50 protein-coding genes, 6 pseudogenes and 1 other annotated feature (1 of these 57 running past the window's edge) are annotated in these 57,281 nt (G+C 61.7%); of the genes and pseudogenes, 28 read left to right on the top strand and 28 right to left on the bottom strand.

Going from position 1 to position 57,281, the window contains the following annotated elements:
- Positions 1 to 942 (top strand): annotated as a pseudogene (locus HV670_RS21600) (histidine kinase dimerization/phospho-acceptor domain-containing protein); its annotated part reaches 115 nt to the left of the window's first position; the annotation flags it as partial.
- A pseudogene (locus HV670_RS32290) lies at positions 936 to 1,334 on the top strand (ATP-binding protein); the annotation flags it as partial. The pseudogenes HV670_RS21600 and HV670_RS32290, both read left to right, overlap by 7 nt.
- Positions 1,335 to 1,359: 25 nt before the next feature.
- Here HV670_RS32290 and ispF read toward each other — a convergent pair.
- A complete protein-coding gene (gene ispF / locus HV670_RS21595) occupies positions 1,360 to 1,842 on the bottom strand; it encodes a 2-C-methyl-D-erythritol 2,4-cyclodiphosphate synthase (RefSeq protein WP_175106922.1) in 483 nt (160 codons plus the stop codon).
- Positions 1,839 to 2,567, bottom strand: coding sequence for a 2-C-methyl-D-erythritol 4-phosphate cytidylyltransferase (gene ispD / locus HV670_RS21590; protein ID WP_246257794.1), 729 nt, complete (start codon positions 2,565 to 2,567; stop codon positions 1,839 to 1,841). The genes ispF and ispD overlap by 4 nt, the downstream gene beginning before the upstream one ends.
- A gap of 268 nt (positions 2,568 to 2,835) precedes the next feature.
- On the opposite strand from ispD, the gene mfd reads away from it, so the two are divergent.
- Positions 2,836 to 6,390 carry a transcription-repair coupling factor gene (gene mfd, locus HV670_RS21585; protein ID WP_175106920.1) on the top strand — a complete coding sequence of 1,185 codons (3,555 nt, stop codon included), beginning with the start codon at positions 2,836 to 2,838 and terminating at the stop codon, positions 6,388 to 6,390.
- 163 nt (positions 6,391 to 6,553) lie between these two features.
- On the top strand, positions 6,554 to 7,798 hold the full coding sequence (gene argE / locus HV670_RS21580; protein WP_175106918.1) for an acetylornithine deacetylase: 1,245 nt from the start codon (positions 6,554 to 6,556) through the stop codon (positions 7,796 to 7,798).
- 114 nt (positions 7,799 to 7,912) lie between these two features.
- Here the strand turns inward: argE and HV670_RS21575 are convergent, their stop codons facing one another.
- Complete coding sequence (locus HV670_RS21575) at positions 7,913 to 9,025, bottom strand: polyamine ABC transporter substrate-binding protein (RefSeq protein WP_246257792.1); 1,113 nt, start codon at positions 9,023 to 9,025, stop codon at positions 7,913 to 7,915.
- A gap of 351 nt (positions 9,026 to 9,376) precedes the next feature.
- On the opposite strand from HV670_RS21575, the gene HV670_RS21570 reads away from it, so the two are divergent.
- From HV670_RS21570 to HV670_RS21560, 3 genes are all read left to right on the top strand, one after another.
- Complete coding sequence (locus tag HV670_RS21570; protein ID WP_175106945.1) at positions 9,377 to 10,690, top strand: Nramp family divalent metal transporter; 1,314 nt, start codon at positions 9,377 to 9,379, stop codon at positions 10,688 to 10,690.
- A gap of 144 nt (positions 10,691 to 10,834) precedes the next feature.
- A complete protein-coding gene (locus HV670_RS31170) occupies positions 10,835 to 12,346 on the top strand; it encodes a phospholipase A (RefSeq protein WP_246257788.1) in 1,512 nt (503 codons plus the stop codon).
- 111 nt (positions 12,347 to 12,457) lie between these two features.
- On the top strand, positions 12,458 to 12,655 hold the full coding sequence (locus HV670_RS21560) for a DUF1289 domain-containing protein (protein ID WP_175106916.1): 198 nt from the start codon (positions 12,458 to 12,460) through the stop codon (positions 12,653 to 12,655).
- On the opposite strand, the gene HV670_RS21555 is transcribed toward HV670_RS21560, so the two are convergent.
- From HV670_RS21555 to HV670_RS21540, 4 genes are all read right to left on the bottom strand, one after another.
- Entirely contained in the window at positions 12,652 to 14,247 is a 1,596-nt protein-coding gene (locus HV670_RS21555) for an ABC-F family ATPase (protein WP_175106914.1), read from the bottom strand. The genes HV670_RS21560 and HV670_RS21555 overlap by 4 nt on opposite strands.
- A gap of 110 nt (positions 14,248 to 14,357) precedes the next feature.
- Positions 14,358 to 15,287, bottom strand: coding sequence for an ABC transporter permease (locus HV670_RS21550; RefSeq protein ID WP_175106912.1), 930 nt, complete (start codon positions 15,285 to 15,287; stop codon positions 14,358 to 14,360).
- 39 nt (positions 15,288 to 15,326) lie between these two features.
- Entirely contained in the window at positions 15,327 to 16,433 is a 1,107-nt protein-coding gene (locus HV670_RS21545; protein ID WP_175106910.1) for an ABC transporter permease, read from the bottom strand.
- A 6-nt stretch (positions 16,434 to 16,439) separates the two neighbouring features.
- Entirely contained in the window at positions 16,440 to 18,014 is a 1,575-nt protein-coding gene (locus HV670_RS21540) for an ABC transporter ATP-binding protein (protein ID WP_175106908.1), read from the bottom strand.
- 251 nt (positions 18,015 to 18,265) lie between these two features.
- Here HV670_RS21540 and HV670_RS21535 point away from each other — a divergent pair, with 251 nt between their 5' ends.
- Entirely contained in the window at positions 18,266 to 19,207 is a 942-nt protein-coding gene (locus HV670_RS21535; protein ID WP_175106906.1) for a LysR substrate-binding domain-containing protein, read from the top strand.
- A gap of 13 nt (positions 19,208 to 19,220) precedes the next feature.
- On the opposite strand, the gene HV670_RS21530 is transcribed toward HV670_RS21535, so the two are convergent.
- Positions 19,221 to 20,612, bottom strand: a complete 1,392-nt coding sequence (locus HV670_RS21530) for an 8-oxoguanine deaminase (protein WP_175106905.1) — start codon at positions 20,610 to 20,612, stop codon at positions 19,221 to 19,223.
- Between the two features lie 231 nt (positions 20,613 to 20,843).
- Here HV670_RS21530 and uraH point away from each other — a divergent pair, with 231 nt between their 5' ends.
- Both uraH and HV670_RS21520 read left to right on the top strand, forming a co-directional pair.
- Positions 20,844 to 21,197, top strand: a complete 354-nt coding sequence (gene uraH, locus HV670_RS21525; RefSeq protein ID WP_175106904.1) for a hydroxyisourate hydrolase — start codon at positions 20,844 to 20,846, stop codon at positions 21,195 to 21,197.
- 19 nt (positions 21,198 to 21,216) lie between these two features.
- A complete protein-coding gene (locus tag HV670_RS21520; protein ID WP_175106903.1) occupies positions 21,217 to 22,410 on the top strand; it encodes a urate hydroxylase PuuD in 1,194 nt (397 codons plus the stop codon).
- On the opposite strand, the gene HV670_RS21515 is transcribed toward HV670_RS21520, so the two are convergent.
- From HV670_RS21515 to HV670_RS21475, 9 genes and pseudogenes are all read right to left on the bottom strand, one after another.
- On the bottom strand, positions 22,388 to 23,215 hold the full coding sequence (locus HV670_RS21515) for a PipA/GogA/GtgA family type III secretion system effector (protein ID WP_175106902.1): 828 nt from the start codon (positions 23,213 to 23,215) through the stop codon (positions 22,388 to 22,390). The two genes, HV670_RS21520 and HV670_RS21515, sit on opposite strands and share 23 nt — an antisense overlap.
- Positions 23,216 to 23,253: 38 nt before the next feature.
- Positions 23,254 to 23,766, bottom strand: coding sequence for an ureidoglycolate lyase (locus HV670_RS21510; protein WP_175106943.1), 513 nt, complete (start codon positions 23,764 to 23,766; stop codon positions 23,254 to 23,256).
- Positions 23,767 to 23,798: 32 nt separating this feature from the next.
- Complete coding sequence (gene alc / locus HV670_RS21505; RefSeq protein WP_175106901.1) at positions 23,799 to 24,809, bottom strand: allantoicase; 1,011 nt, start codon at positions 24,807 to 24,809, stop codon at positions 23,799 to 23,801.
- Positions 24,810 to 24,818: 9 nt separating this feature from the next.
- Positions 24,819 to 25,340 (bottom strand): 2-oxo-4-hydroxy-4-carboxy-5-ureidoimidazoline decarboxylase, encoded by a 522-nt coding sequence (uraD, locus tag HV670_RS21500; protein WP_175106900.1) that lies wholly within the window; start codon positions 25,338 to 25,340, stop codon positions 24,819 to 24,821.
- A 92-nt stretch (positions 25,341 to 25,432) separates the two neighbouring features.
- A pseudogene (puuE, locus tag HV670_RS21495) lies at positions 25,433 to 26,380 on the bottom strand (allantoinase PuuE); the annotation flags it as partial.
- A gap of 231 nt (positions 26,381 to 26,611) precedes the next feature.
- Entirely contained in the window at positions 26,612 to 27,562 is a 951-nt protein-coding gene (ldcA, locus tag HV670_RS21490; protein WP_175106898.1) for a muramoyltetrapeptide carboxypeptidase, read from the bottom strand.
- A gap of 58 nt (positions 27,563 to 27,620) precedes the next feature.
- The gene (gene tadA, locus HV670_RS21485) at positions 27,621 to 28,160 is read right to left on the bottom strand and encodes a tRNA adenosine(34) deaminase TadA (RefSeq protein ID WP_175106942.1); all 540 of its coding nucleotides are present in this window, start codon (positions 28,158 to 28,160) and stop codon (positions 27,621 to 27,623) included.
- Between the two features lie 47 nt (positions 28,161 to 28,207).
- On the bottom strand, positions 28,208 to 28,417 hold the full coding sequence (locus HV670_RS21480) for a DnaJ family domain-containing protein (RefSeq protein ID WP_175106897.1): 210 nt from the start codon (positions 28,415 to 28,417) through the stop codon (positions 28,208 to 28,210).
- A gap of 350 nt (positions 28,418 to 28,767) precedes the next feature.
- Positions 28,768 to 29,961 (bottom strand): MFS transporter, encoded by a 1,194-nt coding sequence (locus tag HV670_RS21475; protein WP_175106896.1) that lies wholly within the window; start codon positions 29,959 to 29,961, stop codon positions 28,768 to 28,770.
- Between the two features lie 169 nt (positions 29,962 to 30,130).
- Between HV670_RS21475 and HV670_RS21470 the strand changes: the two genes are divergently transcribed.
- Positions 30,131 to 34,711, top strand: a complete 4,581-nt coding sequence (locus tag HV670_RS21470) for a DEAD/DEAH box helicase (protein ID WP_175106895.1) — start codon at positions 30,131 to 30,133, stop codon at positions 34,709 to 34,711.
- A gap of 141 nt (positions 34,712 to 34,852) precedes the next feature.
- On the opposite strand, the gene HV670_RS21465 is transcribed toward HV670_RS21470, so the two are convergent.
- Positions 34,853 to 36,499, bottom strand: a complete 1,647-nt coding sequence (locus HV670_RS21465) for an MFS transporter (RefSeq protein ID WP_175106894.1) — start codon at positions 36,497 to 36,499, stop codon at positions 34,853 to 34,855.
- 97 nt (positions 36,500 to 36,596) lie between these two features.
- Between HV670_RS21465 and HV670_RS21460 the strand changes: the two genes are divergently transcribed.
- The 5 genes from HV670_RS21460 (at position 36,597) to HV670_RS21440 (ending at position 41,417) form a co-directional block, all read left to right on the top strand.
- Positions 36,597 to 37,469, top strand: coding sequence for a LysR family transcriptional regulator (locus HV670_RS21460; RefSeq protein WP_175106893.1), 873 nt, complete (start codon positions 36,597 to 36,599; stop codon positions 37,467 to 37,469).
- Positions 37,470 to 37,646: 177 nt separating this feature from the next.
- On the top strand, positions 37,647 to 37,913 hold the full coding sequence (locus HV670_RS21455; RefSeq protein ID WP_175106892.1) for a DUF4148 domain-containing protein: 267 nt from the start codon (positions 37,647 to 37,649) through the stop codon (positions 37,911 to 37,913).
- A gap of 279 nt (positions 37,914 to 38,192) precedes the next feature.
- Positions 38,193 to 38,822, top strand: coding sequence for a uracil-DNA glycosylase family protein (locus tag HV670_RS21450; RefSeq protein ID WP_175106891.1), 630 nt, complete (start codon positions 38,193 to 38,195; stop codon positions 38,820 to 38,822).
- 403 nt (positions 38,823 to 39,225) lie between these two features.
- Positions 39,226 to 40,704: a catalase gene (locus HV670_RS21445; RefSeq protein ID WP_246257786.1), complete on the top strand. Its 1,479-nt coding sequence runs from the start codon at positions 39,226 to 39,228 to the stop codon at positions 40,702 to 40,704.
- 185 nt (positions 40,705 to 40,889) lie between these two features.
- Positions 40,890 to 41,417 carry an ankyrin repeat domain-containing protein gene (locus HV670_RS21440; protein WP_175106889.1) on the top strand — a complete coding sequence of 176 codons (528 nt, stop codon included), beginning with the start codon at positions 40,890 to 40,892 and terminating at the stop codon, positions 41,415 to 41,417.
- Between the two features lie 46 nt (positions 41,418 to 41,463).
- Here the strand turns inward: HV670_RS21440 and HV670_RS21435 are convergent, their stop codons facing one another.
- The 5 genes from HV670_RS21435 to HV670_RS21415 all read right to left on the bottom strand — a co-directional run bounded on the left by HV670_RS21435 (position 41,464) and on the right by HV670_RS21415 (position 44,399).
- Positions 41,464 to 41,787 carry a DUF4087 domain-containing protein gene (locus HV670_RS21435; RefSeq protein ID WP_175106888.1) on the bottom strand — a complete coding sequence of 108 codons (324 nt, stop codon included), beginning with the start codon at positions 41,785 to 41,787 and terminating at the stop codon, positions 41,464 to 41,466.
- Positions 41,788 to 41,850: 63 nt separating this feature from the next.
- On the bottom strand, positions 41,851 to 42,561 hold the full coding sequence (locus HV670_RS21430) for an LrgB family protein (RefSeq protein ID WP_175106887.1): 711 nt from the start codon (positions 42,559 to 42,561) through the stop codon (positions 41,851 to 41,853).
- Entirely contained in the window at positions 42,561 to 42,974 is a 414-nt protein-coding gene (locus tag HV670_RS21425; protein ID WP_175106886.1) for a CidA/LrgA family protein, read from the bottom strand. Before HV670_RS21425 ends, HV670_RS21430 begins: the two co-directional genes overlap by 1 nt.
- Positions 42,975 to 43,725: 751 nt before the next feature.
- Positions 43,726 to 44,058, bottom strand: coding sequence for a helix-turn-helix domain-containing protein (locus tag HV670_RS21420; RefSeq protein ID WP_175106885.1), 333 nt, complete (start codon positions 44,056 to 44,058; stop codon positions 43,726 to 43,728).
- Positions 44,055 to 44,399, bottom strand: a complete 345-nt coding sequence (locus HV670_RS21415; RefSeq protein ID WP_175106884.1) for a type II toxin-antitoxin system RelE/ParE family toxin — start codon at positions 44,397 to 44,399, stop codon at positions 44,055 to 44,057. Before HV670_RS21415 ends, HV670_RS21420 begins: the two co-directional genes overlap by 4 nt.
- 446 nt (positions 44,400 to 44,845) lie before the next feature.
- On the opposite strand from HV670_RS21415, the pseudogene HV670_RS21410 reads away from it, so the two are divergent.
- From HV670_RS21410 to HV670_RS21390, 5 genes and pseudogenes are all read left to right on the top strand, one after another.
- Positions 44,846 to 45,585 (top strand): annotated as a pseudogene (locus HV670_RS21410) (IS3 family transposase); the annotation flags it as partial.
- Positions 45,124 to 45,240, top strand: a sequence feature (AL1L pseudoknot). (Overlaps the previous pseudogene by 117 nt.)
- Positions 45,586 to 46,260: 675 nt before the next feature.
- A complete protein-coding gene (ltrA, locus tag HV670_RS21405; protein ID WP_175106883.1) occupies positions 46,261 to 47,778 on the top strand; it encodes a group II intron reverse transcriptase/maturase in 1,518 nt (505 codons plus the stop codon).
- Between the two features lie 83 nt (positions 47,779 to 47,861).
- Positions 47,862 to 48,359: pseudogene (locus HV670_RS21400) on the top strand (IS3 family transposase); the annotation flags it as partial.
- 279 nt (positions 48,360 to 48,638) lie between these two features.
- Entirely contained in the window at positions 48,639 to 48,890 is a 252-nt protein-coding gene (locus HV670_RS21395) for a phospholipase D-like domain-containing protein (RefSeq protein ID WP_175106882.1), read from the top strand.
- Positions 48,891 to 49,506: 616 nt separating this feature from the next.
- The gene (locus tag HV670_RS21390; RefSeq protein WP_175106881.1) at positions 49,507 to 49,692 is read left to right on the top strand and encodes a hypothetical protein; all 186 of its coding nucleotides are present in this window, start codon (positions 49,507 to 49,509) and stop codon (positions 49,690 to 49,692) included.
- Positions 49,693 to 49,816: 124 nt separating this feature from the next.
- On the opposite strand, the gene HV670_RS21385 is transcribed toward HV670_RS21390, so the two are convergent.
- The 3 genes from HV670_RS21385 to HV670_RS21375 form a co-directional block, all read right to left on the bottom strand.
- Positions 49,817 to 50,002, bottom strand: a complete 186-nt coding sequence (locus HV670_RS21385) for a hypothetical protein (RefSeq protein WP_175106880.1) — start codon at positions 50,000 to 50,002, stop codon at positions 49,817 to 49,819.
- A gap of 346 nt (positions 50,003 to 50,348) precedes the next feature.
- Entirely contained in the window at positions 50,349 to 50,651 is a 303-nt protein-coding gene (locus tag HV670_RS21380) for a hypothetical protein (RefSeq protein ID WP_175106879.1), read from the bottom strand.
- A gap of 128 nt (positions 50,652 to 50,779) precedes the next feature.
- Positions 50,780 to 50,938: a hypothetical protein gene (locus tag HV670_RS21375; protein WP_175106878.1), complete on the bottom strand. Its 159-nt coding sequence runs from the start codon at positions 50,936 to 50,938 to the stop codon at positions 50,780 to 50,782.
- Positions 50,939 to 50,965: 27 nt separating this feature from the next.
- Between HV670_RS21375 and HV670_RS31165 the strand changes: the two genes are divergently transcribed.
- Genes HV670_RS31165 through tnpC form a run of 5 tightly spaced genes read left to right on the top strand, consistent with a single transcriptional unit; the run spans position 50,966 to position 53,958 of the window.
- Entirely contained in the window at positions 50,966 to 51,355 is a 390-nt protein-coding gene (locus HV670_RS31165; protein ID WP_246257784.1) for a site-specific integrase, read from the top strand.
- Entirely contained in the window at positions 51,301 to 51,750 is a 450-nt protein-coding gene (locus HV670_RS21370) for a tyrosine-type recombinase/integrase (protein ID WP_343054487.1), read from the top strand. Before HV670_RS31165 ends, HV670_RS21370 begins: the two co-directional genes overlap by 55 nt.
- Positions 51,751 to 51,767: 17 nt before the next feature.
- Positions 51,768 to 52,127 carry an IS66-like element accessory protein TnpA gene (gene tnpA / locus HV670_RS21365; RefSeq protein ID WP_343054484.1) on the top strand — a complete coding sequence of 120 codons (360 nt, stop codon included), beginning with the start codon at positions 51,768 to 51,770 and terminating at the stop codon, positions 52,125 to 52,127.
- A complete protein-coding gene (gene tnpB, locus HV670_RS21360; RefSeq protein ID WP_175106876.1) occupies positions 52,124 to 52,471 on the top strand; it encodes an IS66 family insertion sequence element accessory protein TnpB in 348 nt (115 codons plus the stop codon). Before tnpA ends, tnpB begins: the two co-directional genes overlap by 4 nt.
- Before the next feature lie 29 nt (positions 52,472 to 52,500).
- Complete coding sequence (tnpC, locus tag HV670_RS21355) at positions 52,501 to 53,958, top strand: IS66 family transposase (RefSeq protein ID WP_175106875.1); 1,458 nt, start codon at positions 52,501 to 52,503, stop codon at positions 53,956 to 53,958.
- Here tnpC and HV670_RS21350 read toward each other — a convergent pair.
- Complete coding sequence (locus HV670_RS21350; protein WP_175106874.1) at positions 53,955 to 54,113, bottom strand: hypothetical protein; 159 nt, start codon at positions 54,111 to 54,113, stop codon at positions 53,955 to 53,957. The two genes, tnpC and HV670_RS21350, sit on opposite strands and share 4 nt — an antisense overlap.
- Positions 54,114 to 54,526: 413 nt before the next feature.
- Here HV670_RS21350 and HV670_RS21345 point away from each other — a divergent pair, with 413 nt between their 5' ends.
- The gene (locus tag HV670_RS21345; protein ID WP_175106873.1) at positions 54,527 to 54,775 is read left to right on the top strand and encodes a hypothetical protein; all 249 of its coding nucleotides are present in this window, start codon (positions 54,527 to 54,529) and stop codon (positions 54,773 to 54,775) included.
- A 900-nt stretch (positions 54,776 to 55,675) separates the two neighbouring features.
- Here HV670_RS21345 and HV670_RS21340 read toward each other — a convergent pair.
- Positions 55,676 to 56,809, bottom strand: coding sequence for an OB-fold protein (locus HV670_RS21340; protein ID WP_175106872.1), 1,134 nt, complete (start codon positions 56,807 to 56,809; stop codon positions 55,676 to 55,678).
- A 154-nt stretch (positions 56,810 to 56,963) separates the two neighbouring features.
- On the opposite strand from HV670_RS21340, the pseudogene HV670_RS21335 reads away from it, so the two are divergent.
- Positions 56,964 to 57,041, top strand: a pseudogene (locus HV670_RS21335) (IS6 family transposase); the annotation flags it as partial.
- Positions 57,042 to 57,281 lie beyond the last annotated feature (240 nt).

Here is a 57,281-nt window from a genome sequence, read left to right as displayed (position 1 = left end):
GCGTGATCGAGCGCGAGCCCCGCGCGCAACGCGTGGCCCTGCAGCTCGTCGCGATCGTCAAGCTGACCCGCACCGCCCTTCTCTATTCCGATCCCGATCTGCGGCGCGCCTTGCTGCAGGATCTCGAAAGCAATGAAGGGGTGCGCGTCTATCCGCGCGAACCGTCCGACAAATATCAGCTGCAGCCCGATGAATCGCTGAACCGCCTGATCGAAATCGACGTGCGCGGCCGGCTCGGCAACGAGACCGTCATCGCGCAGTCGGTCAACGATATTCCAGGCGTCTGGATCAGCTTCAAGATCGACGACGACGACTACTGGGTCGCGCTCGACCGCGATCAACTCGATAACGTCACGGGGCTCCAGTGGCTCGGCTGGGGCATTTTCGCGCTCGCACTCTCGTTGTTCGGCGCGGCTTTCATCACAAGCCTCGTGAACCGGCCGTTTGCGCGGCTCGCGCTGGCCGCGCGCAAGCTCGGTTCGGGACAAGTGCCGGATCCGCTGCCCGAACGCGGCATGGGCGTCGCGGCCGAGACCAATCGAAGTTTCAACCAGATGGTGCGCGACCTTGAACAGCTCGAGGCCGATCGCGCGGTCATGCTGGCGGGTATCTCACACGACCTGCGCACCCCGCTTGCACGTCTTCGCCTCGAAACCGAGATGAGTCCCGCTGATATTTTGACAAAGGATGCGATGGTCGACGATATCGAGCAGATGGACCGGATCATCGGCCGCTTTCTCGACTATGCACGTCCCGCCCAACGCACGGCCGAAGTCGTCGACCTCTCGGCGCTGGTGCGTGAAATCGCGGGACGGATGGCGAGTGAGGATGGGGTCGATCTCACGCTCGAGCTCGCCGACCGCGCATTGATCGAGGGCGACTCGACTGACATGCGGCGCGTGATCGCCAACCTGCTCGAGAACGCGCGCAAATACGGCAAGCGCTCGGAGGAGGAGATTCCGCAGATCCGCGTGGCGACGTATGCACAGCATGGGCAAGTCGACATCTTTGTGTCGGATCGGGGACCCGGTATTCCCGAGGATCAGATCGCGCTCGTCACGCGTCCGTTCTACCGCGTCGACGCGGCACGAACGCAGGCCGACGGGACGGGGCTCGGCATGGCGATCGTTCTGCGGCTCGTGTCACGCCATCGCGGCGCCTTGCGGCTGCGTAACCGTCAGCCGGGGCCCGGCCTCGAGGTCTCGCTGAACTTCCCCGAATATCGGGGCCCCGGCCGAGACGGTGACCTCGTGCGAGACGTGGCGCGCGACGGCGTCCGGGACACCGCCCGCGAATCGAAGCGGGACAGCCGGGATAGCAAGCGCGAGGCTTGAAGGAGGAGGATTGCCGCGCACTTGTTCAAAGCTTCTCGAGCAAGGCAATGGCCTGGGCTTCGATCCCTTCTTCGCGCCCCAGATAACCGAGCTTCTCGTTGGTCTTGGCCTTGACGTTGACGGCCTCGACCGGCACCCCGAGATCCTCCGACAGCACCCCGCACATCGCGCCAATATGGGGCGAAAGCTTGGGCTTCTGCGCAATCACGGTCGTGTCGACATTGACGATCGAGAAGCCGGCTTCGCGCACACGCCGCACGGCCTCGCGCAACAGCACACGACTGTCGGCGCCGTGGAACCGCTCGTCGGTGTCCGGAAAATGCCGGCCGATATCGCCCAACGCGGCCGCGCCGAGCAAGGCATCCGTCACGGCATGCAGCAGTACATCCGCATCCGAATGACCGAGCAGGCCCCGGTCGAACGGAATGGTCACACCGCCGATGATCAATGGCCTTCCGGTCACGAGAGCATGTACGTCATACCCTTGTCCGATTCGCAGCGCCGTCATATCGAGTGTCCTTTTTTTAGAAGAATGGATTCGGCCATTGCAAAATCTTCGGGGTAGGTAACCTTGAAATTGCGCAGATTGCCGGGCACGAGCCGCGGCTGATAACCGAGGCGTTCGACCGCGCTCGCCTCATCGGTCACCGCAAAGCCCTCCTGCTGCGCCCTGAGCAGCGCATCGCGCAGCAGGCCGATGCGGAACATCTGAGGTGTTTGGGCGAGCCAAAGCCCGTCGCGCGGCTCCGTATGGCCGATACGCGCGAGCTCGGGATCGGGCGACGCACGTTTGAGCGTGTCCGCGAGGGGCATCGCGATTATCCCGCCGACATCGTCGTCGCGTACCGCGTCGATCAGCTGCCGGATCAGTGCCGGCGTGATCCCGGGGCGCGCGGCATCGTGAACGAGCGCCCAGTCGTGATCACTGGCGCCGAATTCGCCGAGTGCGATCAGGCCGTTGAGCACACTCGCATGGCGCGTCGGCCCGCCGCAGCGGCGCGCGGCAAAACGCAGCTTGTCGAAATTGAGCCCATCAAAATAGCGGTCATCGGCGGATAGCACGAGCAGGGTCTGCTCGAGCTCCTCGCACGCATCGAAGGCAGCGAGCGTGTAGTGCAGCAGGCTGCGACCGCCGATCTCGCGATACTGCTTGGGCATGTTGGCGCCCGCGCGCGCGCCTACCCCCGCGGAAGGGATCAGGGCATACAGGCGGTCAGTCTGGCGAGGGTTCACACGAAAAACGGCAAGTCGAAGGAAGGAGCGAATTCTATAATATCGCCTTGCCTGTATGCAGCATTCTCTCCCGGCGTGTTCGATTTGCTGCATTGGGGCCGGGTTCGCGGTACTCTGCGAGCCACGCATCTCTATCCCCGGTCCGCTTGCGCACCGGGGTGCTGTCATTTGAAGAGCCTGAAAATAACCGTCTATGCCTGACCAGCCTGCCGTTCCGTCTGCAAAGTCATCCAAAGCGTCTTCTGCTGCGTCGTCCGCCGCGTCGTCGATGGTCTCCACCGTGCCGCCTGAGGCGTCAAGCGCAGCCGCTGCCGCGGCAGTCTCATCCGCGGTGACGCCAGTGCCGCCCTCGCCCCCGGTGCCCGCACCTGTCCCGCTGGGCAAGGCTGGTCACCGCTTCGCATTCGACGGAACCCATGGCTCGTCCGACGCCCTGCTGATCGCGCGCTACTTCAGGCAACATCACGGCAATCTGCCCCTGCTGGCCGTACTGTGCGCAAGCGCGGTCGACGCCCAGCGCCTGTTCGCGGAAATCGGCTACTTCGCCCCTGAAGCCCGGGTGCGGCTGTTGCCCGACTGGGAAACGCTTCCCTACGACTCGTTCTCCCCGCACCAGGACCTGATCTCGGAGCGTCTCGCCACGCTTCATGACCTCGACGCAGGCCGCTGCGACATCCTGATCGTGCCCGCGACGACCGCGCTTTACCGGATGCCGCCCGCTTCGTTCATGGCCGCCTATACGTTCGAATTCGCCCAGGGCGAACGGCTCGACGAGGCGAAGCTCAAGGCTCAATTGACGCTGGCGAGCTACGAGCACGTCGGGCAGGTCATGCGCCCGGGTGAATACTGCGTGCGCGGCGGCCTTATCGACCTCTTCCCGATGGGCTCGCCCTTGCCGTACCGGATCGACATGTTCGACAATCAGGTCGACTCGATCCGCGCGTTCGATCCCGATACGCAACGCAGCCTCTATCCGGTCCGCGAAGTCCGCCTCTTGCCGGGCCGCGAGTTTCCATTCGACGAAGCCGCGCGCACGGCGTTTCGAGGCCGCTGGCGCGAAACTTTCGAGGGTGATCCGAGCCGTTCGCCGATCTACAAGGACATCGGCAGCGGCATGCCGTCGGCCGGCATCGAGTACTACCTCCCGCTCTTTTTCGAAGAAACGGCGACGCTGTTCCACTACCTGCCGACCCATGCGCAGCTCGTGCTGGTCGGCGACCTAGAAGCCGCGATCCGCCGTTTCACGAGCGACACCCGCCAGCGCCATGCGTTTCTTTCGCATGATCGCGAACGGCCGATCCTCGAGCCATCGAAGCTGTTCCTGACCGACGAAGACCTGTTCATCCTGGCCAAGCCGTTCGCGCGCCTTGCCCTGCCGGCACCGTCCGATGTGGGCAGCGGCGACTGGGCGAGCGCCTTGCCGAACCTCGCGGTCGACCGTCACGCCGACGACCCGGTCATGTCGCTACGCAGCTTTGTCAGCGCTGGCGTGCAACGTGTTCTGCTGGTCGCCGAGTCGGCTGGACGGCGCGAAACGATCGCTCAGTTGATGGGGGACAACGGCCTGCGCGCGCAATTCGTCGACAGCTTCGACGCCTTCACCGCCACCCCGGGCACGACTTTCGGCATCGCGGTGGCGCCGCTCGCAAGCGGCTTCGTATTGCGCGCAGAGGGCGTCGCGCTTGTTACCGAGAACGAGCTCTACGGCAAGCTTGCGCGCCGCAGCGGCCGGCGCCGCCAGGAACAGGCGAGCAATGTCGATTCGATGGTCCGGGATCTGTCGGAACTCAAGGTCGGCGACCCGATCGTCCATTCCCAGCACGGCATCGGCCGCTATCTGGGGCTGGTCACGATGGATCTCGGCGAAGGCGAGACCGAGTTTCTCCATCTGCAATATGCGACCGACAGCAAGCTGTACGTGCCCGTCTCGCAGCTTCATGTGATCTCGCGCTACAGCGGTGCCGATCCGGATACGGCGCCGCTCCATGCGCTCGGTTCGGGCCAGTGGGAGAAGGCGCGCCGCAAGGCCGCGCAGCAGATCCGCGATACCGCGGCCGAGTTGCTGAATCTCTATGCCCGCCGCGCACTGCGCCAGGGTCATGCGTTCCCGCTCGAACCGCGCGACTATGAGAAATTCGCGGAAAGCTTCGGCTTCGAAGAGACGCCGGACCAGGATGCGGCGATCTCGGCCGTCATCGCCGACATGACGAGCGGCAAGCCGATGGACCGCCTGGTATGCGGCGACGTCGGTTTCGGCAAGACCGAGGTCGCATTGCGTGCGGCATTCATCGCCGTGCTCGGCGGCAAGCAGGTCGCGATTCTTTCGCCGACCACACTGCTCGCCGAACAGCACTTCAACACCTTCTCGGACCGGTTCGCCGACTGGCCGGTCCGGATCGCCGAGCTCTCGCGTTTCAAGTCGACCAAGGAAGTCTCGACCTCGGTCGCCGCCCTCAACGAGGGCACGGTCGATATCGTGATCGGCACGCACAAGCTGCTCTCGCCCGATGTGAAGTTCAAGCGGCTCGGCCTCGTGATCATCGACGAGGAACACCGTTTCGGGGTGCGCCAGAAAGAGGCGCTCAAGGCCCTGCGCGCCGAGGTCGATGTCCTCACGCTGACCGCGACCCCGATCCCCCGCACGCTCGGCATGGCGCTCGAAGGGCTGCGCGATTTCTCGGTGATTGCAACCGCGCCGCAGAAGCGTCTCGCGATCAAGACTTTCGTGCGCCGCGAGGAAGACAGCGTGGTCCGCGAAGCGATGTTGCGCGAGCTCAAGCGCGGCGGGCAGGTCTACTATCTGCACAATGAAGTCGAAACGATCGAGAACCGCAAGGCGCACCTCGAACAACTCGTGCCTGAAGCGCGTATCGTCGTCGCACATGGCCAGATGCACGAACGCGAACTCGAGCGCGTCATGCGCGACTTCGTCTCGCAACGCGCGAACGTCCTGCTCTGCACGACGATCATCGAAACCGGCATCGACGTGCCGAGTGCCAACACGATCCTGCTTCACCGCGCCGACAAGTTCGGCCTCGCGCAACTGCATCAGTTGCGCGGACGTGTCGGCCGCTCGCACCATCAGGCCTATGCGTACATGATGGTCCACGACCCGTCGGCGCTGACCAAGCAGGCGACGCGCCGTCTCGAAGCGATCCAGCAAATGGAAGAACTCGGCGCGGGCTTCTATCTCGCGATGCACGATCTCGAGATCCGCGGCGCGGGCGAAGTGCTCGGCGACAAGCAGTCGGGCGAAATCCACGAGATCGGATTCCAGCTCTATACCGACATGCTCAACGATGCGGTCAAGGCGCTCAAGAACGGCAAGGAACCGGACCTGCTCGCGCCGCTCGCGGCGACGACCGAGATCAACCTGCATATGCCCGCGATCCTGCCTTCGGACTACTGCGGCGACGTGCAGGAGCGCCTGTCGCTGTACAAGCGGCTCGCGAACTGCGAGACGAGCGATTCGATCGACAACGTCCATGAGGAATTGATCGACCGTTTCGGCAAGCTGCCGCCGCAGGCACAGGCGCTGATCGAAACGCACCGGCTGCGGCTCGTGGCCAAGCCGCTCGGCGTCGCGAAGATCGACGCGTCGGAAGACGTGATCGCCTTGCAGTTCATCCCGAATCCGCCGATCGATGCGATGCGGATCATCGAGATGGTGCAGAAGAACCGGCATATCAAGCTCGCGGGCCAGGACAGGTTGCGCATCGAGGCACGCAGCCCCGACTTCACGGTGCGTATCGCGACGATCAAGGAGACCTTGCGTGCGCTCGGTGGTCCGGCCAGGCAGGCTGCCGCCGCATCGGGCAGGTAGGAAGCAGTCGAGTTGGGCCGGCAGGGGCAAAAGGAAGGCGGAGGAAGGCGGCGCGGAGCCCGTAGGCTGGAAGCGGCCGAGCCTCGTCGACTCCGGCGCGCCACCGAGGCCGCTTCACCACTTTGCGCTATGATCGGTGGACTACCCTCGCAGGAGAGTTGTCATGTCAGATATCGCTGAAACCGCGCGCGCCGTCCGCGACACCGGCGACGCCAGCCCCGATGGGAAGCGGCCGGACTTGGCGCGGCCGCGCTCGCTCGACTGGATCGAGCGCCTGATCGCATTCAATACCGTCAGCCGCGAGTCGAATCTCGGCCTGATCGAAACCATTCGCGACCATTTGACGCATCGCGGCATCACCTCGACCCTGACCTACGACGCAGGCCACAACAAGGCCAACCTGTTCGCGACGATTCCCGCCGCCAGCGGTGCGACACAAGGCGGCCTGGTCCTGTCGGGCCATACCGACGTCGTGCCGGTCGATGGACAACAATGGGACACCGACCCGTTCGTCCCCGTCGTGCGCGACGGGAAGCTGTTCGGACGCGGCAGTTGCGATATGAAAGGCTATATCGGCGTCGTGCTGACTGCCCTGCCCGATCTGCTCGCAACCCGACTCGACAAGCCGGTGCATTTCGCGTTTTCGTACGACGAGGAAATCGGCTGCATTGGTGCGCCGTCGATGATCGCCGAACTTCAGGAACGCGGCGTGAGGCCCGACGGCTGTATCGTCGGTGAACCCACCAGCATGCGGCCGATCGTTGCACACAAGAGCATCAATTCATACCGCTGCTGCGTGCGCGGACACGCGACGCACTCGTCGCTGACACCGAAGGGCGTCAACGCCATCGAATATGCCGCGCGGCTGATCTGCCATATACGTGACATCGCCGATGGTCTCAAGCGCGAGGGCCCGTTCGACGAAGATTTCGATGTTCCGTTCTCGACCGCCTCGACGGGCCAGATCCAGGGCGGCATCGCGGTCAACACGGTGCCGGAACTCTGCGAATTCGTCTTCGAATACCGGACGCTGCCGGGTGTCGATACCCACAAGCTCATCGAACGCATCGAGACCTATGCGCGCGAGACGCTCGTGCCCGAGATGCGCAAGGTCGCCCCCCATGCGTCGATTGAATTCACGCGGCGCTCGGCCTCACCCTCGCTTGAAGCCTCCGAACAGGATGCGGTCACACGGCTCGTGCGTGCCCTGACGGCGGACCAGGCGGTCCACAAGGTTGCCTACGGCACGGAAGCGGGTCTGTTCCAGCGCGCGGGCATCCCGAGCGTGATCTGCGGCCCCGGCGATATCGAACAGGCGCACAAGCCCAACGAATTCGTGCTGCTCGACCAGATTGTCCAGTGCGAAGCCTTCGTGGCCAAACTGATCCGGAGCATGGCGCTCGCCTGAGCGCCATGCCGAGGGGGTGAGCGTTGCAGGGGAACACTCACCGGACTACCACCTTCTCACCCGGCCGCCGCGCTTGCGCGCCCGGCGAGTCATCCGTCCGCGAGTCATCCGTCCTCAACGGCCCGTCTTGAACTCCGTCCACAGGCGGGTCTCAAGACGGCTGATTTCAAGTGGCAACGGCTTGAGCAGGAACAGCGTCTTCAGCACTTCGGGCGGCGGATAGACACCCGGGTCGTTCGCGACATCCTTTGCGACGAACTTGCGTGCTTCCATGTTCGCGCTCGGATAGAACACCTCATTGGTGATCGCCGCATGCACTTCCGGGGTCTCGATGTAGTTGATCCATTGCAGCGCGGCGTCCTTGTGCGCGGCATCCTTCGGAATCACCATCACGTCGAACCAGATCGGCGCACCGCCCTTCGGAATCAGGTAATTGAGCACGAACGGCTTCTTCGCATCGAGAGCACGCTTTTTCGCGATGATCAAGTCGCCCGAGAAACCGAAGGCGAAGCAGATGTCGCCGCCCGCGAGATCGTTGATATAGCCCGACGAGTTGAACTGCGTGATGTACGGGCGGATCTTCTTCATCATGTCCAGCGCGGCGCGGTAGTCGGCCGGGTTGGTGCTGTTCGGATCCTTGCCGATGTAGTGCAACGCGGCCGCGAACATCTGGTCGGGCGCGTCGAGCACCGAGACGCCACACGACTTGAGCTTCGAAAGGTTCTCTGGCTTGAACATCACGTCCCAGCTGTCGAGCGGCGTGCCCTTGCCGAGTGCCGCCTCGGCCTTGGTCACGTTGTAGCCAAGGCCTGTTGTCCCGTATGCCCAAGGCACCGCGTACTTGTTACCTGGATCGGCGCCCGCTACCAATGCCATGAGGTTCGGGTCGAGATACTTGAGGTTCGGCAGCTTCGATTTGTCGAGCGGCTCGTAGATGCCCGCGGCAATCTGCTTGCCCGCATAGTTGGTGGTTGGCACGACGATGTCGTAGCCCGAATGGCCGGCGAGCAGCTTGGCCTGTAGCGTGTCGTCGCTGTCGTAGTTGTCGTACTTGACCTGGATGCCGGTCTGCTTCACGAAATTCGAGACTGTATCCTTCGCAATGTAGTCGGACCAGTTATAGATATTGAGTTGCGTGTCCTTCGCGATAGCCGTGCCGGCCGTCGTGAATGCCAACAGGAGCGCCGCGGTGCGGGCGAGGTACGTCTGTGCTTTCCGCTTCATCATATTATTCTCCGTCAAGCCGTGGCTCTCACCACCAAGATACACGAGTCGGCGGCGCGTCAGAAACCCATTCGCCTCCGGTCGGCCCGCGAACTGCGGCGTCATTATTGTTGAAAACTTTGCGGGATTAAAGCGTTTGAACGATGTTTTTTCAGGGCTGAGTCCTCTGGATGTCATAAAGGGCTCTGCTCAAAGCGTCTGAATCTCCCAAGCTGTTCGTCCATCCTATCCAGCCGCGGTGCGGCACACTATCGACCCGATCAGAAATATCCAATGGCCTCATCAAATGAGAATTACTACTATCTGATCGAAGAGAGATTGAAACGCCGGCTTCGCCACCGGCTGGAGAATGAGATGGACGCCCCGACACTTGCCATACCCCCGACACCCACGCCGGCGCCTGCCACACCGCAGTCGCCGGCGCTCGTGCGTCCTTCGCCGAAGTGGTTCAGCTTCGTCGGCGCGGGTGCGCTGATCGCGGTCGGCTATATGGATCCGGGCAACTGGGCGACCGCGCTCGCGGGGGGTGCGCAGTTCGGTTATGCGTTGCTCGCCGTGGTGGCCGCCTCCAGTCTGATGGCCATGCTGCTTCAATGGTTGTCGTCGCGCATCGGCGTCGTGACGGGTCGGGATCTCGCCCAGCTGTCGCGTGAGCACTATTCGCGGCGCACGGCGATGTGGCTCTGGGTCGCCAGCGAGGTCGCGATCATCGCCTGCGATGTCGCGGAGCTGGTTGGCAGTGCCGTCGCGCTCCAGTTGCTCCTTGGCGTATCGCTGAGCGTCGGAGTCGTAATCGCCGCAATCGGCAGCTTCGCGATGCTGTTGCTCAAGCGCCGAGGCGCGCGCTCGCTCGAAACTGTTGTCACCGCGCTGATCCTGTTCGTCGCTTTATGCTTCGTCGCCCAGCTCGCGCTGGCGAAGCCCGACTGGCACGCCGCGCTCACGGGGTTTGTCCCGTCGACGCACCTTGTCACGAGCGCGGGCATGTTGTGGCTCGCGACCGGCATCATCGGCGCGACCGTCATGCCGCACAATCTGTATCTGCATTCTGCACTCGTCAAGGAACACGGCGGCGCTCGCCGTTCGTCCGAAGTCCGTGCCGCGCTGCGCGGCGTCAATGCCGATACCTTCGGCTCGTTGAGCTTCGCGTTCGTCATCAATGCGGCATTGTTGATCCTCGCGGCCGCAGTGTTCCATGCATCCGGGCATAGCCAGGTGACCGACCTCGCCGACGCGCAGCGCCTGATCGAGCCCCTGCTCGGCAATCACTGGGCCGGCTTGCTGTTTGCCGCGGCCCTGCTCGCCTGTGGGCTCAATTCGACGGTGACCGGCACGCTCGCGGGACAGGTCGTGATGGAAGGCTTCCTGAATCTGCGCGTCAAGGCATGGCAGCGCACGCTGATCACCCGAATCGTCGCGATCGGGCCAGCGCTCGGTGCGGTCGCGCTGTTCGGCGATCATGGTTCGAATGAATTGCTCGTCGCGAGCCAGGTCGTGCTGAGCCTGCAATTGCCGCTCGCGGTCGTGCCGCTCGTGCGGTTTGCCTCGGACCGCAAGCTCATGGGCAAATGGCGCGTCGGCGGTATTCCGCTGCTCGCGGCCTGGACATGCACCGGCGTCATTCTCGCCTTGAATGCGGCCTTGCTTTGGCAAACTGTCTCGGGGTAAACGACGGGCACAGCTTTACCGAGGAATAATCCTATTTGTTTGGGGCCATTTTCTTATCCATTTTCTTATCCAATTTCAGCGACATTATCTAAATCGAAACAGTTGATCGATTAAAGTGCGGCCATAGATTCACAGGAGATCTCCTTGGTTCACCTCATGCCGCACTTCAATCACGCCCCGCGGCGCCGACACTACCCTGCCATGCCTGTCTGGCTGCCGCTGTCGCTCGCGGCCTGGTTGGGTCTGTGCTTCGGTTCGCCCTCGTACGCAACCGTGACGCTCCTTCAGCCGCCCCGCGAACTGGCTGGCGAACAACCGCTCACGCTGACCTTATTACTCGCACAGGACGCCCCCGGTTCACAACGCTACGAGATTCCCGCGAGCCTCGATGTCCAACTTGTCACGACCGACGGCCTTCCGCCGCGCCGGCTCACACTGCAGCGCGCATCGGCCCAGCCGGCCTCGGTCACGTTGAAAAGCGGACAGTACCGCAAAGTGGTCTACAGCATCGCCTGGCCGAAGGATTTGCGCGGCACACTGCGCGTCGTGCCGGTCGGCTTCGACGCCGCGGAGAGTCTCGTCGTTCTGAACTGGGGGGCGCAAGCCGCTGGGAATGCGACGACCGCCGCCGCACCGCTTGTGCCGATTACTACACCGAACGTTGCGTCAAATGCCGCAACAAACGCCGCAACAGAAGGAACAGGAAGCGCTGGAACCCCAACCGCCACGAATGGCGCTTCGGGCGGTGGCACCAGTGGCATGACCGCCGCGCAAGGCACGAACGAGACCGCCGGCGTGGCTGCTGAGGGTACGACACCTGGTTCGAATGTCGCGGTCGGCACCGGGACGGCGGGCGGCGCCATCGTTGCGGCGCAGCCGGCACCCTCGTCACCGGCCGATGCGAGTGCGGGCCTGGCTTCGGCGCCGGCGCCGCTGCCCGTCGAAGCAACCCGGCTCTCGTTCTATGAACCGGTGTATATGGCCGTTGGTCCGAGTGGCGACACCACCGCGAAATTCCAGTTGAGTTTCAAATACCGGCTTTTCCAGCCGAAGGACCCGCGTTCGCGTTCGCTGCTCGACAATCTGTACTTTGGTTACACGCAGTTGTCGATATGGGATCTCAGTGAAGAGTCCAAGCCTTTCAAAGATACGAATTTCAAACCTTCGCTCTTCTACTACCTTCCTGATACCGGCGTGCGCGCAAGCTGGTTTTCGCAGCTCGGTATCCAGGCCGGCCTCGAGCATGAGTCCAATGGCAAGGACGGTACCGATTCGCGCAGCATCAATACAGTATTCGTGCGGCCAACGCTGACCTGGAACAATGTGCTGGGCAATCGGCTGGTGTTTTCACCCAAGATTTACTACTACCTCGAAAAAAGCGACAACCCCGATATCGCCAAATACCGTGGCTATGCGGATTTGCTCGTCCAGTATGGCGACCCGGATGCGCTCGAACTTGCGGCGACTTTCCGCAAGGGCACTTCGAACGGATACGGCAGCGTCGATGCGCAGTTGACCTATCCGATGGGGAAAATCTTCGGCGCGGGCTTCGGCGGGTATCTCTTCCTCGACGTATTCAGCGGGTATGGGGAGACGCTGATCGACTACAACAGCCGTACAAACGCGGTGCGCATCGGCTACAGCATTTCGCGGTGAGGATTGGAAGATTGGGAGCGCGTGACTGCATCGCGTGCACGGCGGCCTGGTCTCCCATTTCGTATAATTGGGTCTTGCCGGATTCCGGCCAGCCCCTTGACGAAGCGCCCCATGTCTAACCTGCACGACCTCCCGGACAGCCCCTGCATCGGTGTCTGCTCGACGCTGTTCGACGAAGTCTGCAAAGGATGCGGGCGCACCGCGGTCGAAGTATCGAACTGGGTCTTCCTCAGCGACGAGGAAAAGCGCGCCATCTGGGACCGGATTGTCAGGGAAGGAACCGCGATGCGGTTCCTTCGCAAAGTCTAGGAGTCGATACCCTGGCTCTGCAGGTAGTCCTCGTAGCTGCCGTGGTAGTCGTTGACCTTGCCGTTGTTGCGCACTTCGATGATCCGCGAAGCCAGTCCGTTGACGAACTCGCGGTCGTGCGACACGAACACCAGCGTGCCGTCGAACCGTTCGAGCGCGATCTGCAGCGACTCGATCGACTCCATGTCCATGTGATTGGTCGGCTCGTCCATCATCAGCACATTGTGCCGGCCGAGCATCAGCTTGCCGAAGATCATGCGGCCCTTTTCACCGCCTGACAGCACCTTGACCGACTTGCGCACATCGTCACCGCCGAACAGCAGGCGCCCGAGGGTGCCGCGCACCATCTGGTCGTCGTCGCCTTCCTGCGTGAAACGCTGGATCCAGTCGGTCAGCGTCACATCGTTGGGAAACTCTTCGTAGGTGTCCTGCGGCATGTAACCGACGTTCGCATTCTCGGCCCACTTGATCGAACCGCCGTCGATCGGCACGGCACCCAGCAGCGAGCGCAGCAACGTCGTCTTGCCCGCACCGTTCTCACCGATGATCGCGATCTTCTCGCCAGCCTGCACGGTCAGGTCGAGATTCGAGAAAATCGTGCGCTCGTAAGTCTTGCGCATCTGCTCGCCGGACACGGCGAGATTGTGCAGCTTCTTTTCCATCTCGAAGCGGATAAACGGATTCTGGCGCGATGAAGGCTTGACGTCCTCGACCTTGATTTTCTCGATCTGCTTCGCGCGGCTGGTGGCCTGGCGCGCTTTCGACTTGTTCGCCGAAAAGCGGCGCACGAAGTCCTGCAACTCGGCGACGCGCTCCTTCGCCTTCGTGTTCGCGCTGATCTGCCGCTCGCGTGCCTGGGCCGACGCGAGCATATAGTCGTCGTAGTTACCCGGGTAGACCTTCAGCGTACCGTAGTCCATGTCCGCCATATGCGTGCAGACCTGGTTCAGGAAGTGTCGATCGTGCGAAATGATGATCATCGTCGAATTGCGCTGGTTCAGCACATCTTCGAGCCAGCGGATCGTATTGATGTCGAGGTTATTGGTCGGTTCGTCGAGCAGGAGCACGTCCGGATTCGAGAACAGCGCCTGGGCGAGCAGCACGCGCAGCTTCCAGCCTGGTGCGACGTCGCTCATCGTGCCCGCGTGCTGGTCGATCGGAATGCCCACGCCCAGCAGCAGTTCCCCGGCGCGCGCTTCGGCCGTGTAGCCGTCGTATTCGGCGAACTTCGCCTCGAGGTCGGCCGCGCGCATATAGTCGTCGTCGGTCGCGTCCGGGTCGGCATAGATCGCGTCGCGATCGGACATCGCCTTCCACATCTCGGTGTGGCCCATCATCACGACGTCGAGCACGCGCATGTCTTCGTAGCCGAACTGGTCCTGCTTCAGCTTGCCCAGGCGCACGTTCGGGTCGAGCATGACGTTGCCCCCGCTGGCTTCGAGGTCGCCGCCGAGGATTTTCATGAACGTCGACTTGCCGCACCCGTTCGCGCCGATCAGCCCGTAGCGGTTGCCCTCGCCGAATTTGACCGAAATGTTTTCGAACAGGGGTTTGGCCCCGAATTGCATCGTGATATTGGCGGTAGACAGCACTGCGCGCGCCCTTTGGAAGAGATAACTGGGAAAGTCTGCGATTTTAGCATTTCGGGGACCTACCCTCAGCCCCCGTTGCGTCATCGCCGAGTCATCTTCGCCTCACGAGCTCAATTGCTCGCAAAAAAGGGCTTGCCGAGTGAGGCCGGCGAATTGAGTTTGATCGTGGTCGGATTGCGCGAGATGATGACCAGCACCACGACCGTCGCGAGGTAAGGCAGCATCGCAAGCCATTGTGTCGGGATGGCGATGCCGATCCCCTGTGCGTAGAACTGCAGGGCCATCACGACGCCGAACAGCAGCGCGCCGATGATCAGGCGGCCCGGCCGCCAGGTCGCGAACACGACCAGCGCGAGCGCGATCCAGCCACGGCCGGCCGTGATGTTCTCCTGCCACGTGTGCAGGTTGATGATCGAGTAGTAAGCGCCGGCCAGGCCCGACATCAGGCCGCCGAACAGCGTCGCGCCATAACGCACCGCCACCACGGGGTGACCGACCGAGTGCGCGACGGCCGGCGACTCGCCGACCGCGCGCAGCACGAGGCCCGCACGAGTCCGGTAGAGAAACCAGCCGACCACGATGAACAGCAGGAAAGTCAGGTAGTCGACCGGCGTCAGCGAAAAGACCGCCGGCCCGAGAACCGGAATCCTGCTCAGGCCGGGTATCGGCATCGCACCGATCGAGATCGGGATCGAGGCCGATGTATAGGGCTTGCCGACATATGCTGACAGGCCGATGCCGAAGATCGTCAGCGACAGGCCGGTGGCCACCTGGTTCGCGAGCAGCGTCAGGGTCAGCACGCCGAACAGCGCGGACATCAGCAGCCCGGCCCCCGCACCGGCCACGAGGCCGATCCAGGGATTGCCGGTGATCGTCGTGATCGCGTAGCCGGTGACCGCACCCATCAGCATCATGCCTTCGACGCCCAGATTGAGCACGCCGGACTTCTCGGTAATCAGCTCGCCGAGACCGGCGAGCATCAGCGGAATCGCGGCAACGACGGCGCTCGCCGTCAGCGCTGTGATCGGACCCAGATTCATGAGGGGATTTCCTTCGTCTCAGTATTCGAAGCGCATTGATCAGTGCGCGAGTCCGGTCGCCACACGGCGGCGCACGCGGTAGTTGACGAACAGATCGCAGCCCAGCAGCGAAAAGAGCAGCAGGCCCTGGAACACGCCACTGATCGCCTGTGGCAGTTGCAGGGAGATCTGGACCGACTCGCCACCCAGGTAGAGCAAGGCCATCAGCAGACTCGCAAGCGTGATGCCGACCGGATGGAGCCGCCCGACAAACACGCAGATGATCGCGGTGAAACCGTAGCCGGGCGACCACGTCGACTGAAGCTGACCGACCGGCCCGGCGATCTCGGAGACACCCGCGAGACCGGCGGTCGCCCCGCTGATCAGCAGCGCCGACCAGATGGTTCGCGCATCCGAAAACCCCGCGTAACGCGCGGCGAGCGGTGCCAAGCCGCCGACATTCATCTTGAAGCCGGCAAAGCTCTTTTTCATGTACGCCCATGTAATGGGAATCGCGATCAGCGTGACCAATACGGACGCATTGATTCGCGTGCCCTTCCAGAACATCCAGTGAAAGCCCGCATAGAGTCGCGGGAACAGCGCGTCGTCGGTGAACGACTGTGACAGGGGGAAGTTCATGCCGTTCGGATCGCGCCACGGACCGCTGACCAGATAGATCAGCAACTGCGTGGCCACATACGTGAGCATCAGGCTCACGAGCGTCTCGTTCGTATTGAAGCGCGTCTTCAGAAAGGCGGGCACCGCGGCCCAGAGCATGCCTCCGATGACACCGGCGAGCATCATCAGCGGCAGCAGCCACCAGCCGCTGTCATTGTCGATATGAATCGCAACGCCGGCGGCGCAAATACCGCCGACGAGCATCTGTCCTTCGGCACCGATGTTCCAGACGTTCGCGCGGTAGCCGATGGCGAGACCCAAGCCGATCAGGCAGAGCGGCGAGGCCTTGAGCAGGAGTTCGGCGAGGCCGCTGCGCGTCGAGATCGGGTCGATGAAAAACGCTTTCATCGCGACGCCGGGATCGCGCCCGACGAGGCCGAAGATCAGCCAGCCGATCACGAGCGTGAGCGCGAGTGCGACCAGCGGCACGGCGAACTGCATGGCCCGCGAAGGAGCGACACGCGCTTCGAGTTGGTAGGGAAAATTCATGGGATCTCAGGCGTTGGCGGCGATGTGTTGGGCCTCAGCGGCCGGCTGCGCGGCCGTGTCGAACAGACCGGCCATCCACAGCCCGATCTGCTCGGCGTTCGTGTCTCGCGTTTCGCGGATCGGCGAGAGCTTGCCACGCGCGATCACGGCGATCCGATCACTGATCTCGAGCAGCTCATCGAGCTCTTCGGAGACCACGAGAATGGCGGCACCGCGTGCGGCCAGGTCGAGCAACTGTTGGCGAATGAAGGCTGCCGCGCCGACATCGACGCCCCAGGTCGGCTGGGCGACAACCAGCACGCGCGGCGCCAGGAGCAGTTCGCGTCCGACGATGAACTTCTGCAGATTGCCGCCCGACAGGCTTTGCGCAACGGCCTCGGTGCCGCCGCACCGCACATCGAAGGCGTCGATGCAGCGCTTCGCAAACGCGCGCATCGCCTTGTGGTTAAGCCAGCCTCCACGCACCATGCCCTGCCGGTGGGCGGTCAACAAGGCGTTGTCCGACAGCGGGAGCGAGGGTACCGCGCCGCGGCCCAGGCGTTCTTCGGGCACAAACGCAAAACCAAGCGAGCGACGCGCATTCGCACTCATGCGGCCGATTGGCTTACCTAGCAGGCGTACCGACTGGGCCTGCGCCGAGCGCGTCTCGCCCGAGAGCACCGACAACAACTCGGCCTGCCCATTGCCCGAGACGCCCGCAATGCCGAGGATTTCCCCCGCCTTCACCTCGAAGGACACATCGCGCAGCGATGTCCCGAATGGATCGATACTCGGCAACGTGAGCTTGTCGACGGCGAGCAGCGTTTCACCACGCGCATGCGTCTTGCGCTGGTAGTCGGGCAATGCATGGCCAACCATCAGTGTCGCGAGCCTGGCCGGTGTTTCGCCGCGCGGATCGACGCGGCCGGTCACTCGGCCGGCGCGCATCACGGTCGCATTGGTGCAGAGCTCCTGGATTTCGTCGAGCTTGTGGCTGATGTAGAGAATGCTGCGCCCTTCGGACGCAAGACGCCGCAAGGTGCCGAAGAGCTTGCGAACGGCCTGCGGGGTCAGCACCGAGGTCGGTTCGTCCATGATCAGCAAGCGCGGATCCTGAAGCAGGCATCGCACGATCTCGACTCGCTGGCGTTCGCCGACCGTGAGGCTGTGCACATGACGCTGTGGATCGACATCGAGGCCATACTCGGCGGAAACCTCGCGCACGCGGGTCGCCAGCGCCTTGAGGTCGAAAGGCTGATCGAGCGCGAGCGCGATGTTCTCGGTCACGGTCAGCGTCTCGAACAGCGAGAAGTGCTGAAACACCATACCGATGCCGAGCCGGCGCGCGGCGGAAGGGGTCGGGATCGAGACCGTCTCGCCATCCCAGATGATCTCGCCGGCGTCGGGATGCACCGCGCCGTAGATGATCTTCATCAACGTGCTCTTGCCTGCGCCGTTCTCGCCGAGCACGGCATGAATCTCGCCGGGCTTGACGACCAGCGACACATTGTCGTTCGCGAGCACAGCCGGGTACTGCTTGGTGATCCCGATCAGCTCCAGGCGAGCCAACTCAGCCGCGCGTTGTTCGACAGGTTGTTTCATTCGCTTCTCGTTCGATGTGGGCGCGTTAGCCTTCGTCCTTTGCGAGCGACAATACCGAATTTGCCGCAGCGCGTCGAGCCCGTTAAAATCCCGGCCCGTCGAGCTTCGGTGCCGATGAGACAGCGAAGGCCGATAGCTCCACAAAGCCCTGTCCGCGCTTGACGGCAATTTTTCGGCATATTAGAAGCAATATAGTTACACCCCACACACATCAGCCAGCGCGTATAAACCCGAAGCATGCGGAGAACCCGATGAGCCAGCAGCGCGAAGCAATCGACACGTATTTGCTGCGCGTCATGAACACCCTGTTGATGGAGCGCAGCGTCACGCGCGCCGCCGTCAAGTTGAACCAGTCTCAACCGGCCATCAGCGCTGCCTTGCGTCGGCTGCGCGATATCACGGGCGACCCCCTGCTCGTGCGCGGAAAGTCCGGCATGGTGCCGACCGAATACGGGCTGCGCCTGCTCGAGCCGGTGCAGAACGCGCTGCGTGAAATCGAGCGCATCCGCTTCCAGCAGCACGACTTCGATCCGACAACCTCGATCCGCGCGTTCCGGATCGGCTGCCCCGATTACCTGAATGCGCTGTTCGTACCGAGTGTCGTCGAACGCTTTCGCGAAGCCGCCCCTGCCGCGACACTCGAGTTTCACTCGCTTGGGCCTTCGTTCGACTACGAGCTCGCGCTCGAGGAGGGCAAGCTCGACATTGTCATCGGCAACTGGCCCGAACCGCCGGAACAGCTTCATCTGTCGAACCTGTTCGTCGACGAGATCGTCTGCCTGATGAGCAACACGCATCCGCTCGCGCGGCGCGGCGCGCTGACGCTCGAGCAATACCTGAGTGCGCCTCACCTGGCCCCCACGCCCTATTCGGTCGGCCAACGGGGTGCGATCGATGTGCATCTTGCACGCGAACGGCTCAAGCGCAATGTCGTCGTCACACTGCCCTACTTCAACGTCGCGCCCTATGTGCTTGCCCGCTCGGATCTGCTTTTCACGACCACGCGAGTTTTCGCCGAGCACTACGCGAAAATGCTGCCGTTGAGTGTCCTGCCGGCACCGCTCGACTTTCCGCCCATGCAGTACTACCAACTCTGGCACGAGCGGTGCCACTATTCAGACGAAGTCCGCTGGCTGCGCGGGCTCGTCAGCGATACGATGCGCGGCCTCAGCGAGACCGCCCCGACACTCTGAACGCAACACACGCCTAGCCCGCCACCAACGCGTGTGCGAGACGGTTGTGCCGCTCGACGAGCGGCTCGAGTTCGACGGTCTCGAGGCGCCCTTCCCGCACCACGACCTTGCCGTCGACCACGGTCCATGCGGCCGGCGCACTCGCACAGAACACGAGCGCCGCGAGCGGGTCATGCAAAGCGCCGGCGAAGGCGAGCCCGCGCAGGTCGAAAGCGGCAAAATCCGCGGCCATGCCGGGCGCGAGCGCGCCGATGTCGTCACGACCCAGCACGCGCGCCCCGCCCAGCGTCGCGATCTCGAGCGCCTCGCGCGCATTCATCGCATCGGGGCCGAACCCGACGCGCTGGAGCAGCATCGCCTGACGCATTTCACCGACCATCTGCGCACCGTCGTTGGACGCCGACCCGTCGACCCCAAGCCCGACCGGCACCCCTGCATCGCGCATGCGCCGCACCGGCGCGATGCCCGAAGCAAGCCGCATGTTCGAGCACGGACAGTGCGCGACTCCCGTACCGGTACGCGCGAACAGCCCGATGCCCGCGTCGTCGAGATGAACACAATGCGCATGCCAGACGTCGTCGCCGATCCAGCCCGTGTCTTCCGCATACTCGGCGGGCGACATGCCGAATTTCTCCCGGCTGTAAGCTACGTCGTTGACGTTTTCGGCCAGGTGCGTATGGAGCCTCACTCCATAGCTGCGCGCGAGCGCCGCCGATTCGCGCATCAAGGCCTGGCTCACCGTGAACGGCGAACAGGGGCCGACAGCGACCCGCAGCATCGCGTAGCGGCCATCGTCGTGGTACGCCTCGATCACGCGGCGCGTATCCGCGAGAATCGCGTCCTCGCGTTCCACCACGGAATCGGGCGGCAAGCCGCCGCCGCTCTGGCCGATGCTCATGCTGCCGCGCGTCGCATGAAAGCGCATGCCGATGCGTGCGGCAGCCTCGATGCTATGGTCGAGGCGGCAGCCATTCGGATAGATATACAGGTGATCGCTCGAGGTCGTGCAACCCGACATCAGCAACTCGGCCATCGCGGTCTGTGTCGATACTTCGACCATTTCCGGCGTGAGCCTCGACCATACGCCATAGAGGTTCGTCAGCCAGCCGAACAGCTCGGCATCCTGCGCGGCCGGGAGTACCCGTGTCAGGCTCTGGTACATATGGTGGTGCGTATTGACGAGCCCCGGAATCAACACGTGGCCGCTGAGATCGATGATCTCGTCGGCTTCTGAAGGAAGCTCGGCGCTCGGTCCGACCGCGACGATCCGGTTGTCCTCGATATAGAGCCCCCCGCCGCGGATCTCGCGGCGCGCGGCGTCCATCGTCGCGAGCAGGGCCGCGTTCCTGACCAGCAGGGTGCGGGGTTTGCGGTCGTTCGTGCCCGCGGTCGTTGGGGTCGCCATGGCAGCCTCTTCGTTGATCCAGCCGCTACCGTACCGAAGCCTGGGGATTGCCGCAATCGGCCGGACGACATAGTCGCCATTCCGGTCTGGCCATGTCACGATCCACCAGTATGTCGCCCGTATTATTTTCGCGATCTCATGCGCACCCAATAGGGTTCGTTCATACAATGGCCGCACGTCGCATCGTCGGCGCAGGATGAATCGACTCCGCAACAGGCTCAAGGACAGGCAATGGGAAAACTGACCACCCACGTACTCGACACCGCTCAAGGCAAGCCAGGTGGAGGCATTCTCGTCGAACTCTTTCGCCTGAACGGGAACGAGCGCACGCGGCTCGTCAGCACGACGACGAACAGCGACGGACGCTGCAATGCCCCTCTGCTCGAGGGTGAGGCGTTCAAGACCGGTCGCTACGAACTGGTGTTCCAGGCGGGGGCCTATTTCGCGGCAAGCGGCATCGCATTGCCGGACCCCGCCTTCGTCGACGAGGTCGTCCTGCGCTTCGGCATTGCCGATGCCGAAGCGCACTACCACGTGCCACTACTCGTGTCGCCGTGGAGCTACAGCACTTATCGCGGCAGTTGAAACCGGGGAAAACTGAATCATGGAAGGATTTGTCACAGACTGGCTGGGCCTGCTTGCCCGCTGGTTCCACGTCATCGTCGCGATCGCCTGGATCGGCGAGTCGTTCTATTTCGTCGCGCTCGACAACGGCCTGCGCCCCGCGCGCGACCCGTCACAGATGCCCAAGGGCGTCTTCGGCGAGTTCTGGCATGTCCACGGCGGCGGCTTCTATCATATGCAGAAGTACACGGTCGCGCCGCCGAACATGCCGGAGAAACTGCACTGGTCGAAGTGGCCTGCCTACACGACATGGATCAGCGGATTCGCGCTGCTCACGATCGTCTACCTGTCGAGTCCGAACACTTATCTGATCGACCGCAATGTGCTCGACATGGGGCCGGTGGTCGCGGTCTCTTCGGTGCTCGGCTTTCTGGTGGTCGGCTGGATCGTCTATGACTCGCTTTGCCGGCTGCTGGGCAATCGCGATACGCTGCTCGGCGTCTGTGTCGGACTCTATGTGCTGTTCGCGAGCTATGTCGCGTGCCATGTATTTGCGGGTCGTGCCGCTTACCTGATCATCGGCGCGATGCTCGCGACCATGATGTCAGCCAATGTGGTCATGGTGATCATCCCGGGCCAGCGCAAGATGGTCGACGCGATGCTGCGCGGCGAATCGCCCAACCCGATCTACGGCAAACGCGGTAAGCAGCGCTCGGTCCACAACACCTATGTGACGCTGCCGGTCGTGTTCGCGATGCTGTCCAACCACTATGCGATCACCTATACGCACCCTTACAACTGGGCGGTGCTCGCACTGATCATGCTCGCGGGCGCGCTGATCCGGCAATTCTTCGTGATGCGGCATCGTGGCCGGGTGCTCTGGTATCTGCCGCTGATCGGCATCGTTCTGCTTCTCGGCGCATTTGCCTGGACCCTGCCGAAGACCGTCGCGGTGGCGGCCGTCCCGGCCGGTAGCAGCGCACCGAAACTGGTCGATATCGAGCCGATCATCACGCAACGTTGCGCGCAATGCCATGCAGCTCATCCGACCATGATGGGCAGCGCGCCAGCCGGCGTCCTGCTCGACAGTGCCGACGCGATCGCATTGAACGCCCCGCGAATCTATCAGCAGGCCGTGCAACTCAAGTCGATGCCGCTCGGCAATGTCACACACATTACCGACGAAGAGCGCGCAAAGCTCGGGCAATGGTTCATGACGGGGGCGCAGCGCTGAACGCATCGCCAAAATCGATCGACGAGAAATTGACCTCCTCCGTACCGGGCTGCGGCGGTACGGGGGCCGCGTACGCAATCCGTGCCGGGGAGCCATCCCCAAGCTCCTTCATGACGAGGTTCTCGTATTCGACGACCGGCCCGCGCGGATGGAGGGCTTCATTGTCGGTAAGCCCGGTCAGCGCATGAATGATTTCATGCATGTATGAACGCATTCCCGAAAAGGGATGGATGCCTTCAGCACAGGCATAGACGTCGTGATCCCCGCCTGCCTCGAATGGGTCGCTGTTCAATGCGATCACCGAGCGATGGCCAGCCCCTTCGCGCTGTTGCGCCGTGGCCGTCGCCCCGAACGCTTCGTCGGCGGCAAGATACCAGCGTGACTCGTGCAAATGCATATCGGCTGCGTAGTTGAACAGCCTTCGGAAGGTCGGACTGAACTCGTACGCCAATGCAAGGACCTGATCGAGATAGCCGAGGACCCGGCCGAATGCCTCGCTCTGGATATCGCGTTCGGGGTCCATCGAGCCGGGTCCCTCGATGAAAAGATGGAGCATCTCCGCGGGCGTAAAACGCTCGCTGGAATCGGTCGCGAACACGTCGTAACAAAGCCGCTCGAACGATGGGTTATCCATCTGCGGCTGAAGATCCGGAAACCTCTGCGTCAAAGCGTGCTCCGCGGCAATGATCGTACCGACCATTCCGTGGTCGACATGCCCGCTTGCACCCGATGGTGCCGGCATACGCGGTACTGGCATACGCGGTAACGGCACGCGACCTCCTGCTGCTGCCTGGATGCGATCCATCTCGATCTCCCTTAAAGGCTAGATCGAGCTTGCATCAATCAGCTTGACGTGTCTGTCAGCGCATCGGCCGCAAGCCAGTAGGAAACCGGCAATGTCTGTTCGTCCAGATTCGTACCGCTGCCCCCGCGATCGACCACGACGAAGTCACTGACTTCTCCGCAAGCAATCAAGGGATGGTGCCAGACTCCCTTGGCGAGATTGACGCCCTGCCAGCCACGTGTCACGAACGCACGCAACCGTTCGGGATCGAGATCGCCCGCGGGGGCGACGACAACCAGGTAGGGCCGCTCATGCACCGGAATAAAAGCCTGGCTGCCGAGCGGATGCCGCTCCATCATCGTGATCTCGAATGGCAAGGTCCGCGGCTGCCCCCTGAATACGCTGATCAGCGTGCGACCGCCCGCGTCGGCGGTATCCACGTTGGCCAGATCGTGGTATCGCTCCGTCGTGCCGAGATTGATCGGATAGTGCCGGGCGCCGTCCAGCTCGATCACTTCACCGAATGCCGCAAAGGCTTCGCGTGTGAGGGGCTCGACCTTCAGGGTCCGCATCGTCGTGCCTGGTGTGCTCGATGGAATAGTCGTCATGAGATCGTGCCGAACAAGCGCAGGCGGGATACCCCGCCGTCCGGGAAGATGTTGAAGCGCACATGGCTCACGGGACCGAGCGCCGCGAGTTCCTTTTCGTACGTATGGACATGGTCCATCTGCAGGGGCTGTTCAGGCAGCAAGGTCTGCCAGAACATCGATTGCGTGATCAGTGAACTATCGGTGCCGCCCGTCATGAAGGCGGCCTGCAGCGAACAGCGGTCCGGGAAATTGCCCTTGAAGTGCGCGGTATCGACTTCGACCTTGCGCAGCGTGCCCGGATGCGCGAGTGCAACGATGCACCAGTCATTGCCCGGTTCGCGGCGGCGGCGCGTCTCCCAACCATCGCCCATATTGACGCCGCGGCCCGGCATCAACAGGGTCGAGGCAAGGCCGAAGTGCTGGTTGTTCGTACCGACGACATAGGCGCCATGCTCCATCGCAGCAAGGTCGATCAGCGCGGTGCGATCGGCGCCGGCCCAGTCGACCAGCGGCTGCCCATAAACGCGCAGCCGCGCGATCCCGCCATCGGGATAGATATTGATGCGCAGGTGCGTATAAGCCTCGCTCGCCGCGACGTCGACATAGTGATGACTATTGCCCTGCAAGGACCTCGATGCGACGATTTCGGTCCATTCGGTCTGCGCGTCCGGCGAACCCTGTTCGAGACGACAGGCTTCGATCGAGGCCGCGGGCGGATAGTTGCCGGTGAAATGGCTTGTGTCGATATCGATGCCTTTGATCACGCCCGCGCGCGCGAGCTTGATCACGCACCAGTCGTGGCCCGCCGCGCGTTTGCGCCGCGATTCCCAGCCGTCCATCCATTTGCCGTGGTCGTCGTACTTGCCCACGATGAACACAGCCGGTTCCGGGTTCAGCATGCGCGCCATGGGCGCAAAGAACTCGTCGCTTGTCGCGAGCGCCTGCGCGCCGAGGCGCGGATCGGCGAGATTCACATAGCGGTGCACGAACTCGGGGGCGTTGGGGTCAAGCGTGGGCAAAGCCATCTGGGATCCTCAGTGAGTAATCAGGTCGTCGAGCCGGAAGCGCGCGATCCGGTAGATCTGCGCGAGGCTCTCGCGAAGTTCGCTTGCGCGATCATGCCGCACGCGGCGGCGCATTTGTTCGATGATCCCGGCGCGGTCATAGCCGCGCACGGCGAGAATGAACGGAAAACCAAAGGCATCGCGATACTCGCGATTGAGCGCCTGGAGTTCGGCGAACTCCTTGGGCGAGCATTGATCGAGGCCTGCGCCGCTTTGTTCGCGCGTCGATTCGGTCGTGAGCTCGCCGCGTATCGCGGCCTTGCCTGCAAGTTCCGGGTGGGCGTCGATCAATGCGAGTTGCAATGAGGGATCGGCCGCCTCGACGGCTTCACACATCGCGCGATGGAGCGCGTCGATATCCGCGAATGGGCGGCGCTCCCATGCGCCCTCGGCGACCCAGGGTGAATGCTCGAAAATGCCGCCCAAAGTCGAGACGAACGCGTCGCGCGAGAACGCACCGAGTGCCTGTAAATCATATTGAACGGGTTTCATCCGGCGCTCCTGCCAAGCGACGCACCCGCCGCCGTACCCGGAGAACCTGCCGTACCGGCCCCCTGCGCCGCGCTCCCTGGGCGCGCGGCGCCCGCTACGCTGGCAGCCTCGCCCGCTCGGTACGGATGCTCCTGAACCCAGTGATTCGCGATATCGATACGCCGGGTGATCCACACGTGATCATGCTTTTCGAGATAGTCGAGAAAGCGCTGCAATGCGCGAATGCGTCCCGGGCGGCCAAGCAGCCGGCAGTGCATGCCAATCGACAGCATCTTCGGCGCGGTCGCGCCCTCTTCATAGAGCACGTCGAATGCGTCGCGCAGATAGGTGAAGAAATGGTCCGCCGTATTGAAGCCCTGCGGCGTCGCGAATCGCATGTCGTTCGTATCGAGTGTGTACGGTACGACCAGCTGAGGACGGCGTTCCCCTCCGGTGATTTCGACCTCGCTCCAGAACGGGAGGTCGTCTCCATAGTAGTCGGACTGGTACGTGAAGCCGCCATATTCGGCGACGAGACGCGCGGTGTTCGGACTGTCACGGCCGGTGTACCAGCCGAGCGGCCGGACCCCCGTCACCCGCTCGATGGTTGCCATGCCGAGTCGCATGTGTTCCGCTTCGACGGCGGGATTGAGATCCTGGTAGTGAATCCATTTCCAGCCGTGGCATGCGATCTCATGGCCGGCCTCGACAAAGGCGTGGGCGACCTCGGGATGACGTTCGAGCGCCGTCGCTACGCCAAACACCGTCAGGGGCAGACCGCGCTTCTCGAACTCGCGCAGGATGCGCCAGACGCCCGCGCGCGAGCCGTATTCGTAGATCGACTCCATGCTCATGTGGCGTGCCGGATAGGCCGCGGCGCCGACAATCTCCGACAGGAACTGCTCGGAGGCCGGATCGCCGTGCAGCACGCAGTTCTCGCCGCCCTCTTCGTAGTTCAGGACGAACTGCACGGCAATGCGGGCCTTGCCCGGCCAGTTCGCCTGGACGGGATGACGGCCGTAGCCGATCAGGTCACGCGGATAGAGCTTGTCGAAAGGCATCGTATGGAAGTCTCGGGTAAGCCACGGCCGAGCCGAGGCATGCGAAGAAGTGTAGCGAAATCGCCCGAGTGCGCCCATATGACGACAGAGATAGTGGCCGTCACTGCACAGGTATGGTGGGAAGGCATGCGGCTCGTGAGCAGCCCATGGGATGCCCACGAGCGGTCCATGGGCTGCTGATCCGGCTGAATCAGCTGATCCGGTTGATTCAGCTGAATCAGTGCACGCCCGTCAGCGTGCCCCTCCGCCCGCGTGCGGATAGCCGCCGACTGTCAGTACAAAGCCGTCCGCGCCGCTGCGCAGATGGGCGGGTGCACCGACCGGCAAGGTCAGCGTGTCGCCGCAATGGCCGAATTGCAGGCCGGTCAATATGGGGATGCCGGTCGCCACGCGGATCTGTGCGGCCACATCGGCCATGCTGAAGCCGTTGTCATAGTCGACCGGCTCGCCTTGCGAGAAATCGCCGAAGACAAGCGCCTGCTGACGCTGAAGAATGCCGGCCTGATGAAGCTGATACAGCATGCGCTCGACCCGGAATGGCCGCTCGGCGATATCCTCCACGAACAGGATGCCGCCGTCGACCGAAGGCATATAGGGGGTACCGGCGAGCGCGGCCACCATTGCGAGATTGCCCCCCCACAATGTGCCGCTGATATCGAGGGCGTGTTCCTGCGGCGTCGATGAAGCAATGCTCAGCGTCTCATCGCGTACCGCTCTCCAGAAGTTCTCCAGCGTGAACTTGCTGAATGTCGCGTCTGTCGCGCCGAAATTTCCCGCAAGCATCGGGCCGCCGAAGCTCACGAGGCCCGCCCTTGCAAGCAAGGCGAGCTGGATTGCCGTGAAGTCGCTGTGTCCGACCAGCATGGTCGATGTCCCGGCAAGGCGCCGCCGCAGGCCCGCATAATCGAGTCGGTCGAGAATCCGGCTCGCACCGTAGCCGCCGCGCACGCAGAGCGCGATATCGGGTAAAGGATGCGCGGGATCGGCAAGCCGGTTCAAATCGGCGACGCGCTCCTCGTCCGTGCCGGCGAAGCGCTGGAAACGCCGTTGCGCCGCTTCGATACCGCGTACCGTGCAGCCCGCATCGCGCAGCCGGGCGATGCCGCGTTCGACCGCGCCCCTGTCCTGCGGGTAGCCCGACGGTGCGAGCAATTCGATATCGAGGGCGGCTTCCGGGCGCATGCAAGAGTCTCCGGTCGGCGCGTCCGTTGGCGGACGCGGTTTCGGGTTTGAGGGGGTGTCAGGTTTTGAGCGGCGCGGTCATCGCCTGGGAGGCACTCGCCGTCCGTGCCGCGCGCTCATTCCGGGCGGCCTCGCGGCGCTCGGCGAAGAATCGCTTGAGCAGCGACGCACACTCGGTCTCGAGCACGCCGCCGGCCACGCTCGCATGGTGGTTCAGCCGCGCTTCGGCGAACGCGTCGACGACGCTGCCGCATGCCCCCGTCTTTGGATCGCGCGCGCCATAGACCACCCGCGAGATCCGCGAATGCATGATCACCCCCGCGCACATCAGGCAAGGTTCAAGCGTGACAAAGAGTTCGCAGCCGGGCATGCGGTAGTTGCCGAGTGCCTGCGCGGCGGCGCGCAAGGCCACCATTTCGGCATGAGCGGAGGGGTCATGAGCGCCGATCGGATGATTGAATCCGCTCGCGATGACCTTGCCGTCGAGCACAACAACGGCGCCGACCGGCACTTCGCCGGCGGCCCGCGCCTGATCGGCCGCATCGAGCGCAACGCGCATCAATGCGGCATCGCGCGGATCAACCTCAGGATCGACCATATATTGGGACAATTCGGAATCCGGCGGATCCCGCGGTGCATCCGGACTCACACGTCGCCGTGCGCCATCGCGCCCCTGCGTTGCTGCACGCGCAGGGCAATGCGCTCGGTGATCACACTGCAATGTTCCTGGGAACTCGACAGCGGCTGGGGGCCGCCGAACACGGACTGGACCGCCGCTTCTAGCGATCCGTCGAAATCGCCTCGCGCAATGGCGGCCTCGATCCGTTGTTCAATCAGCGCGTCAAGAAGCTTCACAGATTTTCCACCCCGTAGTCCTGCCTTCGAAGTTCCGGAGTGGTGCCCGGAACCCAATTCGAACGCAACGGCGCTATTCTCGCACAGGATGTGGACCTCCTGCCGAATCGAATAAAGAGAGCTTCCTCATCGACTTGTCATGTGTGCAAACGTTTGATAGCGCACGGTGCGCCACCCTGGGCAGAATTAGGATCGCCTAAGAAACACGGCTAAGATCCCTTTTCATGAGGATGGCCAAATCATTTCCAGCGCGCTCGGCAGCAAGCGTGCGATCCTGCACTCTCACTCTCATCCCAGCAAGCTCGTCGCTGGACCGCGCACGAGCCTCGTGTCGCGCGTCATGGCTCTCATCAACAAATCGTCTCCATCGTGCGCGGCCTGAGCAGCAGACGATCGGAGCATACGAGACTCAGCCCGAGCAAGGCGGCGATCGACGCTGCGATGAAAGCAGCGGACATTCCATACCTGTGCGCGACGACGCCCGCACTCGGACCGGCCATCGCGACGCCAAGATCGAAGCACGCCAAGTATGCGCTGAGCGCGATGCCACGATTCTCTCCCGGCACGCGCCGGAGCGCTTCGACGCCGAGCGAGGGAAATACCAGCGAATACCCGACACCGGTCAGCGTCGCACCGGCCAGGGCAAAGGCCGGCGTCGATGCCTGTGCGATCAGAAACAATCCGGCGGCCTCGACAAACAAGGAAATCGCGCCCGTGCGAAAGCCGCCCAGCCGGTCGGGCAATCCGCCGAACAACAGACGCATGACGATATAGGCAAATCCGAAGCCCGTCAGGGCTAGCCCGGCACCGGCCCAGTGGTCGATGCGATAGCGCAGGCTCAGGAAGGCACTGATGGTGCCGACACCCGAGGACGCGAGCGCGAGGCTCAGGCCGGGAGCCCAGATTTTTTGGAGCACTCGCACGAACGAAGCGCTCGCGGCAGCCGTCGCGACCGCCGCATCGGCCCAGCGTGCCGCGAGTAGCGCGCCGATGCAGGGCGTGAGCACCGCGCACGCGGCCACCCAGACAAAGCCGCCCAGATGCTCGATCGCGAGACCCACCGGCGCGCCGAGCGCGACCGCGCTGTACATCGAGATGCCGGACCATGCCATCGCACGGCCAGCGTGCTGGGTACCGACACGCGCGATGCTCCAGGATGCGAGCGCCGTAATGAAAAGACTCTCGCCGAGCCCGAGCACGAGCCGGCCCGCCGCCAGCACCGCGAGCGCGAATTCGCGATGGTCCGCGCAGGCGACCGACGCGAGATAGAGTGCACCGGCCGCCGAGGCGCAGGCGAAGCCGAACATCGTGGTCCTCTTCGGTCCGGCGGTATCGCAAAGGCGCCCCGCATATCGCCGGGTCAGCAAGGTCGCGAGCGACTGCAACCCGATAATGATGCCGACCATGAAGGGGCTGAAGCCGAGCCTATCCTGCACATAGAAAGACAGGACCGGCAGCGGAATCCCGATCGCGAGGAAGCCGAGAAAACTGGCCGCCGTGAACGGGATCAATTGAAAAGTCACCTGCCGCTGCTGAGTCATCATGATTTGCCAAGGTTCCAAGTCCGCTATGGGAACAGAGGCAGGCGGCAATATCGGGAATGACAATACTTCGACAAGGGATTTGGCAGGCGACGACGGTAGGTTTTACCTTTAAGAATCATCGATCTCGAACCGGCTTGTCGTCCACGCCCTTGTCGCCATATCCTTTTGCATGACTACCGCCTGCTCCGATATCGATGTCGATGTCCGGGACGATTTTCACCCGGCCGTCGCCTCCTGGTTCCACGGCGCCTTCGACCATGCGACCGAGGCTCAACAGCGCGCGTGGCCGCTGATTCGCAGTGGCCGCTCGACGCTGGTCGCCGCGCCGACCGGTTCGGGCAAGACGCTCACCGCTTTTCTGGCCGCGATCGACACGCTGGTCCGCGAAGGCATCGCGCATGGGGGTGCCCTGCCCGATACGACCACGGTCGTCTATGTGTCTCCGCTCAAGGCTCTCTCGAACGACATCCGGGTCAATCTCCAGGTCCCGCTCGAGGGCATCGCGCGGGAACTTGCGCGCATGGGTCTGCCCGACCCGGGAATCCGCGTGGCGGTCCGCACAGGCGACACGACCCAGCAGGAACGACAGGCGATGCGCAAGCACGCGCCGCACATCCTCGTTACGACACCCGAATCCCTGTACGTGCTGCTGTGCTCGGACAGCGGCCGCACCATGCTGACAAACGTGCGCACGGTGATCGTCGATGAAATCCACGCGGTAGCCGGCAGCAAGCGAGGCAGCCACCTCGCGCTCAGTCTCGAACGTCTCGATGCGCTGTGCCCGCGACGCCCGACACGTATCGGTCTGTCAGCGACCCAGAAGCCCCTCGAGGCAGTGGCACGCTTCCTGGTCGGCGGCCCAAACACCAGCGATTGTGCGATCGTCGATGTCGGCCATATCCGTGCGCGGGATCTCGCGATCGAACTGCCACCCGTGCCGCTCGAAGCGGTCATGGCCAACGACGTATGGGAGCGCGTCTACGACCGGATGGCCGAGCTCGCGGGTATGCATCGCACTACCCTCATCTTCGTCAATACCCGGCGCATGGCCGAGCGGGCTGCCCGGCATCTGGCCGACCGGCTCGGCAATGAGGCGGTCGCCGCGCACCATGGCAGTCTCGCCAAGGAATACCGGCTCGATGCGGAACAACGCCTGAAGCGCGGGGAATTGCGCGTGCTGATCGCCACCGCTTCGCTCGAACTCGGCATCGACATCGGCGATGTCGACCTGGTCTGCCAGGTCGGCTCACCGCGTAGCATCGCGGCTTTCCTGCAACGGGTAGGCCGCTCGGGCCACCATGTCGGCGGCATGCCCAAGGGACGTCTGTTTCCAACTTCGCGGGACGATCTGATCGAATGCGCGGCCCTGCTCGACTGCGTGAGGCGCGACGAGCTTGACTTGCTGCGCATTCCGCGTGCGCCGCTCGATGTGCTCGCCCAGCAGATCGTCGCCGAAGTCGCATGCCGCGAATGGCACGAGGACGCGCTGTTCGACCTCGTACGCCATGCCGAGCCGTATGCCGGGCTCGAACGCGCGCGCTACGACGCGATCCTCAGGATGTTGGCCGATGGCTATACGAGCCGCAACGGCGTACGAGGCGCATATCTTCACCGTGACACGGTCGAGAAGACATTGCGCGGCCGGCGTGGCAGCAAGCTGACCGCTGTGACATCGGGCGGCACGATTCCCGACAATGCGGACTACACGGTGTTGCTCGAGCCGCAGGGCCATCCGATCGGCACGGTCAACGAGGACTTCGCGGTGGAGAGCCTCGCGGGCGATGTATTTCAGCTTGGCAATACCTCCTATCGCCTCCTCCGGATCGAGACCGGCCGGGTGCGCGTCGAGGATGCGCACGGTGCCGCGCCCAATATTCCGTTCTGGCTCGGTGAGGCGCCGGGCCGCAGCGATGAGCTCTCCGCAGGCGTGGCGCGCTTACGCGCGAACATCGAGGAGCGGCTCGTCGGGAAGCCTTTGGACGGACACGTCCTGAATGCTGCAATTGACTGGCTTGTTGACGAAGTCGGCATCGACGACGGTGCGGCGCGCCAGATCGTCGAATATTTGGCGCGGGCACGCGCCGCGCTGGGAGCGCTGCCGACTCAGGACACGCTCGCGATGGAGCGTTTCTTCGACGAGTCGGGCGGCATGCAGCTCGTGATCCATTCGCCGTTCGGCAGCCGGATCAATCGCGCATGGGGCCTCGCGCTGCGCAAGCGGTTCTGTCGCACGTTCAATTTCGAATTGCAGGCCGCGGCAACCGAGGACGCGATCGTCCTCTCGCTGTCGACGAGCCATAGTTTCGTGCTCGATGAGGTTTGGCGTTATCTGCGTTCGAGCAATGCCGAACATTTGCTGGTCCAGGCGCTGCTCGATGCGCCGCTGTTCAATGTGCGCTGGCGCTGGAATGCGACGACCTCCCTTGCGTTGCCGCGCTACGCCGGTGGACGCAAGGTCGCCCCCCAGATCCAGCGTATGAAAAGCGACGATCTGCTCGCGGCGGTCTTTCCCGACCAGGCCGCCTGCCTGGAAAACGTCGTCGGCGAGCGCGAGTGGCCCAGCCATCCGATCGTCGACCAGACAGTCGACGACTGCCTCCATGAAGCGATGGATAGCGACGGCTGGCTCGCCGTGCTCCGTCGCATCGAACGAGGACAATTGAAACTGGTGGCCCGCGACCTGCCCGCCCCTTCGCCGCTCGCGATGGAAATCCTGAACGCACGTCCGTACGCGTACCTCGACGACGCGCCGCTCGAGGAGCGCCGCACGCAGGCTGTGATCAATCGCAGATGGACCGATCCTGCTTCGGCCGACGATCTCAGCGCGCTCGATCTCGACGCGATCGCGAGTGTCAGCGAGGAGGCCTGGCCGCGCGTGCGAGATGCCGACGAGATGTACGAAGCGCTGATGAGCCTCGCCTGCGTGACGCTGGACGAAGCGAGTGCACAGGAAGGCTGGCAGGATTGGCTAGCTTCGCTCGCCCGGCGCGGTCGGGCCACGCGGATGACGATTCGATCATCCGCCAGTGCCATCTCAGGCGTGGGAACGGGGGGAATTGAAACCGGAACGGGTACACAGACGCCGGCTCCGGGTGCAGGTGCAGGTCCGAATGCGGGTGCGGGTACCGATGCCGGTGCTCATTCACTTTCTCCCTCTTCAAACGATGGAACGCTCAGGACCTTGTGGGTTCCGCTCGAACGGCTCGCTTGCCTGCAGGCCGCGTACGGGCCAGCCGATTTGGCACCAGTGCTGGAAGCCCCCGAAAACGACCGCGAGCCGTGGAACCGGGACGACGCAATCGTCGAGATCGTACGCGCCCGTCTGACCGGCTTCGGCCCGCAGCCGCTCGCGACGATCGCCGGTGCGCTCGGCCTGCCGCTCGGCGCCGTGGCCACCGCCCTGACCAAGCTCGAGACCGAAGGCTACGTGATGCGCGGCCGCTTCACGCCGGACGCCGATTCCGAGCAATGGTGCGAACGACATCTGCTGGCCCGCATCCATCGTTACACGATCAAGCGCCTGCGGCGTGAAATCGAGCCCGTTGAGCGGCAGGACTTCATGCGTTTCCTGTTCGACTGGCAACACCTCGCTCCCGACGCACGGCGGCGAGGACGTGACGCCTTACCTGAGATCGTCGCCCAGCTGGAGGGATTCGAGGCAGCGGCGAGCGCATGGGAAACCGATCTGCTGCCCGCGCGGGTCAGCGACTATTTCGAACCATGGCTCGACGAACTGTGCCGCGCGGGCAAGATCGTCTGGAGCCGAATCGCGGCGCCGGTCCGCGCGGCGGGCGGCCCTGTGCGAACCACGCCCATCGTGCTGCTGCCACGCCGCGACCTGGGCCTCTGGAATGCCCTGCCCGATTTCGACGGGCCGCCGGAGATGTCCGCACGCGCCGAGCGTGTGCATGCGGCGCTGCTGCGCAACGGCGCGATGTTCTTCGACGAACTGCTCAGCGAAACCCGCCTGCTGCCGATCGAACTCGAAGAGGCCGTGGGCGAACTCGTCTCGACGGGCCTCGTCAATGCCGACAGCTTCGCGGGACTGCGCGCGCTGCTGTTACCGGCCGCCAAACGCGCGAAGCTTGCCAAGCGCAGGCGGCGCAGTGCATCGTCGCCATCGGGAATGGACGAGGCCGGGCGCTGGTCGCTCGTGCGTCGTGGCAACGGCAATGCGAGTGTCGGCGTCAGCGGCGATGCGAGTACGAGTCCAATGCCTGCGGCAAGTGGCGACATCGTCGCGACACACAGCCGGCGCACACCGATCGTGGCCGGCAGAAAGCCGCGCACCGATCCGGAAGCACTCGAGCATATCGCCCTGGTCCTGCTGCGCCGCTACGGCGTCGTATTCTGGCGCCTGCTTGAACGCGAAGCCGCGTGGCTCCCGTCATGGCGTGAACTGCTTCCGGTGTTCCATCGTCTCGAAGCCCGCGGGGATATCCGTGGCGGGCGCTTCGTCGCCGGCCTCGCGGGTGAGCAGTTCGCACTGCCCGAGGCGATCCCCTTGCTGCGCGAAGTACGCCGGCGCCCGGTGGACGGCGCGCTCGTCTGCATCTCGGGTGTCGATCCACTCAATCTTTCAGGCACCCTGCTGCCGGGTGAAAAAGTCCCGGCGCTCACAGGCAACCGCGTGCTCTTCCGCGACGGCGTACCCGTCGCCACGATGATCGCCGGTAAACCGGACTATCTCGTCGATCTCGAAGCCGCCGATCGGGAGCCGATGCGTGCGGCCCTCACCGGACGACGCTAAGCCTCGCGTTGAGCCGGACCCGGTGAGGCGACTGCCCAATGCGCGTATCGATGCAGGTTAACAAAGCAAACTTACTACACATTTCGACAAGTACCGTATCTTTGCAGCACATCCCGACCAAGGCGATGGTGGGGAACAAGACTAAGGCGTCGTCCGAAAAGGGACCGGCGCGCTGTGTTGTACCGCACGGCTCGAAAGCAGCCAGACCGCCGTTGCGATCGCCATCGCGAGAACACCCGCGACACAAAGCGCCGATGAGAAGCCGCTTGCGAAGCTCGATCTCGCGGCGCCAGCCAGCAGATCTTTCGTCGCGGGTGTCAACTGAGCGGTCGCATGGGCAAGATCACCGGCCAGCACGCGCGACATGAAATTACCATCCACATGACTCGCCGCGGCGGGTTTGCCCGCCAGATTCACCCCGAGCGCGCTCTGAGTCCGCGCGGCCAGCACTGCACCAAGTACACCGACCGAAGTCACGATCGCGGTGAACCGGGTCGTGGTACTGATGCCGGACGCCATCCCCGTTCGATTGGCGGGCACGCCGGCCATGATCGCCTTTTGTGTGTCGCCATTCAGCACACCTGCTCCACAACCCGTCACGGCCATCCCAATGGCGACGAGCCAGTAGTGAGCGTCACCCGCGACGAACGCCGTGAGGAGATTGCCCAAGCCGATGACGGACAAGCCGATCGAGAGCAGTGCGGCACTCGAGAACCGCGTCGACAGCATCGCGCCGATAGAGGGCCCAACGATCATCGCAAGCGCAAACGGCAGCATGCCCATGCCCGCGGCGATGGCAGACAGCCCGAACGCATTTTGCAAAAAGAGCGGCAGGAACGTCATCATCACTTGCGCACACGCGGCATAGCCGAACATCGCCAATACCGCGGCCACAAAGCGCGGTTGCCGAAACAACGACAGCTCGATCATCGCGTGATGACGGGTCCGTTCAACCTGGATAAAGGCAAGCAACAGTGCGACGCAGGCCGCAAACCGGCCCCGGGTCATCCAGCTGTGCCAGCCGTCCGACTGCGTGGCAATCAACGCCCAGATGCCGAGCGCAAGCGCCAGGCCGAACAATGCGCTGCCGATCACGTCGATCGGCCCGGCCTCGGGGTCGCGCGACTCGCGAATCGACCGCCACACGCACCACGCGAGGACCGCGCAGATAGGCAAATTGAGCAGGAAAATCCACCGCCATCCGAACCATTGTGTGATCGCCCCGCCGATAAGCGGCGCGATGGTCGTCGACAGACCCATGCACATGCCCCATATCGCCCATGCCCTCGCGCGCTGCGCGCCATCGCGAAACGTGTTGGCAATGACCGCCAGCGCCGACGTCAGCAACATGGCCGCGCCGACGCCCTTGATCGCACGCGCGATATTCAGGATCGACGCGGAGGGCGCCAGCCCGCACCCGAGCGAGGCAAGGAAAAACACGGCAAGGCCGGCGAGCAGCATCTTCTTTCGGCCGAAGCGATCGGCCAGGCCGCCCGCCGGCAGAAGGCACGATGCAAAGGCCACCATGTAGGCGCTGACGACCCACTCCACATCGGCGAAGCCGACATGAAACGTTCGTGCGATCGACGGCAGCGAAACCGCGACAACGTTGGTGTCCAGTGTGATCAGCGCGCACGTGGCCGATGCCGTACCCAACAGGAAACGCGCAGCCGCACGACCCAGTACGGGCGAATCGGACTGGACCTCGCTCGATGCATCCTTGTGGGATGAAGAGGCATCGACGTCACGCGGATCGCGATGCAACGCCGAACCGGAAGCCTGCGACATGATGGGTAGAGAAAAAAGAGATGCTCGATAGTAGCGGGATCGCTATTCACAGTCATTGACATAGAATGACTTAATAATTAGCAAATTCGTCAACACCATGCAGCTCGAACTACGGCATATCCGGTGCTTTGTCAGCGTGGCGAGGCATCTGCATTTCTCAAAGGCAGCAGAAGAACTTGGCATCGCGCCGCCCTCTCTGACGCGACAGATCCAGGAAGCGGAGCGTCTGCTCGGGTTTCGCCTTTTTCTGCGCACCAAGCGTTCGGTCGCGCTCACCGCCGCCGGCGAAGCCTATCTCGTAGCCGCGCTTGCCGCGCTTGATCATCTTGCGCAGGGGGAGGAAATCGCGCGAGCGGCAGAACGGGGCGAACTTGGGCGCATCGAGGTCGGCTATGTGGCGTCCGCGGCCTATACAGGCGTGTTGCAGGAAACTGTCCGCCAGTATCGACGTGAACATCCCCGCATCGAAGTCAACGCACGCGAGATCGTCATGGATCAGGTTGCCGAACTGCTGGGCAACGGCAAGATCGACGTCGCCTATGTTCGGCCGCCCATGCACTTTCCGGAACATGTGCAGGCGGTCACCGTCCACCGCGACACATTCATTCTCGCGCTGCCGATCGATTCGGCACTGATCGCATCGGCGTCGGTATCACCGCATCAATTGCACGACGCAACTTTCGTGCTGCCCGAGCAGGAATCCGGCACATTGGAAGTCGGCCGCCGTGGACGTTTTTCACCGAAGCTCGGGCAAAGGCCAGGAACGCTTGCAGCAGTCCTCGCATGTGTGTCCTTGGGAGGCGCCGTCGCGGTCGTGCCGAGTGCCCTTGCCGACTGTGTCGACCTGCCCGGTGTCGAATTCCGGCCGATCAGCGGGAAGCCGATCGTTTCTGAAGTCGCGCTTGTCTTTCGCCGGCATGAACGCGCGCCCGCGATTCGTGCGTTTGTTCGGAATGCGAAGCGGTCGTAGCGGGTTCACATCGTGAAAAGATGAAACAGACAGACACGCGCTTACATGAACAAAATGTCATGTGCATGTCAGCTTTCCGTACCGGCCCGACGCTCACTATGGCGCCACAGTCTGAAATGACTGCCGTAACCGCCAGACATTCTGACGAACGCCTATTGAAACGCCCTGGAGCACATCATGAAAACCCTCGCTATCGCCAGCTTCGCTGTCTTGATCTCTGCCCTCGCATCGACCGCCATGGCCGACACCTCGCCCTCGACCGGACTGACCCGCGCCCAAGTACGCGCCCAACTCGTGCAAGCCGAGCGTAATGGCACGATCCCGACCAACAATGTCGACTACCCGCCGAGCGCGGCGCAAATTGCGCGCAATCGCGCCGTGTACCAAGCCCAGTTCGGCAAGTCCAACGAACCGCAGCAATGGCTGCAACAAAGCAACGGTTGATCCCCGTGGCTGCCCGCGCGCGACGCTTGTACAAATCGACTAGCGATCGCGCGCCTCTATCCCTTCGATAGTATTCTTTGTCCATCAGGCAAGCGCTGTCCTGACTAGCTTGAGGACACTGTCCGCCTACCCCCGATTCACACCGTAGTCCTGGCAGGCAGCCATGGCGATCGCGACGTCATCCGCGCATCGATGCCAGGGACCTCTGCTGCACCGTTCTCTTCGAACCGATACAATGGTTTGCATGACGCTTCCCAACAGGAAGCAAGGCGACCACAAGTGACCAAGCGCGAACCGTCTTCGCTGGATACACTCCTGGCCGATGTACGCGCCTGTCGCGTCTGCGAGCAGCACCTGCCGCTCGGTCCGCGCCCTATCGTTCGCGCAGGACGAGACGCGCGCATACTCATAGTCGGCCAGGCCCCGGGCACGCGCGTGCACGCGAGCGGGATTCCCTGGGACGACGCGAGCGGCGAACGGCTGCGAGGCTGGCTCGGTGTCGACAACAAGACGTTTTATGACGAGTCGCAGATAGCAATCATTCCAATGGGATTCTGCTATCCCGGCCGAGGTGCCGGTGGTGACAAGCCACCGCGCCGCGAGTGTGCCCAGATATGGCTGGACAAGCTGTTAGCAGAACTGCCGAAAATCGAGTTGACGTTGTTGATTGGCCAATACGCGCAACACCATTTTCTCGGTGCTCGCCGCAAGTCCTCTCTTACCGATACAGTCAAGGCATGGGCGGAATACGCGCCGGCCATTGTCCCTCTGCCTCACCCTTCCCCGCGCAATCAGGCTTGGTTTCAGCGGCATTCATGGTTTGCGTCGGAAGTTCTCCCCATGCTGCGCAGTAGCGTCAAACCACTTACCGCTGACGCTCGTCTACGGCCCCAAGGACAAAAAACATAGGCAAGCTGTTGTGTTGCGAGACGTTCTCCTGCAGATAGGAAACGCGTGATTCTGATCATCCTCGCTTTCGTTGCTTGATAGAAAAAACGTCAAGTAAATGCGAACAGTCTCGCTTACAGTTCGAAGGGTTTCCGTTTGCAGCCCGGCGTTATTCAATGAAGTTTGGCTCGTGCATGTCGGCTGAAGCGCCTTTCATCATCGAAAGTTTTATCGCATATGCGCACTCCTAAGGCACGACTATCGCGTTCATTAGGAATGGCGATTGGACCGCTCAAAGTCGTTTGCATAGCATTGCCACCCGGTTCGCAATGTTTTTGAAGAGTAACCGATCCCCGGAGCCAATATGCCACATGCAACTAAAGCTTTAAAAAGAACACTTCTGTCCATCGTCTTGAGCGCCACGATGTTGCCGCCTGTCTTTGCAGCCGACATGACGCGCGACAATGGATCTCCTGTTGGAGACAATCAGAATTCGGAAACAGCCGGTCCTGAAGGTCCCGTGCTCTTGCAGGATTCGCATCTGATTGAGAAGCTGCAGCGTTTCGATCGCGAGCGCATTCCTGAACGTGTCGTTCATGCGCGCGGAACAGGTGCGTTTGGCGAGTTCGTTCCGAGTACCGATCTATCCGACCTGACGACGGCACAAGTCTTTTCGCCAGGCAGCAAGACGCCGGTATTCGTGCGGTTTTCAACGGTCATGGGCTACCGCGGATCTCCTGAACAAGCACGCGATCCCCGCGGCTTTGCCGTCAAGTTCTATACCCAGCAAGGCAATTGGGACATCGTTGGCATCAACTGGCCGATCTTCTTCATTCGCGACGCGATCAAGTTCCCTGACTTCGTCCACGCTAACAAGCCCGGCGCAGTCACAGGCGTGCAAGACGCCAATCTGGCGTTTGATTTCTTCGCGCATTCGCCCGAAGCGACCAATATGCTCACGCACCTCTATAGCGACGACGGCATGCCCGATTCTTACAGGCACATGGACGGATATGGAGTCCATGCCTTTAAGTTCGTGAATTCGAAGGGCGAGGTGCACTACGTCAAGTTCCACTGGGTCACCGAACAAGGCCGGAAGGATTTGCGTCCTGGTGAAATCGCCGCATCCATTGGCTCGGATTGGAACCTGATGACCAACGATCTCTACGGCGCAATCCGTAAGGGCGATTTCCCGAAGTGGGATCTCTATGTCCAGGTTCTCAAGCCGTCGGATCTGAACAAGTTCTCCTACGATGCGCTGGACGACACCAAGGAATGGCTCGGCGTACCTGAGCGCAAGGTCGGCACAATGACCTTGAACCGCGTACCGAACAACTACTTCGAGTCCACCGAAGAGTCCGCGTTTGCACCGTCGCGACTGGTTCCTGGTATCGAGCCGTCGGAAGACAGGATGCTTCAGGGCCGTCTGTTTGCATACGCCGATACGCAAATGTATCGACTGGGTGCAAACTACAATTCGCTGCCGATCAACCGGCCGCTGGTTAACGTTTTCAACGTCAATCAAGACGGCAAGATGAACGCGAGCGGTCGTACCGGCGACGTCAACTATGAGCCGTCGGGTGTCAGCGAACTCAGCCAGGACCCGAAGGACAAGTACGTGCAAACGCCGTTGTCCGGAACGACGCAGCAGATGGCGATTCACAAGAAGGAAAACTTCAAGCAAGCCGGTCAGTACTTCGAAAGTCTTGATGCGCAAGGCAAGGGCGATGTCGTCACCGCGCTTTCCGGCGACCTGAGCCATGTCACGAACGAAGACAACAAGTACACCATGCTGTCTTACTTCAACAAGGCCGATCCGGATCTGGGCGCGCGTCTGATCCGTGCGCTGAATGCGGACGGCTCGAAGGTGAAGGCAATGTCGGCGAAGCTGTCCGACCAGTGATTTGAGGCAAGCTTGATTCGCCTCTAGTCGTCACCGCGTAACAAGAGGCACGCCGCTAACACGGCGTGCCTCGTCTCACGGAAGTCCCTTGTATGAAGCTGCGTAGAAACTTTGGCTTTGCATGGCGTTCTATCGCCAGCGTGGCTGCATGTGCTGTGTTGCTGGCAGGATGCGCATCGGAGCCCATGACTGCCCCGCATCTGGAAGCGAACCAGCGCGTCGAAGCGCATCAATACGACAAGGAATGGTTCAACGCTGCACGAGAAGGACGTTGGGACATTCTCGATGCGTTGCTCAAGGCTGGCTACCCGATAGATAGCGTCAATTCGAGCGGCTACACGGCGCTGATTCTTGCCGGTTATGACGATCATCCCGATACGCTTGACAAGCTGCTTGCCGCCGGCGCGAATGCATGCGCGGCAGACCATAATGGCAATACGGCATTGATGGGTGTCCTCTACAAAGGTCAACTCGACATCGCAAGGACGCTCTTGCAGACGCACTGCGACATCAACGCAACCAATAACGCGGGCGAAACCGCACTTGCCTTCGCCGCGCTTTTTGGCCGCTATAGCTTGTTCGACGACCTGGTCGCGCATGGCGCGGACCCAAATCATACGGACGCGCGAGGTAACACTGCGCTCGCGACCGTTCGAGCTCAAGGGAATCTGACGGCGGTGCAGGCGCTTAAGAAGATCGGTGCGACGTACTAGTGCGTACCGACTGGTAGTCATTGCTCCAATTGCGCGGCAGGACGAACTACTTCAGGCTCTTGTCGCGCTGGCAGGTCGATGTGGGCAGTAACTTTCCGCCCAGCACCTTCACGATGCGCATGGACTTCTTGTCGGTCACAACCGTAAGACAAGCGCACGTGTCGCCACGATTCGTTGAAGGCATGTTTTTGTCGAAACCCTCGGTTTGCCAGTCAATGGTTACCAGGTCCCATGATCCGTCGCGGTCCGTCAGCGTCAAACTCGACGGCATGGTGTTTTCTATCCAGCCACATCTCTTTTCGGCTGCCGTGACGCTCTGAGTGACAAGGGCGAGTGCTATCAGTCCAGTCAGGCCGACAATCCTACGCATGCTGATCCCCTTCATCCGCCAAAGTGCGATGGGTTTCGGGCGGTACGCGCCTTTACTTTAAGGCTAAGGCCAAAGCATAGCGAGCAGTGGAACGATGAACGCGGTAATGAGGCCGTTCATCCCGATGCCGATCGCCGCGAAGGCGGCGGCGATACCGCTGAGCGGCGCGATCTGGGAAGCCGCGACCCCGCTGCCCGCCACGCCGGCCGCGAGGCCATGCGAGCGCCAGTCGTCCACGCGGAACCAACGCAGGACCGTTTGACCGATCACTGCGGCAACGATGCCCCCCGCGATTGCCAGAGCCGCAGTGAGCGCGGGCACACCGCCCACTTCCTGGGCAAGCGCCATCGCGATCGGTGTCGTGGCCGATTTGGGTGCCATCGACAGCGCGACGTCCCGGCCGCCACCCATCGCCCAGACGATTGCGACGCCGCTGATCGCCGACGTTAGCGAGCCGGCCACCAAGGCCAGCCCGAGGCCGCGAAGACTGCGACGGATGTGGTTGAGATTGAGCGCGAGCGGCACGGCGAGCGCTACCGTCGCAGGACCGAGCAGGAAATTGATGAACTGTGCGCCAGCAAAATATTCGTTGTAGGGCGTGTCCGTGCACTTCAGGATGACGACCATTACCGCGATGGCAATCAGTACGGGATTAGCCAATGGCGAACGGCGGCACACGCGCTGAACGGCCTGTCCGAATGCGAAGGCCGCGAGCGTGAGGGTCAGCCAGAGCAGTGGCGTCAGAGCCAACGGGGTCCATAGGGTACGAAACATCACCGCACCTCCCGACTGTCGGCTGCATCTTCGGTTGGCGGGGCGTCGAGTTCGGCCCGACGCATGATTCTGTGCATGACGACGCCTGTTACGATGAGGCCGAGTGTGGTCGACACCAGCAACCCTGTCAGTATCGGCAACCATTCACGCCGCAGCACGCCGAGCTCCGCAATTATTCCGACGCCTGCAGGCACGAACAGCAAGCCCATATTGGAGATCAGTGTCGTGGCGGTCTTGTCGAGGGGAGACGGGCCGCTTTCCGTGGGGGCGATCCAGCCCTGTGCGCGGGTTACGAGTGCCACCGCAAGGATGAACATCCCGATGACGGGGCCTGGCAGCGGCAGGTGGAATAGCCGGCGAAGCACTTCACCGACAAGCTGAGCTCCGACGAGAATGGTTAAGGCGAAAGGCATGGTTGAAAATCTGCTTGTGTTTCCCTCCCCCGGGGGGAGGCTTCGATCAAAATCTCTGAACGGCTGACCCGGAAGGGGCCGCGCAGAATTCGGGTTACAGCCGTATTCACAGGGGGGCGTTTGCCCCGTGCGATAACTTGTGCTGGATAGTCGTGTTGCTGATGTGTTTGCAATCGCGTCGTCCAAGTCCGGACGGTCGCACCGACGCCAATGGCGCCGAGGTCCGTGTTGCCTCACGGGAGAATTTTACCCGACCAAAATCCGTTCGGCTTCCTGACGAGCATTCTCAAGGGTTGGCGCGGCGGTGAAAGCGACAGACCGGTGTCTGGTGAACCGATCGAATCCGAGCGCGCGGCTGCAGAAGGCCGGTGTGTCGACCAAAAAGTGTCCGACATGGACCCAGAAGCTCCCTTGAGACTACGTGAACGCCGCGATAGCGCAGCATCTTGCAGTTCCCGGCCCTGGGGATCGTCGTGGGTAGTGAGAGGGAAGTCGCCTAGGCCATAAAGGCAATATTCCAGCCCTAAACGACAAAAAAGGAAAGAATATTATCCTTTTCACTCACACTCGATCATCAACGAAGCTCGTTGACCGTCCCTTTACCGTCAGAAACGCCCCCCTTGTCTGCGAGAGGTGGTGAGACTTGCTGGCCCACACGTCCCTGAATTGATCTTGCTTGACTTTGAACTGACTTGCCCCTCCAGAGCGGGCAGTGGAGGTTTGCGTGTAGGTTTGTGCGTACGTCCGTACATCAACCGATAGCCAATCTGACAGGTTTTCCGACTCGGCTCAGCATCTCCACGAGGGTATCGATGGTGAATTTGGCCGTTTTTTTATTCACCACATCAGACACGCGCGGACGTGACACCATCAGAATTTCTGCCGCCTGGGCTTGCTTCAAATGGTGCTGCTCGATCCATTCGGCCAATTCGGACATCAACTGCTCCTTCAACAGCCGCGTGTCATTGATCTGCTTACGCGAGGCCGCCTGCAAGCGCTTTGCTTCCTCTGCAGAAAACCCGAGTTCCAAGAACAGATTTGCCCCCGGCTTCGTCACATGACGGATTTCAGTGTCGATCTTCATTTCTTGACTTTCCTCGCATTTGCTACAGCACGGTAGCGCGCCTCGGCAATTTCCTTGTCATGATTGCTGGTCGCCTGAGTTTTCTTCTGAAAGCAGTGCAGGACATATACCGCCTCCTCGAACTTGGCGACATACATTACTCGATAAACGCCACTACTCTCTCGAATTCGAATCTCTTTGGTGCCGGCACCAACATCGTCGAATGGCTTCCAGTCGTCAGGCTCCACGCCTGCCTGTACCTTACCCAGCTGAAAGCCAGCTTGCCTGCGCGGCTCGTCCGGGAATGCCAACACATCGTCGTAGGTAGAACCTACCCAACGAATTTCTTTTTCCTGGTTCATGGATCCCTGATGCGTATAAAATTTTATACTCATAAATTGATTGAGTCAACGTCCAATCGGCAGAGGGTCGGATTGAGTTCGCCCGCTTATTCTGTAGCGGGTTGTCCAACCGCCTGCGAATTGTCACCATTGCTGAACGTGACCAAACTCGGTCAATAAATTGTATCGACGGCCGCCGCACATCGGAGGCAACCGATGAATAGCCCGCCCTCGATTCAGCCTAATCGCCCAAGCGCTTCGGACGCGGCGGAAGCACACCCTATGTCTCTGCCAAGCGGTGTTTCGGACGAACGTGACAGACCGTTTCAGAATCGTGGCCGGTCGGGACCGAGCGCAGAGATTGGCGTTGCGCAAGACTCCAACGATGCGGGCTATGCTCGTCGGCTTTGGTCAGGGTGAACCGCCCCGGATTTGATGGAGGCTCCAACTCTTGAGAAGATGGAGCCATGAACAAGTCGAACAAATTTTCTGCTGAAGTCCGGGAACGTGCAGTGCGCATGGTGCAAGAGCATCGCGGCGAGTATCCGTCCCAGTGGGCGGCGATCGAATCCATCGCCCCCAAGATCGGCTGCACGAGCCAGACACTGCTGGGGTGGATCAAACGGAATGAAGTCGATAGCGGCGAGCGTGAGGGCGTGACTACGTCCGATCGCGAACGCCTTAAGGCACTGGAACGCGAGAACAGGGAACTGCGCCGTGCCAACGAGATTCTGAAGCTGGCGAGCGCGTTTTTCGCCCAGGCGGAGCTCGACCGCCGCCTGAAGTCCTGAAGGCCTTCATCGATCAGCATCGCGACACCTTCGGGGTCGAGCCGATCTGCAAGGTCTTGCGGATTGCCCCGTCGGGCTACCGGCGCCATGCCGCGCAGCTTCGTGATCCGTCGCGGCGCTGTGTTCGCGCAATACGCGATGAGCGTCTGCGCCCGGAGATCAAGCGTGTCTGGCAGGCCAACATGCAGGTCTACGGTGCGGATAAAGTCTGGAAACAGATGAACCGGGAGCGTATCGCGGTGGCTCGCTGCACGGTTGAACGGTTGATGAAGCAACTGGGTTTGCGCGGTGTGATGCGAGGCAAGCGTGTTCGCACGACCGTTCCTGACGCCTTAGCTCCGCGCCCGCTGGATCGGGTCAATCGCCAGTTTCAGGCGGCACGGCCGAACCAGCTCTGGGTTTCGGATTTCACCTACGGTACGCCCAGCCAGCGTAGCCCGCCCGTATGGGGGTGAAGCTGCTTGAGCTGTTTGGAATGCAGGACTCCGGAGGAGTTTGCAGTACCGGGGCATGCCCTTCCTCTGCTGCGAGAGGAAGTGAGCCGAAGCGGCGGTGACTTGCCGACACTGGCAAGGTGACGAAGTCCGTGGGAAATGGAGTTTGAGGCGAAGCGGTTACGCCAAGATGAACTTCTAGGCTGAGCATGGGACGGTTGAGGGACACGAACCTGTTGAAACGCATCTGAGGGTTGAAATGTCACCCCTGCCCACACCGCTTTATGGGCAGGACGCGGACTGCTGCCGGTCACACGTATGGCCCGGCGGCACGAGTGCTGACTGGATATGTATGCTGGTCAGCATGGAACCACGGGGAGCGCGCAGCTAGACCGTGGTGTTCGCGACGACTTGCGGCAAGCAAGGATAAAGACTGCGACAGGCAACCTCGCCCATGCGTTGAGTCCAGCATGTGAACTGGGGAAGGCTTGCACAGATGTTAAGGGAGTGTGCCCCCGATGATGTGCAGGTTGGCGGAGCCTCCGTAGTAGTCCGAGGCCGGGAAAGCCGGTCACATGGCGAAGGGAGGCAGTTGAAGTGGTTTGCTGGGTTGATTAACTGACCATAGTGAGGTGAAGACCTTTGATAATCAGTGAAATGCAAAGCAAACTGGCGACATGGTCGACGGAGAACAGAGAGCGCAAGTTCGATCGACTCCTGAGACTGATTGCCGACAGGGATTGGCTGAGCGAGGCGGCTCGCATTACGCTGGCATCCAGCGGAGCCCGCACGCCAGGCGTGGACGGCGTTGACCGGCGCATGATGGAAGCGAATCTCCCGCATGAGCTGTCGACGATACGCGAGGAGTTGCTGGCGGGCTCGTATAGTCCGCTGCCTGCGCGACGCGTGTATATACCGAAAGCGAACGGCAAGCTCAGGCCACTCGGTATTCCAAGCCTACGGGATCGGATCGTGCAGCGGGCCATGCTGATGGCCATGGAGCCGATATGGGAGAGCGATTTCCACCCGGCTTCATATGGCTTCAGACCTGCCCGCAGCGTACATCACGCGATTCGTACGGTGAAGCTTCAGTTGCAGGACAGTGGTGAGCAAAGTGTCGCTGGACGCTGGGTTATTGAGGGCGACCTCGCCAGCTACTTCGACACCGTTCATCATCGCCTGCTTCTGAAGGGAATCCGCAAGCGAATCGCCGATCAGCGCTTCCTTGCCCTGCTCTGGAAGTTCATCAAGGCGGGATGTGTTGATCGCGGTCTGTTTCGCGCTGCAAGCGAAGGCGTTCCTCAGGGCGGTGTCATCTCGCCCCTGTTATCCAACATCGTGCTGCACGAATTCGATGTGTGGATGGAAAAGAACTACCTGAACAAGAAAGTGCGGAAGGATCGGTGGGCGTGGAACTTTGCCATTCTCAAGCAGCGCCCGATTACTGTGCGAGAGAACCGGCAATGGAAACCAGCTATCGCCTATTGCCGGTATGCAGATGACTTTGTGATCGTGGTCAAGGGGACGCGCGAACATGCTGAGGCAGTACGTGAAGCGTGCCGTGGGTTCCTCGAAGGCGAACTGAAGCTCACGCTGAATATGGAGAAGACCCATATTACGCATGTGAACGACGGCTTCGTATTTCTTGGTCACCGCATCATCCGCAAGCGTGGACCACGCGGTCGCATGCGACCTGTGACGACGATTCCGTGGGAGAAGTATCGGGGCTTCGCCGAGCGGTTAGTCAAGCAACTGTCGGGCAACTACGGCATGAACCGGATGGACCTGATGGAAAGCCTGAATCGGCAAATTGCCGGCTGGGCCGCCTTCTATCAATACACTGACTTCACGGCCACCCTGTTTAGAAAACTAGACCGGACGGTCTTCTGGAAGTTCGGATACTGGCTCGCGCGCAGGTATCGGCGTGGGTTCCGGTCGCTGATGCGCGACCATATCCGGGCGCCGGAGCCGGGACAGGCTACAACATGGGTGTTGCAAGGCCAGAACAGTCGGGGTTGGTATGGAACGGTAGCGCTTCGGCGCTTTGTCACCAGCCGGAAGGGCCAATTCAGGTGGCGTACGCCGTCGGAGAATCCGTACATCATGCGCGATGAGACACGCAGCACCATCGAATCGCGCTATGCCGATGTCGCCTTTGCCATGGGCAACGCTTGAATGGAGAGCCGGATGCGCTGAGAGGTGCAAGTCCGGTTCGGGGAGGAGAGGCAGGGAAATAGCTCGACTACGCCCTGTCTCTTACTCCACTTTCGACGTGGCAGGGCTGGCTGTATGTGGCCTTCGTGATCGACGTGTTCGCGCGCCGCATCGTCGGCTGGCGCGTCAGCTCCTCGATGACCACGGATTTCGTTCTGGACGCCCTTGAACAGGCGCTTTACGCGCGGCGCCCGGGCGGCGACGGAACGTTGATACACCACTCGGACAGAGGCTCCCAATACGTCAGCATTCGCTATGGCGAACGGCTGGCCGAAGCGGGCATCGAACCGTCGGTCGGCAGCCGGGGCGACAGCTATGACAACGCCCTGGCTGAAACGGTCAACGGCTTGTATAAGGCTGAACTGATTCATCGCCGCACCTGGAAAACGCGGGAATCCGTTGAACTGGCAACGCTGGAATGGGTGGCCTGGTTCAATCATCATCGACTGATGGCGCCCCTCGGCTATATCCCGCCCGCTGAAGCTGAGGCAAACTACTATCGGCAACTTGAAACAGCCGCCGCTGAATCGGCATTAACTTAAACCAACCAGCCTCCACGATTCCCGGGGCGGTTCAGCACGCCGTTCAGGAGAATGTGAACGACCGCAACCGTGAAAAGGAAGTCGTCTCCTCCGAGCGCATCAAGGTACGGCCATAGCGCATCGACGTCAGCACCGCCTCCAGCGACCCGAAACGCGTTTGGGTAACGCGCGAACAGCGCTTAGCGACTCGCACAGCTGTAATCGTGCCCGCGATCACTGCCGTTGAAGAAAAAAATATCGACGTAAAGGTGTAACGGCGTCGGCGCTATGGATGCGTCGATGAAGGATGCTCTCATCGAGTCGAAGGGACGAGAGATACAGCTCATTCAAGAGCCCAAATTGCATGCGAAGGTTTTGGCCTGGGATGACGACACCGTGGTGATATCGAGTCAGAATTGGCTTTCCGCCGATCCTGCAGACTCCAAGTTGCGAAAGGAAATTGGCGTCTTTGTTCAGGCTCAAGGTATCGCGCGCGATCTGATCAATGACTTTGAGGCGAGCCAGCTCACGAAATCGCAGGTGACATCATAGGCACGGCTCGTCTTCGAAAAGAGAAGATGCGAGCATAGACGTAAGTCGGACGATCTTCTCTATGGCTATCGGGCGGTATGACCAACGAAAGTGCCGCGGGCCAATCTAGCCGGCAGTACGATTGCACTGCCGATCAAGGCAGCTTTCGTTCGATATGCATGGTTGCGCTTCGCGGACTTTATGACGCGGGGTCTCCAACAGCTTGCCCAAATTGGGCAAGACACGGCCCTTCTTCAGTCACAACTGTGGTCAATGGTTGTGCAGGTGGTTAAAGAACGACCGATACCCCTCGGTGCGCTCGTTGTCGCCGGAATGAACGATGTGCTCAAGTCGCAGGACTACTCCGAGGCCACACGGATAAACCGAATGCCTATCGGTGCGTGGGTCTTGACGATACTGATCGCATTGGCGGACCGTGTCGTCCAGGGATTCCGCGCGCAGGGCAAACTGCGTGGAGGGATCTTCGTGACCCCGCTGCCTCAAACGGTTTCGCTGTCGCTCGCTCTCATTGCTAATATCGATAGCTCGCGTGGTGGTGTGATACTTGTCCAACCTGAGAATCTGGCTCGGTTGATCTGCGACATCGAGTATTGCTGGGTCGCACTCGTCCTTCTACATGTCCCGCCGCTGTTGGTTTGCGCAAACCGATGCGATGGAGTGCCGTATCCTGGAGATCGCGCTGCGGCGGCTCGAAAAGGTAGATGCCGAGCTCGAACAGGAACTCGTCGGCTCGACGCGTCACGAGCGCGAGCGGCTGCAGCAGGTCATCGAAAAGGCGCGGGCGGTGCTTAAAGTGGAGTAAGTCCGTGAGACCGGGCTCCGGATGCAGGTCGAAATGATTGCAAGCAGCGCATCCCCGACGCGCAGCGCCCCTTGTCGCAAAGCTAACGCAGCGAGGACGTGCTCACCGTGACGGTGGTTGGCGCTTATTCTGCCGCCTTTTCCGCAGCGAACTCAGCAGCCCTAGCACGTACTGCCTCGGGCGCACTCGCGAGAAGCTGTGCAATGTAGTCAGCAGGAGGGGCACTGGCGGCGCCGTCATACCCATCAAAAAGGCGATGATCTACACCATTTACCCTTTCAGCGTTTTCCGGTCTATCTTGCGTTGCCATGATGATCTCCTTTCCACGTGAACAGAATAACAGGTGCATAGGCTTTAGGTGGCGGGTTTCTCGGCCGGCTAGCGCGCCGCGTCACATGCGGATACGTGCGCGCCCTGGTGGGAGTCTACGCGGTGCGTATCACCATGCGCGCATGCGGCTGTTTGACCCACCTTCCGCTGAAGTGGCTCTGAGGCCTTTGGTCTTGCTATCGATCCGGGCTGCTGAACCTCTATCATGAGCAAAAGTGTCGAGACGGCCGGAAGACGTTAGTCTCGTGACACTTGCCTATTCATCGAAAGGCTGGTCGGCCTCGTACGTGGGCTTTTCCAAGCGAGTTAATGCAGCGAGGACCTGCTCACTGTGACGGTCCCGTACAGAGCTCTCTGCAACGTTCGCGAGCATAATCCCAGGCAGAAAAGGGAACCGTGGGACTATCATCGCCCGGAAGGACGATCCATGGATCCGGGCCGAACATTTTGAATTGCGTGAACAGTTCTCCGGCTCCCCTGTCCGGCTGGCGTGCTTCGGCAAGGAAGTCATCGACAATTCGCCGTGCTTCGGCAAGTGCCGCTTCCAAATCGTCGAAATTTAGCGGCCCGGAACGGTAGTCCGTATCCTGATAGTGATAATTGTCGTCGATATACAGCGCAACCGGCATTGGCCCTCCTGGAAGAAGCAATCCCCGCTCGGCATCATCCTACCAAGGCTCTCGACCGCTTGATAGCTCAGCGTTGCGCGAGAATCTTCGGCCCGCTCGCGTTCGGGCGAGGATCCTACGCGGGCGCATTAGCCCGCATCGAATTCAGCGCACGGCGCAATGTTGAACACCATGAGTGCGGGCACGCTGGGCCACATCGAGGTGGCTCTTGCACCCTTACCCCCGACCGCGACGCTTCGCGGCGACAACTGGCCAGTACGCACCACGCCGTTGACGCTGACCGTCACGCCGACACCATCCGCCGCGCCGACATCATGTCCGTGCTCGACGCGGTGAAGGCACGCGGCGCCACGCGCCTCGCGAACCGACTGCTCGCCGAACTGCGTCAGATGTTCGGCTTCGCGCTGGTGCGCGAGATCGTTGCCACCGATCCGACGGGCGGCATCGAGAAAAAACATGTTGGCGGTCAGGAGCAGGAACGCGAACGCGTGCTGTCCGAGGCCGATATCCGTGCACTGCCGACGAAACTCGCGGATGCGAACCTGCTGAAAGCAACGCTGCATGCTGTCTGGGTGATGCTAGCCACGCTGGCACGGATTGGCGAACTGACGCGGGCACGCCGCGCCGATATCGATCTGGCCACGGGTACCTGGGTTATTCCGGCGGACCACTCAAGAACGCGAAGGAACATACGATATATCTGAGCGAGTTCGCAAAGCTGCATCTGGAAGCGCTGCTCGGGCTGAGCGACGACGAAGTATGGCTTTTCCCGGCCGCCCGCAAGGATGGACCGGTATCCTCCAAGTCCATTACGAAACAGATCTATGACCGCCAGGGCGCGGCAAACGGTACGCCGTTCATGCATCGCAGCGAGCATATCGACGCACTCACCTTGCCAGGCGGACGCTGGACACCGCACGATCTGCGCCGCACGGGCGCGACCCTCATGGGCGAACTCGGCGTGCATGGCGATGTGATCGAAAAGTGTCTGAACCATCTCGAACAGAACAAGATCAAGCGCACATATCAGCAAGTGCACTACCCCGTAAGCGGTGATCGATTACCGTCTATCCAGACGTTGAAAAAGACGTCAGCCTAGTACCCACCACAAATGTAATGGGTACTAGATCGATGGAAGCAAAAGCACCGGGCCGGCGGATGGGGTCAAGAAACTACTCGCGTGAATTCCGAGAGGAGATCGTGGCGCAAGCCAATGATCCGCGGCGCTCAATTGCCGAGGTTGCCTTGGAGCACGGCTTGGACGCCAACATGATTTCTCGCTGGCGTCGCGATCAGCGACGAGCGTCGGCACTCGCGACAAGAACGGAAGGATTCGTTGCGGTTCAGCTCGCGTCAGAGGTGAGACAGCCATCGATTGTGGTGGTTGAACACGGTCCCGTACGCGTTCGCTTCGAAGGCTCACTGGACGTGACGGTACTGCGAACGGTCCTGGCCGCCTTGCGAGCTGCGGCATGATCGGCTTGCCTGCGGGCACACGCGTATGGCTTGCCGCAGGTATTACGGATATGCGCGCGGGCTTCAACAGTCTGGCCGCGAAGGTGCAGACCGTTCTCGAGCGCGATCCCTTCAGCGGACACGTCTTTGTCTTCCGCGGCCGCCGGGGCGATCTGTTAAAAGTGCTGTGGTGGAGCGGTGATGGTCTGTGCCTGCTCATCAAGCGACTCGAGAATGGACGCTTCATCTGGCCGCAGGCCGATAGCGGCACAGTCTGTCTGAGCCCGGCGCAGCTCTCCATGCTGCTTGAGGGAATCGATTGGCGCCAGCCCACTCGAACGGCCAGGCCCACTTCAGCGTTGTAAACCTCGGCGCCGACACGTAAACTGTTGGCATGACCCAGGCAAGCCCATTTCCCGACGACATCGAGGCCCTCAAGGCCCTGCTGCGCGAGCGCGACGTGAAGCTCGACCGTCTGCAACAGACGGTCGACTCGCAGAAGGCCGCGCTGGCCACGCGCGTCGCGGAAATCGAGCACCTGAGGCTGTTGATCGCGAAGCTGCGCCGCATGCAGTTCGGTCGCAAGTCCGAGAAGCTGGATCACCAGATTGAGCAGCTTGAACTGCGTCTCGAAGACCTGGAGGCCGACGAAGGGGCGGCGCCCGTCGAGATTGCCGAATGTGGCGCGGCGATGAAACAGCTCGGCGAGGATATCTCCGAGCAACTCGAATACGTGCCAGCGAGCTTCCGTGTCATCCGTCACGTGCGTCCCACGTTTGCCTGCACGTGTTGCGATCACATCGCTCAGGCGGCAGCGCCAAGCCGGCCGATCCAACGCGGGATCGCTGGCCCGGGCTTGCTTGCGCACGTGCTGGTCGCAAAGTTTGCCGATCATCTGCCGCTGTATCGCCAATCGGTCATCTACGCACGAGAAGGTGTCGAGCTCGATCGTTCAATGCTGGCGAAATGGGTGGGTCACAGCGCTGCGCTCCTGCAACCTCTAGTCGATGCTCTGCGACGCCATGTGATGGCCTCTACCAAACTGCACGCCGACGATACGCCCGTGCCGGTGCTTGCCCCCGGCAATGGCACGACCAAGACGGGTCGTCTGTGGGTGTATGTGCGCGACGATCGCGCCTCGGGCGATATGACGCCGGCGGCGGTCTGGTTCACCTACACACCGGATCGCAAAGGCATCCACCCGCAGCAGCACCTCGAATCGTTCACTGGCACATTGCAGGCCGACGCGTATGGTGGCTACCAGGCCATCTACGACACGGGGCGTGTGGTCGAGGCCGCATGTTGGGCACATGCGAGACGGCAGTTCTACGAGTTGCACGTGGCCCGGCCCAACGAGTTCAACACCGACACACTTGAACGCATCCGGGCACTCTACAAGATCGAAGAACAGATCCGGGGCAAACCACCCGACGAACGCAGAGCGTATCGAGGCGAGCATGCTCGGCCATTGCTCGATGAGCTTTATACGTGGCTCAGCGCCATGCTCGAGAAGCTCTCGCGCAAATCTGACACGAGCCGCGCGATCCTGTACGCCCTCAAGCGGTGGGAGGCGCTCACGCGCTATTGCGATGATGGGCAGTTGGAGATCGATAACTTGCCGGTGGAACGGGCGCTGCGCGGTGTGGCCATCGGACGCCGGAACTACCTGTTCGCGGGTGCCGACTCGGGCGGTGAACGCGCGGCGGCCATCTATAGCCTGATCGGTTCGGCCAAGTTCAACGATGTCGACCCCGAGGCCTATTTGCGCTTCGTGCTCGCGCGCATTGCGGACCACCCGATCAACCGGGTCGATGAGCTCTTGCCGTGGGTCGTGGCCTCCGAGTTGCGCTAGTCTTCGTCGCCGTACTCCAGAGGATCGTCAACGCAGTCGAGCACGACTGAGTGCTCGCGAATCTCGCACAATTGGTCAAACATCTTGCGTGTGCGGGTGCGTGGCCAGAGGCTCTCGTCTTGGCACCAGTCCTTGAGCATGCGGTCAAACAACACCGACCAGTTCCGTCGCATCCATCGCACGCCCGGCGTGTCGAACTCGTCCAGCGAACCGGAATCAAAAACGCACTAGGATCCTCCCGCGCCTGCTCAAACGTCACCGGACCGGCAACATCGCTAAAAATGCGGTTGACCCACTCGATCATCGGCGTCTTAGGCAGCAGGACAACGATCATCCGGTTCAATACAAACAGCGGTTCCATTGCCATGTCATCGGTCCACAAGCCGTAAAGAACAGATGCTATGTCAAGGCGGCGTTGATGACCCGATATGCAAAGCGGGGAAATATTTGCCTTCCATTGGGTTGACTCCCTTGTTGGGGGTAGTGTAAGCGCAAATTTGAAGACGCCCACGCCGCACTGAGCAGGGTCGGCATCACTGGGCAGATTGCTGATTTTTGCGTCGCCGGCATGAACGACGATCCGGGCCGACCAGTGGCATACGAGGCGCTGATCGACGAAGGCGCGTCAGATCTGAACACGGTTTTGGTGCTCGCGCCGACCGACCGAGGCACGGTCGACCTCTGCTATGGGTATCTGGATCTGGTTGCCGATACCGAGGAAGCGGCCCTGACGCGTGCGGCCGAAGGGATTGAGAGCAACCTGGACGCGGGCGAGACTGAAGTGCGCGCGACGCTCATGGCCCCCCCTTTGTCTTAACTGCCGAAAATCCGGCAGTTTTCCCCTTTGAGGGGGGAATGACCTTGACGACCCGTGACTTCCACTCTGTGCCGCGCGACTGGCGTTTTTTGATGACCCGGCAACGTTGCCGCCTTCTGGACGGTGGGCGGGCTAATGCGCCCCTGGCAGGCGCGCATTTATTGGGTGCAATCATGTGCCATTTAGTGAAATCGCCGCTAGAGTGGATAGAGGTGGTGAAGTAGCTCAGGGGAAGCACACCGGTCTCTGACTCACGAGCATCGAACTCGCGCATTACTCTGGACTATTGCGGTCATTGATAAAGTCCATTGGCGAGTTGGGTGCCGCATTGCCTAACATGCTTGGCCGTTCATCGAAACCGTTGCCCCGCTTGGCGTAATGCCTGGTGCCGCTTGTCACCATTATTATGAACACACCGAAACCCCGAACCGCCGACGTGATCAGATCTGTCGCCCAAGCGCTGGACGTCATATGCCGAGCACAGGGCATCGAAGTCAGAGACCTCGACGATGCCGTGATCGAAAAGTTGCTGTCTAGCTCATTCGAGGAGCACCTTGGTTGATAGGCTTGTAGCCGATACTTTGAGCGTGGAACGGTCATCAGAAAAGGGGTATTTAAATCAGTGCCTCTCCTACGCAGGGTGCAATTTGAAATCTCACCCTTGCACCGGGACCGTCCCCTCTACATTAAGGAAGCGGTGATGCCTTCAAAGAGGGGTACGCATTGAGCGCAGCCCCCCCGAAATGGGCGTCTAAAGCACGGACACCCTGGCTGAATGACAATTCTGCACTGGCGCAGAATTGCGCTCATTGAGCGAATCCGATTCGTACCCTTACCGCCCGGCCGGCGGTGGCCCAAGCCGCTCACGCTGATCGCCGCGCCCTTGTAATGCGCCGCTCCTCACAACGACGCACTCGCACCTTCCCCCGCTTGCGCCGCATCGCCCGCACTAGATTGCGCGCTTCGACTCAGGATATTCTCGAATCGCTGCTGTTGATCTGCGTACCAGCTAACGAGACAAGCCTTGTCACGGCAATTGTGTTCACGCCAGATCCAGTTCTGCGTCGTGACTTCTGCGAACGACTTCTTGTCCGGCGCCGATGTCTTCGCTTGTGCGTAAAGCTGCGCAAGTTCACGATCAAGCGCCGCCAAATCGGCGTCACCGCAAATCAGCATTTCGGATGTGGAATGCGCTTTCTTGCAATCGAAGCTCGTCGGGTAGCTACTCGTCTCAGTCTTCGCCGGCATTGCAGGCGAGTTCACTGGCTCGTCTGCTGGGGTCGACGAAATAGATTCGGATGGGGCCGGTGTCGCTGCGGCTTGCGCGTGCCGCGGAGCTGGTGGAACGTCGTCACTAGTGCAGTCAAGAATCGCGTCGCCGATCAATCTACCTTTTCCCTGGCACATAAGGGAGATCTGGTCGCCTTTGTGGAGGGTAGCGAGTTTTTCGACGGCTGATTTCGCGAAATTCGCGCGCACTACCGCATATTCGTTTTCGCCGAAAAGATTGACGTAGGGATCGTCAGTGAAGTCTTTCCCGATTTCATTTACGACGCCACTGACGTAGAGCCACCGGCCTTTGTATTTCGTATCGGCGAGCACCTCATTCGCCTTATATTCCTCGTACAGTTCCGTCGCCGAGATTTCGATCACTGGCGGCGCCGTGGCTGGTGCAGGCTTCAAAGCGGAGGCCGTAGGCGCGGCGACGGCAGTATCTGCGACGCTCGTGGTTACGGCTTGCGAGACAGTGGTGTCACCACTTGCCGATGTATCTGTAGTCGCCTTGATCGTCGACTGGCTCTCGTAGACCATGAATGCGATCACCGCAACGAGAAAGGCCGCCAATGCGCCGCCAAGCTTGCGACTCGCTGATGGTTTTGGCTTCGGGGGCGGGAGCGGCGCACCAGGCGATGAACTGGCCGGCGAGGCTAAACCAACTGAAGCTGCCGCGTGAATAGGATTACCACACTTCGGACATGCGACTGCCTTGTCGCTTACATCCGCCTCGCACTCGTCGCACTTGATCAGCGCCATGATTTTCCCCTGTCCCGTTTCTTTTATTTGCTGCGAGCGATATTACCGGTCGTCACTGCCCTGGAGCAACCGCACTTCCACGCATTAGGAGTTCCCCTTTTGGCATAACTGCCGGAAATCCGTCAGTTTTCCACTTTTAGGTAGGCAACTTGACCGTGGCGAACCGCACCTGCTGTGGCGCGCGGTCGACGAGCATGGCGCCGAACTCGACATCTTTATTCACCAACGTCGCCCAAGCCTCGTCCTGGGCTTTCTAAAGGCATGCGCGTCTCTGCTATCTGATCGGCGCTCGAAGGCCCGTCAGCTGGGCGAAGCCGACGTTCGAATGTCCGCATGAAAGCTTGCGCCAACGGCCGTGGATGGCCCAGATTGTGTCAAAACGTCATTTTGAACCGCTATGATTTCTCATCTGGTATCGGAGGCGAGCGAGATGAAGCGGTTCGTTCAGGGCGACAGCCGTACGCAAAGTTTT

It is taken from the genome of Pararobbsia alpina (assembly GCF_902859895.1).
GTDB classification, from domain to species: Bacteria; Pseudomonadota; Gammaproteobacteria; order Burkholderiales; family Burkholderiaceae; genus Pararobbsia; species Pararobbsia alpina.
Note: the sequence above shows the minus strand (reverse complement) of the source record. Positions and strands in the feature narration are given on the sequence as shown.

Excerpts from the sequence above, each read along its gene's own strand:
- tadA (WP_175106942.1), bottom strand. The coding sequence starts at position 28,160 with ATGGTCGATCCTGAGGTTGATCCGCGCGATGCCGCATTGATGCGCGTT.
- HV670_RS21430 (WP_175106887.1), bottom strand. The coding sequence starts at position 42,561 with ATGTTTCGTACCCTATGGACCCCGTTGGCTCTGACGCCACTGCTCTGG.
- HV670_RS21380 (WP_175106879.1), bottom strand. The coding sequence starts at position 50,651 with ATGCCGGTTGCGCTGTATATCGACGACAATTATCACTATCAGGATACG.
- HV670_RS31165 (WP_246257784.1), top strand. The coding sequence starts at position 50,966 with ATGTCCGTGCTCGACGCGGTGAAGGCACGCGGCGCCACGCGCCTCGCG.
- HV670_RS21415 (WP_175106884.1), bottom strand. The coding sequence starts at position 44,399 with ATGAACCAGGAAAAAGAAATTCGTTGGGTAGGTTCTACCTACGACGAT.
- HV670_RS21545 (WP_175106910.1), bottom strand. The coding sequence starts at position 16,433 with ATGAATTTTCCCTACCAACTCGAAGCGCGTGTCGCTCCTTCGCGGGCC.
- HV670_RS21460 (WP_175106893.1), top strand. The coding sequence starts at position 36,597 with ATGCAGCTCGAACTACGGCATATCCGGTGCTTTGTCAGCGTGGCGAGG.
- HV670_RS21475 (WP_175106896.1), bottom strand. The coding sequence starts at position 29,961 with ATGATGACTCAGCAGCGGCAGGTGACTTTTCAATTGATCCCGTTCACG.
- HV670_RS21425 (WP_175106886.1), bottom strand. The coding sequence starts at position 42,974 with ATGCCTTTCGCCTTAACCATTCTCGTCGGAGCTCAGCTTGTCGGTGAA.
- HV670_RS21345 (WP_175106873.1), top strand. The coding sequence starts at position 54,527 with ATGAACGACGATCCGGGCCGACCAGTGGCATACGAGGCGCTGATCGAC.
- HV670_RS21540 (WP_175106908.1), bottom strand. The coding sequence starts at position 18,014 with ATGAAACAACCTGTCGAACAACGCGCGGCTGAGTTGGCTCGCCTGGAG.
- HV670_RS21560 (WP_175106916.1), top strand. The coding sequence starts at position 12,458 with ATGTCTAACCTGCACGACCTCCCGGACAGCCCCTGCATCGGTGTCTGC.
- HV670_RS21395 (WP_175106882.1), top strand. The coding sequence starts at position 48,639 with ATGAAGGATGCTCTCATCGAGTCGAAGGGACGAGAGATACAGCTCATT.
- HV670_RS21530 (WP_175106905.1), bottom strand. The coding sequence starts at position 20,612 with ATGGCGACCCCAACGACCGCGGGCACGAACGACCGCAAACCCCGCACC.
- ltrA (WP_175106883.1), top strand. The coding sequence starts at position 46,261 with ATGCAAAGCAAACTGGCGACATGGTCGACGGAGAACAGAGAGCGCAAG.
- HV670_RS21435 (WP_175106888.1), bottom strand. The coding sequence starts at position 41,787 with ATGCGTAGGATTGTCGGCCTGACTGGACTGATAGCACTCGCCCTTGTC.
- HV670_RS21510 (WP_175106943.1), bottom strand. The coding sequence starts at position 23,766 with ATGCGGACCCTGAAGGTCGAGCCCCTCACACGCGAAGCCTTTGCGGCA.
- HV670_RS21515 (WP_175106902.1), bottom strand. The coding sequence starts at position 23,215 with ATGGATCGCATCCAGGCAGCAGCAGGAGGTCGCGTGCCGTTACCGCGT.
- tnpC (WP_175106875.1), top strand. The coding sequence starts at position 52,501 with ATGACCCAGGCAAGCCCATTTCCCGACGACATCGAGGCCCTCAAGGCC.
- alc (WP_175106901.1), bottom strand. The coding sequence starts at position 24,809 with ATGGCTTTGCCCACGCTTGACCCCAACGCCCCCGAGTTCGTGCACCGC.
- HV670_RS21570 (WP_175106945.1), top strand. The coding sequence starts at position 9,377 with ATGGACGCCCCGACACTTGCCATACCCCCGACACCCACGCCGGCGCCT.
- ispF (WP_175106922.1), bottom strand. The coding sequence starts at position 1,842 with ATGACGGCGCTGCGAATCGGACAAGGGTATGACGTACATGCTCTCGTG.
- HV670_RS21390 (WP_175106881.1), top strand. The coding sequence starts at position 49,507 with ATGTCCCGCCGCTGTTGGTTTGCGCAAACCGATGCGATGGAGTGCCGT.
- uraH (WP_175106904.1), top strand. The coding sequence starts at position 20,844 with ATGGGAAAACTGACCACCCACGTACTCGACACCGCTCAAGGCAAGCCA.
- uraD (WP_175106900.1), bottom strand. The coding sequence starts at position 25,340 with ATGAAACCCGTTCAATATGATTTACAGGCACTCGGTGCGTTCTCGCGC.
- tnpA (WP_343054484.1), top strand. The coding sequence starts at position 51,768 with ATGGGTACTAGATCGATGGAAGCAAAAGCACCGGGCCGGCGGATGGGG.
- HV670_RS21385 (WP_175106880.1), bottom strand. The coding sequence starts at position 50,002 with ATGGCAACGCAAGATAGACCGGAAAACGCTGAAAGGGTAAATGGTGTA.
- HV670_RS21535 (WP_175106906.1), top strand. The coding sequence starts at position 18,266 with ATGAGCCAGCAGCGCGAAGCAATCGACACGTATTTGCTGCGCGTCATG.
- mfd (WP_175106920.1), top strand. The coding sequence starts at position 2,836 with ATGGTCTCCACCGTGCCGCCTGAGGCGTCAAGCGCAGCCGCTGCCGCG.
- HV670_RS21550 (WP_175106912.1), bottom strand. The coding sequence starts at position 15,287 with ATGAATCTGGGTCCGATCACAGCGCTGACGGCGAGCGCCGTCGTTGCC.
- HV670_RS21465 (WP_175106894.1), bottom strand. The coding sequence starts at position 36,499 with ATGTCGCAGGCTTCCGGTTCGGCGTTGCATCGCGATCCGCGTGACGTC.
- tnpB (WP_175106876.1), top strand. The coding sequence starts at position 52,124 with ATGATCGGCTTGCCTGCGGGCACACGCGTATGGCTTGCCGCAGGTATT.
- HV670_RS21455 (WP_175106892.1), top strand. The coding sequence starts at position 37,647 with ATGAAAACCCTCGCTATCGCCAGCTTCGCTGTCTTGATCTCTGCCCTC.
- HV670_RS21445 (WP_246257786.1), top strand. The coding sequence starts at position 39,226 with ATGTTGCCGCCTGTCTTTGCAGCCGACATGACGCGCGACAATGGATCT.
- HV670_RS21440 (WP_175106889.1), top strand. The coding sequence starts at position 40,890 with ATGACTGCCCCGCATCTGGAAGCGAACCAGCGCGTCGAAGCGCATCAA.
- HV670_RS21340 (WP_175106872.1), bottom strand. The coding sequence starts at position 56,809 with ATGGCGCTGATCAAGTGCGACGAGTGCGAGGCGGATGTAAGCGACAAG.
- argE (WP_175106918.1), top strand. The coding sequence starts at position 6,554 with ATGTCAGATATCGCTGAAACCGCGCGCGCCGTCCGCGACACCGGCGAC.
- HV670_RS21520 (WP_175106903.1), top strand. The coding sequence starts at position 21,217 with ATGGAAGGATTTGTCACAGACTGGCTGGGCCTGCTTGCCCGCTGGTTC.
- ldcA (WP_175106898.1), bottom strand. The coding sequence starts at position 27,562 with ATGCGCCCGGAAGCCGCCCTCGATATCGAATTGCTCGCACCGTCGGGC.
- HV670_RS21575 (WP_246257792.1), bottom strand. The coding sequence starts at position 9,025 with ATGATGAAGCGGAAAGCACAGACGTACCTCGCCCGCACCGCGGCGCTC.
- HV670_RS21420 (WP_175106885.1), bottom strand. The coding sequence starts at position 44,058 with ATGAAGATCGACACTGAAATCCGTCATGTGACGAAGCCGGGGGCAAAT.
- HV670_RS21470 (WP_175106895.1), top strand. The coding sequence starts at position 30,131 with ATGACTACCGCCTGCTCCGATATCGATGTCGATGTCCGGGACGATTTT.